Source organism: Micromonospora sp. NBC_00860 (genome assembly GCF_045207375.1).
In the GTDB taxonomy this organism is placed as follows: Bacteria; Actinomycetota; Actinomycetes; order Mycobacteriales; family Micromonosporaceae; genus Micromonospora; species Micromonospora vinacea.
Genome location: NZ_CP108825.1, coordinates 7421608 through 7475168 on the forward strand (window position 1 = coordinate 7421608; position 53561 = coordinate 7475168).

The 53561-nt window shown below is 71.2% G+C and carries 56 protein-coding genes, 2 tRNA genes and 1 pseudogene (1 of these 59 running past the window's edge); 39 read left to right on the forward strand and 20 right to left on the reverse strand.

The window, feature by feature from the left end; genetic code table 11:
- The 3 genes in view from cobC to cobA are tightly spaced (at most 40 nt apart) and all read left to right on the forward strand, a layout consistent with a single transcriptional unit that may run on beyond the window.
- Nucleotides 1–279, forward strand: partial view of an Rv2231c family pyridoxal phosphate-dependent protein CobC gene (gene cobC, locus OH804_RS34495; protein WP_196919370.1) — the 3' end only. It extends 807 nt beyond the left edge of the window; the window shows 279 of its 1086 coding nt (coding positions 808–1086); its start codon lies off the left edge, out of view; the stop codon is at nucleotides 277–279.
- Entirely contained in the window at nucleotides 279–1382 is a 1104-nt protein-coding gene (gene cobT / locus OH804_RS34500; protein ID WP_196919369.1) for a nicotinate-nucleotide--dimethylbenzimidazole phosphoribosyltransferase, read from the forward strand. Before cobC ends, cobT begins: the two co-directional genes overlap by 1 nt.
- A 40-nt stretch (nucleotides 1383–1422) precedes the next feature.
- Nucleotides 1423–2664 carry a uroporphyrinogen-III C-methyltransferase gene (gene cobA, locus OH804_RS34505; RefSeq protein WP_406061850.1) on the forward strand — a complete coding sequence of 414 codons (1242 nt, stop codon included), beginning with the start codon at nucleotides 1423–1425 and terminating at the stop codon, nucleotides 2662–2664.
- 53 nt (nucleotides 2665–2717) lie between these two features.
- On the opposite strand, the gene otsB is transcribed toward cobA, so the two are convergent.
- The 4 genes from otsB to OH804_RS34525 form a co-directional block, all read right to left on the reverse strand.
- Nucleotides 2718–5282 (reverse strand): trehalose-phosphatase, encoded by a 2565-nt coding sequence (gene otsB / locus OH804_RS34510; protein ID WP_196924601.1) that lies wholly within the window; start codon nucleotides 5280–5282, stop codon nucleotides 2718–2720.
- Nucleotides 5283–5323: 41 nt separating this feature from the next.
- The gene (locus OH804_RS34515) at nucleotides 5324–6724 is read right to left on the reverse strand and encodes a trehalose-6-phosphate synthase (RefSeq protein WP_030333449.1); all 1401 of its coding nucleotides are present in this window, start codon (nucleotides 6722–6724) and stop codon (nucleotides 5324–5326) included.
- 142 nt (nucleotides 6725–6866) lie between these two features.
- Nucleotides 6867–7253 (reverse strand): hypothetical protein, encoded by a 387-nt coding sequence (locus OH804_RS34520; protein ID WP_196919367.1) that lies wholly within the window; start codon nucleotides 7251–7253, stop codon nucleotides 6867–6869.
- Nucleotides 7246–7530 carry a hypothetical protein gene (locus OH804_RS34525; RefSeq protein WP_196919366.1) on the reverse strand — a complete coding sequence of 95 codons (285 nt, stop codon included), beginning with the start codon at nucleotides 7528–7530 and terminating at the stop codon, nucleotides 7246–7248. The genes OH804_RS34520 and OH804_RS34525 overlap by 8 nt, the downstream gene beginning before the upstream one ends.
- Before the next feature lie 210 nt (nucleotides 7531–7740).
- Here OH804_RS34525 and ettA point away from each other — a divergent pair, with 210 nt between their 5' ends.
- The 4 genes from ettA to OH804_RS34545 all read left to right on the forward strand — a co-directional run bounded on the left by ettA (nucleotide 7741) and on the right by OH804_RS34545 (nucleotide 11332).
- Nucleotides 7741–9417 (forward strand): energy-dependent translational throttle protein EttA, encoded by a 1677-nt coding sequence (gene ettA, locus OH804_RS34530; protein WP_196919365.1) that lies wholly within the window; start codon nucleotides 7741–7743, stop codon nucleotides 9415–9417.
- A 12-nt stretch (nucleotides 9418–9429) separates the two neighbouring features.
- Nucleotides 9430–9876 (forward strand): thioesterase family protein, encoded by a 447-nt coding sequence (locus tag OH804_RS34535; protein ID WP_112584127.1) that lies wholly within the window; start codon nucleotides 9430–9432, stop codon nucleotides 9874–9876.
- On the forward strand, nucleotides 9873–10616 hold the full coding sequence (locus OH804_RS34540) for a hypothetical protein (protein WP_196919364.1): 744 nt from the start codon (nucleotides 9873–9875) through the stop codon (nucleotides 10614–10616). The genes OH804_RS34535 and OH804_RS34540 overlap by 4 nt, the downstream gene beginning before the upstream one ends.
- A gap of 131 nt (nucleotides 10617–10747) precedes the next feature.
- On the forward strand, nucleotides 10748–11332 hold the full coding sequence (locus tag OH804_RS34545) for a YbjN domain-containing protein (RefSeq protein ID WP_030333460.1): 585 nt from the start codon (nucleotides 10748–10750) through the stop codon (nucleotides 11330–11332).
- Nucleotides 11333–11353: 21 nt separating this feature from the next.
- Here OH804_RS34545 and OH804_RS34550 read toward each other — a convergent pair whose 3' ends face one another.
- From OH804_RS34550 to OH804_RS34560, 3 genes are all read right to left on the reverse strand, one after another.
- Nucleotides 11354–11782, reverse strand: coding sequence for a globin (locus OH804_RS34550; RefSeq protein WP_307788498.1), 429 nt, complete (start codon nucleotides 11780–11782; stop codon nucleotides 11354–11356).
- A gap of 122 nt (nucleotides 11783–11904) precedes the next feature.
- Complete coding sequence (locus tag OH804_RS34555) at nucleotides 11905–13290, reverse strand: MFS transporter (RefSeq protein WP_196919362.1); 1386 nt, start codon at nucleotides 13288–13290, stop codon at nucleotides 11905–11907.
- A gap of 232 nt (nucleotides 13291–13522) precedes the next feature.
- On the reverse strand, nucleotides 13523–14581 hold the full coding sequence (locus tag OH804_RS34560) for a mechanosensitive ion channel family protein (RefSeq protein ID WP_196919361.1): 1059 nt from the start codon (nucleotides 14579–14581) through the stop codon (nucleotides 13523–13525).
- A gap of 286 nt (nucleotides 14582–14867) precedes the next feature.
- Between OH804_RS34560 and OH804_RS34565 the strand changes: the two genes are divergently transcribed.
- Complete coding sequence (locus OH804_RS34565) at nucleotides 14868–15404, forward strand: HNH endonuclease (RefSeq protein WP_030333470.1); 537 nt, start codon at nucleotides 14868–14870, stop codon at nucleotides 15402–15404.
- A 15-nt stretch (nucleotides 15405–15419) separates the two neighbouring features.
- Here the strand turns inward: OH804_RS34565 and OH804_RS34570 are convergent, their stop codons facing one another.
- Complete coding sequence (locus tag OH804_RS34570) at nucleotides 15420–17015, reverse strand: DUF6194 family protein (RefSeq protein ID WP_406061855.1); 1596 nt, start codon at nucleotides 17013–17015, stop codon at nucleotides 15420–15422.
- Between the two features lie 54 nt (nucleotides 17016–17069).
- On the opposite strand from OH804_RS34570, the gene OH804_RS34575 reads away from it, so the two are divergent.
- The 3 genes from OH804_RS34575 to OH804_RS34585 are packed head-to-tail and all read left to right on the forward strand — an operon-like array spanning nucleotide 17070 to nucleotide 18536.
- Nucleotides 17070–17813 carry a MerR family transcriptional regulator gene (locus OH804_RS34575; RefSeq protein WP_406066781.1) on the forward strand — a complete coding sequence of 248 codons (744 nt, stop codon included), beginning with the start codon at nucleotides 17070–17072 and terminating at the stop codon, nucleotides 17811–17813.
- A gap of 37 nt (nucleotides 17814–17850) precedes the next feature.
- Entirely contained in the window at nucleotides 17851–18129 is a 279-nt protein-coding gene (locus tag OH804_RS34580) for a type II toxin-antitoxin system Phd/YefM family antitoxin (RefSeq protein WP_196919359.1), read from the forward strand.
- On the forward strand, nucleotides 18126–18536 hold the full coding sequence (locus OH804_RS34585; protein ID WP_406061857.1) for a type II toxin-antitoxin system VapC family toxin: 411 nt from the start codon (nucleotides 18126–18128) through the stop codon (nucleotides 18534–18536). Before OH804_RS34580 ends, OH804_RS34585 begins: the two co-directional genes overlap by 4 nt.
- Nucleotides 18537–18560: 24 nt before the next feature.
- Here OH804_RS34585 and OH804_RS34590 read toward each other — a convergent pair whose 3' ends face one another.
- The 3 genes from OH804_RS34590 to OH804_RS34600 all read right to left on the reverse strand — a co-directional run bounded on the left by OH804_RS34590 (nucleotide 18561) and on the right by OH804_RS34600 (nucleotide 20495).
- Nucleotides 18561–19334 carry a class F sortase gene (locus tag OH804_RS34590; protein ID WP_406066783.1) on the reverse strand — a complete coding sequence of 258 codons (774 nt, stop codon included), beginning with the start codon at nucleotides 19332–19334 and terminating at the stop codon, nucleotides 18561–18563.
- A gap of 75 nt (nucleotides 19335–19409) precedes the next feature.
- Entirely contained in the window at nucleotides 19410–19934 is a 525-nt protein-coding gene (locus OH804_RS34595; RefSeq protein WP_406061859.1) for a hypothetical protein, read from the reverse strand.
- A 96-nt stretch (nucleotides 19935–20030) separates the two neighbouring features.
- Nucleotides 20031–20495 carry an Lrp/AsnC family transcriptional regulator gene (locus OH804_RS34600; protein ID WP_112676060.1) on the reverse strand — a complete coding sequence of 155 codons (465 nt, stop codon included), beginning with the start codon at nucleotides 20493–20495 and terminating at the stop codon, nucleotides 20031–20033.
- 148 nt (nucleotides 20496–20643) lie between these two features.
- Here OH804_RS34600 and OH804_RS34605 point away from each other — a divergent pair, with 148 nt between their 5' ends.
- The 14 genes from OH804_RS34605 (at nucleotide 20644) to OH804_RS34670 (ending at nucleotide 33699) form a co-directional block, all read left to right on the forward strand.
- Nucleotides 20644–21546, forward strand: a complete 903-nt coding sequence (locus OH804_RS34605) for a tryptophan 2,3-dioxygenase (protein WP_406066784.1) — start codon at nucleotides 20644–20646, stop codon at nucleotides 21544–21546.
- 20 nt (nucleotides 21547–21566) lie between these two features.
- Entirely contained in the window at nucleotides 21567–22874 is a 1308-nt protein-coding gene (gene kynU / locus OH804_RS34610) for a kynureninase (protein WP_406061862.1), read from the forward strand.
- The gene (locus OH804_RS34615; protein WP_406061864.1) at nucleotides 22871–24208 is read left to right on the forward strand and encodes an FAD-dependent oxidoreductase; all 1338 of its coding nucleotides are present in this window, start codon (nucleotides 22871–22873) and stop codon (nucleotides 24206–24208) included. The genes kynU and OH804_RS34615 overlap by 4 nt, the downstream gene beginning before the upstream one ends.
- Nucleotides 24209–24231: 23 nt before the next feature.
- Nucleotides 24232–25713, forward strand: coding sequence for a 2-hydroxymuconic semialdehyde dehydrogenase (locus OH804_RS34620; RefSeq protein ID WP_196924597.1), 1482 nt, complete (start codon nucleotides 24232–24234; stop codon nucleotides 25711–25713).
- A 20-nt stretch (nucleotides 25714–25733) separates the two neighbouring features.
- Nucleotides 25734–26531: a 2-keto-4-pentenoate hydratase gene (locus tag OH804_RS34625; protein WP_406061866.1), complete on the forward strand. Its 798-nt coding sequence runs from the start codon at nucleotides 25734–25736 to the stop codon at nucleotides 26529–26531.
- Nucleotides 26528–27463: an acetaldehyde dehydrogenase (acetylating) gene (locus tag OH804_RS34630; protein WP_406061868.1), complete on the forward strand. Its 936-nt coding sequence runs from the start codon at nucleotides 26528–26530 to the stop codon at nucleotides 27461–27463. The genes OH804_RS34625 and OH804_RS34630 overlap by 4 nt, the downstream gene beginning before the upstream one ends.
- A complete protein-coding gene (gene dmpG, locus OH804_RS34635; RefSeq protein WP_406061870.1) occupies nucleotides 27460–28524 on the forward strand; it encodes a 4-hydroxy-2-oxovalerate aldolase in 1065 nt (354 codons plus the stop codon). Before OH804_RS34630 ends, dmpG begins: the two co-directional genes overlap by 4 nt.
- Nucleotides 28521–29294 carry a 2-keto-4-pentenoate hydratase gene (locus OH804_RS34640; RefSeq protein WP_406061871.1) on the forward strand — a complete coding sequence of 258 codons (774 nt, stop codon included), beginning with the start codon at nucleotides 28521–28523 and terminating at the stop codon, nucleotides 29292–29294. Before dmpG ends, OH804_RS34640 begins: the two co-directional genes overlap by 4 nt.
- Complete coding sequence (locus OH804_RS34645; protein WP_406061873.1) at nucleotides 29291–29713, forward strand: RidA family protein; 423 nt, start codon at nucleotides 29291–29293, stop codon at nucleotides 29711–29713. The genes OH804_RS34640 and OH804_RS34645 overlap by 4 nt, the downstream gene beginning before the upstream one ends.
- Nucleotides 29710–30234 carry a 3-hydroxyanthranilate 3,4-dioxygenase gene (locus tag OH804_RS34650; protein WP_196919349.1) on the forward strand — a complete coding sequence of 175 codons (525 nt, stop codon included), beginning with the start codon at nucleotides 29710–29712 and terminating at the stop codon, nucleotides 30232–30234. Before OH804_RS34645 ends, OH804_RS34650 begins: the two co-directional genes overlap by 4 nt.
- Nucleotides 30234–31241: an amidohydrolase family protein gene (locus OH804_RS34655; RefSeq protein ID WP_196919348.1), complete on the forward strand. Its 1008-nt coding sequence runs from the start codon at nucleotides 30234–30236 to the stop codon at nucleotides 31239–31241. The genes OH804_RS34650 and OH804_RS34655 overlap by 1 nt, the downstream gene beginning before the upstream one ends.
- A gap of 228 nt (nucleotides 31242–31469) precedes the next feature.
- Complete coding sequence (locus tag OH804_RS34660) at nucleotides 31470–32933, forward strand: amidase (protein ID WP_196919347.1); 1464 nt, start codon at nucleotides 31470–31472, stop codon at nucleotides 32931–32933.
- A 75-nt stretch (nucleotides 32934–33008) separates the two neighbouring features.
- Nucleotides 33009–33305, forward strand: coding sequence for a hypothetical protein (locus OH804_RS34665; RefSeq protein ID WP_112584149.1), 297 nt, complete (start codon nucleotides 33009–33011; stop codon nucleotides 33303–33305).
- Nucleotides 33292–33699, forward strand: coding sequence for a DUF5130 family protein (locus tag OH804_RS34670; RefSeq protein ID WP_124856680.1), 408 nt, complete (start codon nucleotides 33292–33294; stop codon nucleotides 33697–33699). Before OH804_RS34665 ends, OH804_RS34670 begins: the two co-directional genes overlap by 14 nt.
- 57 nt (nucleotides 33700–33756) lie before the next feature.
- Here OH804_RS34670 and OH804_RS34675 read toward each other — a convergent pair whose 3' ends face one another.
- Together OH804_RS34675 and pepN are read right to left on the reverse strand one after the other, a co-directional pair.
- Nucleotides 33757–34320, reverse strand: coding sequence for a Uma2 family endonuclease (locus OH804_RS34675; protein ID WP_406061876.1), 564 nt, complete (start codon nucleotides 34318–34320; stop codon nucleotides 33757–33759).
- A gap of 83 nt (nucleotides 34321–34403) precedes the next feature.
- A complete protein-coding gene (gene pepN / locus OH804_RS34680; RefSeq protein ID WP_406061878.1) occupies nucleotides 34404–36953 on the reverse strand; it encodes an aminopeptidase N in 2550 nt (849 codons plus the stop codon).
- Between the two features lie 223 nt (nucleotides 36954–37176).
- Here pepN and OH804_RS34685 point away from each other — a divergent pair, with 223 nt between their 5' ends.
- The 4 genes from OH804_RS34685 (at nucleotide 37177) to OH804_RS34700 (ending at nucleotide 40333) form a co-directional block, all read left to right on the forward strand.
- Nucleotides 37177–37803, forward strand: coding sequence for a DsbA family protein (locus tag OH804_RS34685; protein ID WP_366634536.1), 627 nt, complete (start codon nucleotides 37177–37179; stop codon nucleotides 37801–37803).
- A 181-nt stretch (nucleotides 37804–37984) separates the two neighbouring features.
- Nucleotides 37985–38500, forward strand: coding sequence for a hypothetical protein (locus OH804_RS34690; RefSeq protein WP_196919343.1), 516 nt, complete (start codon nucleotides 37985–37987; stop codon nucleotides 38498–38500).
- A gap of 78 nt (nucleotides 38501–38578) precedes the next feature.
- Nucleotides 38579–39778, forward strand: coding sequence for a DUF1015 family protein (locus OH804_RS34695; protein WP_406061881.1), 1200 nt, complete (start codon nucleotides 38579–38581; stop codon nucleotides 39776–39778).
- 87 nt (nucleotides 39779–39865) lie between these two features.
- Nucleotides 39866–40333, forward strand: a complete 468-nt coding sequence (locus OH804_RS34700; RefSeq protein WP_196919341.1) for a ribose-5-phosphate isomerase — start codon at nucleotides 39866–39868, stop codon at nucleotides 40331–40333.
- A 12-nt stretch (nucleotides 40334–40345) separates the two neighbouring features.
- Here the strand turns inward: OH804_RS34700 and OH804_RS34705 are convergent, their stop codons facing one another.
- Entirely contained in the window at nucleotides 40346–40690 is a 345-nt protein-coding gene (locus OH804_RS34705) for a hypothetical protein (protein ID WP_406061883.1), read from the reverse strand.
- Nucleotides 40691–40828: 138 nt separating this feature from the next.
- Between OH804_RS34705 and OH804_RS34710 the strand changes: the two genes are divergently transcribed.
- Nucleotides 40829–41374: a hypothetical protein gene (locus tag OH804_RS34710; protein WP_406061885.1), complete on the forward strand. Its 546-nt coding sequence runs from the start codon at nucleotides 40829–40831 to the stop codon at nucleotides 41372–41374.
- A gap of 155 nt (nucleotides 41375–41529) precedes the next feature.
- Here OH804_RS34710 and OH804_RS34715 read toward each other — a convergent pair whose 3' ends face one another.
- Both OH804_RS34715 and OH804_RS34720 read right to left on the reverse strand, forming a co-directional pair.
- Nucleotides 41530–41685: a hypothetical protein gene (locus OH804_RS34715; protein WP_196919338.1), complete on the reverse strand. Its 156-nt coding sequence runs from the start codon at nucleotides 41683–41685 to the stop codon at nucleotides 41530–41532.
- A 10-nt stretch (nucleotides 41686–41695) separates the two neighbouring features.
- A complete protein-coding gene (locus OH804_RS34720; protein WP_406061887.1) occupies nucleotides 41696–43837 on the reverse strand; it encodes a M14 family zinc carboxypeptidase in 2142 nt (713 codons plus the stop codon).
- Nucleotides 43838–44042: 205 nt separating this feature from the next.
- On the opposite strand from OH804_RS34720, the gene OH804_RS34725 reads away from it, so the two are divergent.
- The 3 genes from OH804_RS34725 (at nucleotide 44043) to OH804_RS34735 (ending at nucleotide 46423) form a co-directional block, all read left to right on the forward strand.
- On the forward strand, nucleotides 44043–44966 hold the full coding sequence (locus OH804_RS34725; protein ID WP_406061889.1) for a PQQ-binding-like beta-propeller repeat protein: 924 nt from the start codon (nucleotides 44043–44045) through the stop codon (nucleotides 44964–44966).
- Nucleotides 44967–45092: 126 nt separating this feature from the next.
- Nucleotides 45093–45602, forward strand: coding sequence for a SigE family RNA polymerase sigma factor (locus tag OH804_RS34730; RefSeq protein WP_196919335.1), 510 nt, complete (start codon nucleotides 45093–45095; stop codon nucleotides 45600–45602).
- Entirely contained in the window at nucleotides 45599–46423 is an 825-nt protein-coding gene (locus tag OH804_RS34735; protein ID WP_406061891.1) for a hypothetical protein, read from the forward strand. The genes OH804_RS34730 and OH804_RS34735 overlap by 4 nt, the downstream gene beginning before the upstream one ends.
- 122 nt (nucleotides 46424–46545) lie before the next feature.
- Here OH804_RS34735 and OH804_RS34740 read toward each other — a convergent pair whose 3' ends face one another.
- The 3 genes and pseudogenes from OH804_RS34740 to OH804_RS34750 all read right to left on the reverse strand — a co-directional run bounded on the left by OH804_RS34740 (nucleotide 46546) and on the right by OH804_RS34750 (nucleotide 47286).
- A complete protein-coding gene (locus tag OH804_RS34740; RefSeq protein ID WP_196919333.1) occupies nucleotides 46546–46938 on the reverse strand; it encodes a hypothetical protein in 393 nt (130 codons plus the stop codon).
- 105 nt (nucleotides 46939–47043) lie between these two features.
- Nucleotides 47044–47172, reverse strand: a pseudogene (locus tag OH804_RS34745) (hypothetical protein); the annotation flags it as partial.
- Nucleotides 47173–47212: 40 nt separating this feature from the next.
- Nucleotides 47213–47286: transfer RNA gene (locus OH804_RS34750), tRNA-Gly, on the reverse strand.
- 371 nt (nucleotides 47287–47657) lie between these two features.
- Here OH804_RS34750 and OH804_RS34755 point away from each other — a divergent pair.
- The 6 genes from OH804_RS34755 (at nucleotide 47658) to OH804_RS34780 (ending at nucleotide 53188) form a co-directional block, all read left to right on the forward strand.
- Nucleotides 47658–47731 (forward strand) — tRNA-Pro (locus tag OH804_RS34755).
- A 137-nt stretch (nucleotides 47732–47868) separates the two neighbouring features.
- Nucleotides 47869–49215, forward strand: a complete 1347-nt coding sequence (tig, locus tag OH804_RS34760) for a trigger factor (protein ID WP_406061893.1) — start codon at nucleotides 47869–47871, stop codon at nucleotides 49213–49215.
- Between the two features lie 220 nt (nucleotides 49216–49435).
- A complete protein-coding gene (locus OH804_RS34765; protein WP_007464111.1) occupies nucleotides 49436–50077 on the forward strand; it encodes an ATP-dependent Clp protease proteolytic subunit in 642 nt (213 codons plus the stop codon).
- A gap of 10 nt (nucleotides 50078–50087) precedes the next feature.
- Nucleotides 50088–50750, forward strand: coding sequence for an ATP-dependent Clp protease proteolytic subunit (locus OH804_RS34770; RefSeq protein ID WP_030333536.1), 663 nt, complete (start codon nucleotides 50088–50090; stop codon nucleotides 50748–50750).
- A gap of 209 nt (nucleotides 50751–50959) precedes the next feature.
- Nucleotides 50960–52255, forward strand: coding sequence for an ATP-dependent Clp protease ATP-binding subunit ClpX (gene clpX / locus OH804_RS34775; protein ID WP_030333537.1), 1296 nt, complete (start codon nucleotides 50960–50962; stop codon nucleotides 52253–52255).
- Nucleotides 52256–52390: 135 nt separating this feature from the next.
- Nucleotides 52391–53188, forward strand: a complete 798-nt coding sequence (locus OH804_RS34780) for a carbon-nitrogen hydrolase family protein (RefSeq protein ID WP_406061896.1) — start codon at nucleotides 52391–52393, stop codon at nucleotides 53186–53188.
- A 3-nt stretch (nucleotides 53189–53191) separates the two neighbouring features.
- Here OH804_RS34780 and OH804_RS34785 read toward each other — a convergent pair whose 3' ends face one another.
- A complete protein-coding gene (locus tag OH804_RS34785) occupies nucleotides 53192–53416 on the reverse strand; it encodes a hypothetical protein (protein WP_196919330.1) in 225 nt (74 codons plus the stop codon).
- Nucleotides 53417–53561 lie beyond the last annotated feature (145 nt).

The following is a 53561-nucleotide window of genomic DNA, read 5'->3' on the forward strand; positions in this document are numbered from 1 at the left end:
GCGATCGCCGCCGACCTCGCCGCCGACCGCGACCACCTGGTCGCGCGCCTCGCCGACCTGCCCGGTGTACGCGTCGTCGGCCGTCCCGCCAGCGCGTTCGTCCTGCTGCACCTGCCGGGCGCGACAGCGATCCGGGCCGCCCTGCGCGAGCGCGGCTGGGCGGTGCGCCGAGGCGACACGTTCCCTGGCCTCGGCCCGGACTGGCTGCGGGTGGCCGTGCGCGACCGAAACACCACCGACGCGTTCATCGACGTGCTGCGCGAGACCATGGAGGCATGATGCTGGAGACCACGATCGCGGCGATCCGCCCGGCGGACGAAGCGGCCATGGCCGCCGCCCGGGAACTGCACGGCCGGCTCACCAAGCCGGCGGGCTCGCTGGGCGCGCTGGAGGAGCTTTCGGTACGCCTCGCCGGCCTGGCCGGAGCCTGCCCACCACCGCTGCCCGAGCCGGCCGCGGTGGCGATCTTCGCCGGTGACCACGGGGTGCACGCCCAGGGGGTGAGCCCCTGGCCGCAGGAGGTCACCGCGCAGATGATCGGCAACTTCCTGGCCGGTGGAGCGGTGGTCAACGCGTTCGCCCGGCAGGCCGGCGCCTCGGTCACAGTGGTCGACGTCGGCGTGGCCACCCCGCTGCCCACCGACCCGGCTGTCGCCGATGCGGCTGGGCTCGATCCGGCCGTGCTCGACCCGGCTGTGCCCCGGCTGGTTGTCGCGTCCGTCCGCCGGGGCACCCGGGACCTCGCGGTGACCGCCGCGCTGACCCGCGACGAGGCGCTGGCGGCTGTGCAGACCGGCATCCGGATCGCCGACGAGTTGATCGACGCCGGCGCCGGCATCCTGCTCACCGGGGACATGGGCATCGGCAACACCACCCCGGCGGCCGCGCTGATCGCCGCGTTCACCGGCGTCGACGCGCTCGACGCCACCGGTCGGGGCACCGGGGTCGACGACCCCACGTACGCCCACAAGGTGGCGGTGGTGCGGGCCGCGCTGGCCCGGCACATCCCCGACCCGACCGACCCGCTGGGGGTGCTGGCCGCCGTCGGTGGCCTGGAGCACGCCGCCCTGGCCGGGCTGATCCTGGGGGCCGCGGCGCGCCGCACACCGGTGCTGCTGGACGGTGTGATCGCGGTCTCGGCAGCGCTCGCCGCCGCCGCGTTCGCCCCGGACGCGGTCAGCGCCATGGTCGCCGGCCACCGCTCGGCCGAGCCCGGTGCCACTGTGGCGCTGCGCCACCTCGGCCTCGACCCGCTGATCGACCTGGGGCTGCGCCTCGGCGAGGGCACCGGCGCCCTGCTGGCGTTGCCCGTGGTCACCGGCGCGGTCCGGGTGCTGCACGAGGTGGCCACGTTCGACTCCGCCGGAGTGGCCGAGAAGTGACCACGCGCAGCGAACGAACCCTCCGCCCCGGTGGTGCGGCGTGACCTCCAATCCGTACCCCCTCGGTTTGCGGCTGCACGGGCGGCGTGTGGTCGTGGTGGGCGGCGGCGCGGTCGCCACCCGGCGCGTACCCGCGCTGCTGGACTCCGGTGCGGACGTCCTGCTGGTCTCCCCGGAGCTGACCCCGGCGTTGCGCGCCCGGGCCGACGCGGGTCGGCTGCACTGGGTGCCGCGCCGGTTCCTGCCCGAGGACCTGGACGGCGCCTGGCTGGTCCACGTCGCGATCGACGACCCGATGGCGGCGGCCTCGGTGAGCGCCGTCGCCGCCGAGCGGCGGATCTTCTGCGTCCGGGCCGACGACCGCACGGCCGCCACCGCCTGGACCCCGGCGGTGACCCGGCACGGCCCGGTCACCGTGGCGGTGCTCGGCGGCGGCGACCCCCGCCGTGCGATGACAGTCCGCGACGCGATCCGCGACCTCCTGGCGGTCCGGCTGGCACCGGAGGGGACCGCTCCGACGCGGAGCCGACCCGACGCTGCTACCGGTGGGCCGCAGCGAGGGCGGGTGGCGCTGGTCGGGGCGGGGCCGGGTGACCCGGAGCTGATCACCGTGAAGGGTTGGCGGCTGCTCACCGAGGCCGACGTGGTGGTCGCCGACCGGCTGGTGCCCGGGCTGCTCCTGGACGAGCTGCGCCCGGACGTCGAGCTGGTGGACGCCTCGAAGATCCCCTACGGCCCGTCCCGGGCCCAGGAGGAGATCAACCAGATCCTTGTCGACCGGGCCCTGGCCGGCGCCTTCGTGGTGCGGCTCAAGGGCGGTGACCCGTACGTCTTCGGCCGCGGCGGTGAGGAACTGCTGGCCTGCGCGGCGGCCGGCGTGCCGGTGACAGTGGTGCCCGGGGTGACCAGCTCCATCGCCGCGCCGGCCGCGGCCGGCATCCCGGTCACCCATCGGGGGGTGGCGCACGAGTTCACAGTGGTCTCCGGGCACCTGGCACCCGACGCGCCGGCCTCACTGGTGCGCTGGGACGCCCTCGCCGGTCTGCACGGCACCCTGGTGATCCTGATGGGGCTCAAGAACCTCGCCGCCATCACGGCCACCCTGATCGCCAACGGTCGGTCACCGCAGACGCCGGCCGCCGTCGTCCAGGAAGCCACCACCGGCACCCAGCGGGTCCTGCGGTCCACGCTGGGCGAGGTGGCCGCCGACCTGCTCGCCGCCGACCTGCGCCCGCCCGCCGTCGTCGTGGTGGGAGACGTGGTGGGCGCGCTCGACGCCTGAGACAGACGACGGGGCCGGAGCATGCGCTCCGGCCCCGTCGTACGAGCTGTCGACTACTGCTTGAGCATGTTGTCCAGCAGCAGGGCGCAGCGGATCAGCCCGAGGTGGCTGTACGCCTGCGGGTGGTTGCCCAGCCCGCGCTCGGCGAGCGGGTCGTACTGCTCGGGGAGCAGGCCGGTCGGGCCGGCGGTCAGCACCATCTGCGCGAACAGTTCCTCGGCGTCGGTGCGGCGGCCGGTGCGCAGATACGCCTCGATCAGCCACGCCGTGCAGATGTGGAAACCGCCCTCACGGCCGGGCAGGCCGTCGTCCCAGTGGTAGCGGTAGACGACCGGGCCGCTGCGCAGGTCCGCCTCGATCCGCAGGACCGTGGACAGGAAGCGCGGGTCGTCGCCCGGGAGCAGGCCGGAGAGCCCGATCCAGAGCGACGAGGCGTCCATGTCCTCGTCCCCGTACGCGACGCTGTACGCCTCGACGTCGGAGTGCCAGCCGTGCTCCAGCACGTTGGCGCCGATCCGGTCCCGCAGGTCCTTCCACTCGGGCCGGTCCTCGCCGCCGTGCTCGCGCATCACGTGCAGCGCGCGGTCGACTGTCATCCAGCACATCACCTTGGAGAAGACGTGGTGCCGGGGTGGCAGCCGGGCCTCCCAGATGCCGTGGTCCGGCTCGTGCCAGCGGCGGCGGACCGCCTCGACCATGTTCTCCAGGACCCGCCACTCGTCGTCGCGGACCGAACCGCGAGCGTCGGCGACGGCCGCGATCAGGTCGGCGATCGGGCCGAAGACGTCCAACTGCAACTGGTGGTTGGCCAGGTTGCCGACCCGGACCGGCCGGGAGCCGGCGTACCCGGGCAGCGTGTCGATGACCGCCTCGGCGCCCAGCTCGTAACCGTCGATGGTGTAGAGCGGGTGCAGTCGCTCCGGGTGCCCGCCGGTGCGCTCGATGCAGCCGTCCACCCAGCGCAGCAGCGCCTCGGCCTCCTCGACGGAGCCCAGGTCGACAAGTGCGCGGGCGGTCAGCGCGGCGTCCCGCAACCAGCAGTACCGGTAGTCCCAGTTGCGGACGCCGCCCAGCTCCTCGGGGAGCGAGGTGGTCGCCGCGGCCAGGATCGAGCCGGTGGCCTCGTGGCAGAGCCCGCGCAGGGTGAGGGCGCTGCGCGCGACCAGGTCACGAGCGGTGGACGGCAGCCGCAGCGACGCCACCCAGTCCTTCCACGGCTGCTCGGCGGCGGCCTGCCGCTCGTGGATCGGGACCCGGTGGTGCTCCAGGCTGTGCGTGCCGAAGCGCAGCTCCAGCACGACCTGCCCACCGGCGGCGGAGAGGTCGACGATGGCCTTGGCGGTCTCGTAACCCCCGTCGTTGCCAACCTCCCACTCCACGCCGGGGGCGTAGAGCGCGACCGGTTCGTTGGAGCCGAGCACCAGCAGGCCGTCGCCGAGCGGCTGCAACTGCACGGCGACCTGACCGAACTCCGGCCTCGGCGCGAACTCCACCCGGGCCTTGCCACTGCCGGTGAGCACCCGGACCAGGGTCGAGTCGCCGGTGATGACCGCCGGGCTGTCGTCCGGAGTGGTCTCCCGGGCCGGCTTGTCCAGCCAGTCGGTGACGGTGAGCCCGGACCAGCGGGTTTCCACTGTCATCGTGCCGGAGCGGTAGCGCTGACCCAGCGGGATGCCGCCGCGTTCCGGGGCGACGCTGAAGTGGCCGGCCGGGCTGCCACCGACCAGGTCGGCGAAGATCGCCGCCGAGTCCGGCTTGGGGTGGCAGAGCCAGCTCACCTTGGCCTCGGGGGTCAGCAGAGCGACGGTACGACCGTTGGCCAGCATGGAGTGCCGCTCGATCGGCACCGCCCGCTCGCCGAACAGCCAGTGCCGCCGGGTCTCCAGCAGCAGCGCCAGCGCGCGGGCGGCCTCCAGCGGGTCGGCGACCCGGTAGCTGGCCTGGGTGTCGCCGGGGCCGATCTTGATGCCGAGGTCGGGGCCGTGCAGGTGGCCGAACGCGTTCTCGTCGGTGATGTCGTCGCCGATGAAGAGCACCGCGCTGGAGGCGAGCTGGGTCCGGAGCTGGTCGAGTGCGGTGCCCTTGTGGGTGGCCACCACGGAGAGCTCGATGACCTCCTTGCCCTGGGTCACCGTGACGCCGTCGAAGGTGGCCGGACCGTTGCGGACCGCCTCGATGGCGGCGGCGGCGATCTGCGGGTCGACGCCGCGGGTGTGCATCGCGACGCTTGCCGGTTTGCGTTCCAGCCGGATGCCCGGGTGCTGGGCCGCGATCTCGCGCAGGGCGTTGCGGACCTGGGTCCGCACGGCGACCAGCTCGGGGGAGAGCCGCTCGACGAAGCCGATGTCGAATTCGGAGCCGTGGCTGCCGACGAGGTGCACCTCGCTGGGCAACCGGGACAGTGCGGCCAGGTCGCGCAGCGCCCGACCGGAGACCACCGCCACGGTGGTCTGTGGCAGCGCGGCGAGCGCGCGGACCGCCGCTACCGACTCGGGCAGCGGGACGGCCGTGCTCGGGTCCTCCACGATCGGCGCCAGCGTGCCGTCATAGTCGCAGGCGACCAGGAGCTGGGGGACCCGGGCGATCCGGCCGATGGCGGAACGCAACTCAGGGTCCATGACCCCGGTGGCGGTTGCCGCCCCATCGTTGACGGGCGTGTTCACTCGGCCTCCGCCTCGGGAACTCCGAGCTCCGAGAGGAAAGACTTGGCCCAGTGACCCACGTCGTGGGTACGCAGGTGACGTTGCATTGTCCGCATCCGGCGGCGTGCCTCGGTTTTCTCCACGTGCACTGCCCGGAGGAGGGCGTCCTTGACCGCGTCCGGGTCGTGCGGGTTACACAAAAATGCCTGGCGAAGCTCGGTGGCGGCGCCGGCGAACTCACTGAGTACGAGCGCGCCACCCTGGTCGGCACGTGATGCTACGTATTCCTTCGCCACGAGGTTCATTCCGTCTCGCAGCGGGGTCACCATCATCACGTCGGCAGCAACGTACATCGCCGCCAGCTCACTGCGACTGTACGACTGATGGAGGTAATGGACCGCCGGCACGCCGACCCTGCCGAACTCGCCGTTGATCCGACCGACCTCGCGCTCCACCTTCACCCGTAGTGCCTGGTAGTGCTCCACGCGCTCGCGGCTGGGCGTGGCGACCTGAACCATGACCGCGTCGGGAACTGTCAACTTTCCGTCAGCCAGCAGCTCCCGGAAGGCCTTGAGGCGCAACTCGATGCCCTTGGTGTAATCCAGCCGGTCCACGCCCAGGATTATCGTCTTCGGATCGCCCAATTCGGCGCGAATCTGCTTGGCCCGGGCCTGGATGGCCGGATCGGCGGCCATCCGTTCCATCTCCTGGGTGTCGATCGAGATGGGGAAGGCGCCCGCCTTCACCTGCCGACCGTCGACCTGGATCATCTGGCCCTCGTAGCGCAGCCCCAGCAGGTGCCGGGCCAGCCGGACGAAGTTCTGCGCGGCCAACCGCTGCTGGAAACCGACAAGGTCGGCGCCGAGCAGACCGCGCAGGATCTCGGTGCGGAACGGCATCTGCATGAACAGCTCGATCGGCGGGAACGGGATGTGCAGGAAGAACCCGATCCGCAGGTCCGGACGGAGCTCACGCAGCATCGCCGGCACCAACTGGAGCTGGTAGTCCTGCACCCAGACCGTCGCGCCCTCGGCCGCCACGTCGGCCGCGGCCTCCGCGAACCGGGCATTGACCAGGCGGTACGCCTCCCGCCACCGGCGCTTGTAGGCCGGCGTCTCCACCGCGTCGTGGTAGAGCGGCCAGATCGTCGCGTTGGACTGGCCCTCGTAGTAGCGCTCCAGTTCCTCGGCGCTGAGCGGGACCGGGTGCAGCCGGATCCCCTCCAGGTCGAACGGCTCGGGGGCCGCGCCGGTGCCACCGGCCCAGCCGACCCAGGTGCCCTTGTGTTCGGCGAGTACGGGGTGCAGCGCGGTGACCAGCCCGCCAGGGCTGCGTCGCCACTGCCGGCCCTCGGGTGTGCTCACCTCGTCGACCGGCAGACGGTTCGCCACTACGACAAAGGAGCTACGGACGGTCACGATCGGCCACCTCCGGGTACTGACGGGTCCACCGCGATGAGCGTACTGAGCGTAGCTGCGGCGTCTTGTGCCCCGTGCCGGAGTCTCCTACCCGCCTCGGTCCGACCGAATCCTAAGGGTGATCTTGTCGACAGCCGGTGGGTCAGAGGTCGATGATCGGCCATTCCTTCGGCAGTACCTCGCCGAGCAGCTCCCGCCGGTCCGTCATGATCGGTGTGATCGCCCGAGCCGCCTCCATCGCAGCCTGGGCCAGGTCCATGCCGCCGAGGGTTCGTGACCAGCCGCCGAGGATGGCGCACATGTCGTGCTCGACGGGCGTGACCATGACCTGCTCCAGATCGCCGACGATGTCGAGCAGTGGCCAGCCGTCGCTGGTCACCTGGCGGTACGCGGCGGCGAGGCAGAGCGCCGGGATGATCACGCCCTGCCCCTTGTCCGCGACTTTCGCGATCTGCTCCCCGACCGCTTCCATGCCTTCCGAGTAGGCGAGGAGGCAGCCCGTGTCGAGGACGAGGCCGGCATCAGTCACGAATGGTCATCCGTCCGCGAGACGCCTCGCCCAGCAGCGCGGCTGCCTTGGATCGCAGTTCCGGGGTGATCTTCGCGTGAGCCTCGTCGAGCTTCCTGCCCGCCTCTGCGAGGCCTTCGTCCGTGAGTTGGAAGCCCACCTGTCGAAGCGTCCGCCTCGTGCGCTCGCCAGCCATCCGCTGACGAACGGAGTCGGTGATGAAAGCGGAGACGTTGGATTCCTCGGCCAGCCGCTCCGCCACGTCATCCGGCACGCTGATGGCGATCTTCTTGGTCATACCGAGGACGCTAGCGGGTGATACCACGGTCGGCAACGCGGCGCGCCCGCGTACTCCTGGGGCGGGGTGATGTGGGCGAAGCGCGCCGTACCTGTCAGGATTGACGATGGCGTGCGCGCGGCCGGCTCCAGGCCGGCGGCGGCGGGCGGTCCTCGCAGCCCGCGCCGCGCCGCCGATCAGCGACAGCAACCGACGGAGGTAGCCCGCACCGTGGCCCAGTACATCTACGTCCTGGAAAAGGCGCGCAAGGCGCACGGCGACAAGGTCGTGCTCGACAACGTCACGTTGAGCTTCCTGCCGGGGGCCAAGATCGGTGTGCTCGGTCCGAACGGCGCCGGTAAGTCCAGCCTCCTCAAGATCATGGCAGGGCTGGACAAGCCGAGCAACGGCGAGGCCCGACTCATGCCCGGCTACACCGTCGGCATGCTCGCCCAGGAGCCCCCGCTCAACGAGGCCAAGACCGTGCTCGGCAACGTCGAGGAGGCGGTCGCCGAGACCAAGGCCAAGCTGGAGCGGTTCAACAAGATCGCCGAGCAGATGGCCACCGACTACTCCGACGAGCTGATGGAGGAGATGGGCAAGCTCCAGGAGGAGCTTGATCACCTCGACGCCTGGGACGTCGACTCCAAGCTCGAACTGGCCATGGACGCGCTGCGCTGCCCGCCGCCGGACGCCGACGTGACCCAGCTCTCCGGTGGTGAGCGTCGCCGGGTGGCGCTCTGCAAGCTGCTGCTGGAGGCGCCCGACCTGCTGCTGCTCGACGAGCCCACCAACCACCTGGACGCGGAGAGCGTCTCCTGGCTGGAGCAGCACCTGGCGAAGTACGCCGGCACCGTCATGGCGATCACCCACGACCGGTACTTCCTCGACAACGTGGCCGGCTGGATCCTGGAGCTGGACCGTGGCCGGGCGATCGGATACGAGGGCAACTACTCCACCTACCTGGAGAAGAAGGCCGCCCGGCTGGCCGTCGAGGGTCGCCGCGACGCCAAGATGAAGAAGCGCCTCACCGAGGAGCTGGAGTGGGTCCGCTCCAACGCCAAGGCCCGGCAGACCAAGTCCAAGGCCCGCCTGGACCGGTACGACGAGATGGCCAACGAGGCGGAGAAGACCCGCAAGCTCGACTTCGAGGAGATCCAGATCCCGCCGGGCCCGCGCCTGGGCAGCACGGTGATCGAGGCGGTCAACCTGAGCAAGGGCTTCGGCGACCGGCTGCTGATCGACAACCTGTCGTTCTCGCTGCCGCGCAACGGCATCGTCGGCATCATCGGCCCCAACGGCGTCGGCAAGACCACCCTGTTCAAGACCATCGTCGGGCTGGAGGAGCCGACCGGCGGCCAGGTCCGGGTCGGCCCCACCGTCTCGCTGTCGTACGTCGACCAGAACCGTGAGGGCCTCAACGGCGACAAGACCGTCTGGGAGGTCGTCTCCGACGGGCTGGACTACCTGATGGTGGGCAAGGTCGAGATGCCGTCGCGGGCGTACATCGCCGCGTTCGGCTTCAAGGGCCCGGACCAGCAGAAGCCGACGAAGGTGCTCTCCGGCGGTGAGCGCAACCGGCTCAACCTGGCGCTGACCCTGAAGATCGGCGGCAACGTCATCCTGCTCGACGAGCCGACGAACGACCTGGACGTGGAGACGCTGTCCAGCCTGGAGAACGCACTGCTGGACTTCCCCGGCTGCGCCGTGGTCATCTCGCACGACCGGATGTTCCTGGACCGCGTCGCCACGCACATCCTGGCCTGGGAGGGCGACGACCAGGACCCGTCCAGGTGGTTCTGGTTCGAGGGCAACTTCGAGGCGTACGAGAAGAACAAGATCGACAGGCTCGGTGCGGAGGCCGCTCGGCCGCACCGGGTGACCTACCGCAAGCTGACCCGCGACTGACCGGCCGAGACGGTGTCTGACCGCTTCGTCTACCACTGCACCCTGCGCTGGTCCGACCTGGACGCGTACGGCCACGTCAACAACTCGCGCTTCCTCACCCTGTACGAGGAGGCGCGGGTGGCGTTGATGTTCGCCGGCGGCCGGGCCTGGGGCGTCGGCTCGTTCGCCGACGGGGTGGTGATCCGCCGGCACGAGGTCGACTACCTGCGCCCGGTCGACTACGCGCTCGGCCGGGCCACCGCAGAGGCGGCACCGACAGTGCGGATCGAGCTGTGGGTGGAGGAGATCCGGGCCTCCCGGTTCACCGTCGCCTACGAGTTGTACGACGGCGAGGTGCTGGCCAGCCGTGCCCGCTCGGTGCTGGTGCCGTTCGACCTGACCCGTCAGGTGCCCCGGCGGATCACCACCGAGGAACGGGACTTCCTGCTCACGTACGCCCCGCAGGGTGGTGTGGCGTGACCCGGCCGGGCACCGCTGAGCCGGGCCGGGTGGCGGCCTCGGCGTCCACGCACGGGGTCGCCGGGGTGGCCGACGCGGGCGCCTTTCTGGCCCGGCTGGTCCGGCTGGATCCGGCATCGCCGGTCCGGCTGCGGCCGGCCGGCGCCCCCGGCCGGGTCGCCCTGTGGGCCCGGCTGCCGTGGCAGGTTCTGGTGGTCCGCACGGTCGCCGGTGGGCCGGCCGACGGTGTCGCCGAGGACGTCACGGTGGCGGCCGCTGAGCTGCTCGCCGAGTTGGAACGGGGCGGCACGGCCCTGCCGACCCGCCGGGACGCCCAGTGGCGGTGGCCGCTCCCGCCGACGCGGAGCCGTCAGGTGGAGGCGCTGCCCGTCGCCGAGGTGCGACGGATCGCGGCCGCGGCGGCGGGCACCCTGCGGACGGCGAGCGAGGAGGGGGTCGCCGGCCGGGCCGTGGGCCAGCGGGCGCTGCGTGACGCGTTGCTCGACCACGTGGCGGTGCTGATCACCCCGGACGGGGCGCCCGCCGCGCCGGTCGAGGTGCCGCAGCGGCTGGTGCAGGGGGTGGTCCGGATGGGCTTCCTCGGCGCCGCCGACGACTCGGCGGCTGGCGAGGGCGCGAACGCCGTTCAGGTGCGGGTGGCCGGTCGTTGGGTCGGCCTGGTGGGACCGCACGGAGCGGCATGGTTGCAGAAGGCCACGGATCTTGCCGTGACACCCCTCAGTACTCGTACGAACGGATGACCCCAGATCGTTCTTCTGGTCAGGGGCGGTCGTTGGGGGGGTGCTTCAACCCGGCTGTCCGGGTACCGTCCATCCTCGGATCCAACGCACCGTAGGCGACTGGATCCGCTGGGGAGTGAGGTGCGCGAGCGATGCCGTGGTGGTCATGGCGCCCCGGTCCCGCCGACGGCGGCGATCCGGAAACCCGAAGCGGGATCACAGTCGATAGCGCGGTCCGGATCGGACCGCCCAGTCCTCGCCAGCCGGGGGACGACTGCCCGTCCAACGAGCGGCCCGTGCTGACGGAGATGCCCGCCACCGTCGAGCCGGTGAGTCTGCGCCGGGTCTGTGACGCACTCGATCTGCTCGACGTGCGTTACCTGGCCGACGGCGACGGCAACCTGCTGGCGATGTGGGAACGGCACGCCGTGCTGGTCACGCTGGAAGGCCCGGAGGACGAGATCCTGGTCATGCGGGCACGTCCGCACGCCACGGTCCCGCCGGACTGGGCCGACCGGGCGTACCGGGTGGTCAACGAGTGGAACCACACCCGTCGGTTCTGCAAGGCGTACATCGGCGACCCGACCGAGCGCGGTCAGCTGCCGATCTACGCCGAGCTTCAGGTGCCGCTGGGTGCCGGCACCCACGACGCGCTCCTGGTCGAGATGCTCGACTGCGGCGCGGCGGTCGCCACCAGCTTCGTGGACTGGCTGCACGACGAGGGCGCGCTGCTCTGACGCCACGCCGGGTCGGGCGGGTCAGCCGCCGTTGGCCGGGTCGTCCTCGACGTTGACCATGAAGTACGCGGCCCGCTCCAGATAGTCCCAGAGTGTGCCGGCGACCTCCGGCTCCAGGTCGAGCCGGTCCACGGCGCGGCGCATGTTCCGCAGCCAGGCGTCCCGTTCGGCGGCGCCGATGCGGAACGGCGCGTGCCGCATCCGCAGCCGGGGGTGCCCGCGTTGGGCGGAGTACGTGTTCGGGCCGCCCCAGTACTGCATCAGGAACAGGGTCATCCGGTCCGCGGCCGGGCCCAGGTCCTCCTCCGGGTACATGGGCCGCAGCAGGGGATCGGTGGCGACACCGGCGTAGAACTCGTCGACCAGCTTGCGGAAGGTGGGTTCGCCACCGACCGCTTCGAAGAGGGTCATCGACGCACCGGGACGGTCGGATTCACCTGCGGAAGTCACAGTTCCATCCTGCCAGGTGCGCCCGGTGTCGACCCGACCCGCACGGCGTGCGTCGGATCACGCCGGGTTCGACACCCCCGAATGCCCGGCACCCGGCCCGCTGGTGACGTCGGCTTGACGGGTCAGGTGACCGCGTGCCGGCGGTGGCCGTCACCGGCATGAGAGTCGGACGTGTCTCCCACCGTGCCGTCGCTGGCCGGGCCGTCGGGCCTGGAGGGCGGCGGATCGGCGTTGGCCAGCGAGGCGGCAGCGATCGCATCGTCCACCGTCTGCCGGTCCGGCCAGCGCAGGCTGGCCACCGCCATCAGCACCACCCCGGCCGCGCTCCACACCCCGACCACGATGGGAATGGGGAACCGTTCGGCGAGCACCCCGGTGACCAGCACCGCGAAACCCTGGATGACCTGCACACCGGTAGCCATCACGCCGAAGGCGCGGGCCCGGAACCCGTTCGGCAGCGCCTGGACGAACAACCCGTTGGCCATCGGCATCATGCCGGCGACCGCGAACCCGCAGAGCGCGGCGAGCAGCGCGACCACCAACGGCGGGGGATCGAACAGCACCGGTACGAGCATCAACGGGGCGAGCACCGCGAGCGGCCGCATCAGCTTCAGCCGGCGAGCCGGCCCGAACAGGCGACTCACCAGCAACCCACCGAGGATGAAGCCGACCGGGTTCGCCACCATGATCGCTGCCTGTGCGGTGCCCGCGCTCACCGCGCCGCGACTCTCGTCGTTGGCCCAGGCCGCGGCCAACCCCTCGGGGACGATCGAGAAGAGCATTGCGCTGAACACCAGCACCGCGATGGCCCGCAGCACCGGTGTACGGAACACGATGCCGAACCCCTCGCGGGTCTCCCGCAGCAGGTGGCTGCGGTGGGCCGGGTTCATCACCGGCGGGCGGTGGCGCACCCCGAAACGGACCAGCAGCGCCGAGAAGCCGAACGTGGCCGCGTTGAACAGCAGCGCCACCTCCGGGTCGATCGCGGCGACGGCGGCGCCGAACACGTACCCCACGACCTGGGCGGCCTGCCCCACGCTGCTGTTCAGCGACAGCCCCAACACCAGTCGGTCCCCGGTGAGCAGCTGCGGGATCAGCGCGGACTTCGCCGCCTGGCTCGGTGGGTTGGCCAACGTGGCGGCGAAGATGAGCACCAGCACCGCCTGGTACGGCAGGCTGGGAATGGCGATGACCAGCATCAGCGCCATGCGAATGAGGTCGCACGCCACCATCACCCGGCGGTACGCGTACCGCTCCGCGAGTGCGGCGAGCACGGGACCGCCGAGCAGCCAGGGCAGGAAGCTGACCGCGAAAGCAGCAGCGGAGAGCGCGACTGACCGGGTCTGCTGGAAGACGAGCAGGGTGACGGCGGCCTTCGCGACATAGTCGCCGACCCAGGAGAGAGAGCCAGCCAGGAACACAGCCCGAAACTCGCGCTGGGCGAACACTTCGCGAAACGTGGCGGGGCCTTCCGCGGAAGGTCGCTCGTCAGGCACCGTCGCCTCCATCGGCCCCGGCTCGACCGCTCGTGGCAGCCGGGCCGGAAGCTCTCGTCAGATCTACGGATCAGCGAGGATGTGATCACGCTTTGGTGGGAACGCGTGCTCCGGATTCTGCCCGATCGTCTGACAACTAGCTAGGTCGAACGGGTCGTTCGTCGCCTCCCCGACTGAACGAACGGACGATACCCGAGGGGCCGGCCGGCTCGCGACCCCTGAATCACAGGTCAGTGTCGAGGGGTCAGGTGGCACCGCCCTGACCAGTCTCACCCTCGGGCAACGGCCGGGTGGACAGGCCGGGATAGATGCGGGCGGCCGCGATCTGCGCGGTGATTCCCGAGTTCTCCAGAGCCTCCGCGAGACGCCGACGCAACTCCCGGCCGACAGCGAACTGCCCGTCCGCGGTCGTCTTCACCACAGTGCGGATGACCGCGCCGTCCACAGTCACCTGCTCGACACCCAGCACCTCGGGCGCCTCCACGATCTCCGGCGACAGCTCCGGGTCCATCGCGACCGAGGCGGCAGCGGTCCGGAGCACCGCTGTGGCCTCCTCGGTGCTGTTGAAGCCGATCGGCAGGTCCACCACCACGAGGGCCCAACCCTGGCTCTTGTTGCCCACCCGGATGATCTCGCCGTTGCGGATGTACCACAGCACACCGCGCCCGTCGCGCACCGTGGTGACCCGCAGGCCGACCGACTCGACCACGCCCATCGCCTCGCCCAGGTCGACGTTGTCACCCACGCCGTACTGGTCCTCGATCAGCATGAAGAGGCCGGCTATCAGGTCCTTCACCAGGCTCTGCGCGCCGAAGCCCAGCGCGACGCCGGCGATCCCCGCGCTGGCCAGCAGCGGCGCCAGGTCGAAGCTGAACTCCCGCAGGATCATCAGCAGCGCGATGCCGAACACGAACGCGGTGGTCAGGCTGCGCAGCACCGACCCGATCGCCTCGGCCCGCTGCCGTCGCCGCTCGGGTACGAACTCGGCCGGGTCGGCCGCGGCGGTGGGCACCCGCTCACGTAGCGGCCGCAGCATCGTCGGCACCGCACCGTCGGTGGTCGTCCGGACCAGCCGGTTGATCGTCCGGTGCAGCGCCCAGCGGGCCACCATCGCCAGTGCCAGGATCAGCAGCACCCGAAGCGGCTTGAGCAGGATCCAGTAGCTTCCCTCGGCGAACCAGGCCGACCTGGTGATGTCGTAGATCCACTCGCAGGAGGTACTGCCCTGACAGCTCACCGAGACGGCGTCGGACAGGGCTAGGGGCGTCACGCTGGCGGCACTCACCCTGTCTTCGTACCGCAAGGGACCCGAGCGCCCGCCGCCGACCCACCGGCCGGGTGATTCGCCACCGAGGGCGTCGTAAATCCGTCACCACGGCAGCGTCCGCCCAGGCTGGAGCGGCTACCCGCCCCGGCGCGGGTGATCCGCTTACCAGAAGAGAGATTAGTACGTGCAATCCGGGGTCCGATCAGGGACTATTGGCGCAACGGACGTCGGTGATCGGCCCGGCGTCGACCGTGTGGGCCGTTGTGCCCGGCCCCGGTCGACGGCGGTCCGCAGCAGCCGCTGAACCGGGAGGGTGAGCGCGATGCCTGACATACGACCCACGGTGGGCTCCGGCGCGTTGGTCCTCAACGCCACCTACGAGCCGCTGTGTGTCGTGTCGGTGCGTCGCGCCGCGATCCTCGTCCTCTCCGCCAAGGCGGTCTGCGTCGCCGATGGTGACGGCATCCTGCACAGTGCCCGGGACGCGCTCCCGGTGCCCTCAGTGGTCCGGCTGACGCGCTTCGTTCGTGTGCCGTACCGAACACATGTCGGGCTGTCCCGGCGGGCGATCTTCGCCCGGGACGGCTGGCGGTGCGCCTACTGCCGGGGCCCGGCCGAGACCATCGACCACGTCTTTCCGCGTAGCCGGGGTGGCCGGCACGCCTGGGAGAACGTGGTCGCCGCGTGCGCACGGTGCAACCACACCAAGGGCGACAAGACCCCGGCCGAGATGGGGTGGCGGTTACACGCGTTGCCGGCCGCCCCGAAGGGCACCGCCTGGCGGGTGCTGGGTCACCGCGCCCCCGACCCCCGCTGGGCGGACTGGCTGGACCTGCGGGAGCCCGAGGCAGCCGCCTGACTCCGGAGGGCGTGGTCAGGCTCCGGGGTGCGGATGGTTCACCCGGCGCGCTGCGCGTTCGTGGCGGTCGACCGCTCGGCCGTGTGCGGTCGCGATGAGCCGGTCGATCTCCGGCAGCAGGTGCGGACCGGGCATGACGATGCTGGCGAAGCCGTACTGTGCGTAGCCCGGGTGCGGTACGAGGGTGTCCAGTCGGGCGAAGTCGAACTCGTGCCGGTGCTCCTCGAATGCCTTGGGCGGGAAGCCGAACCGCCGCTCGAACTCGGCCCGGCCCAGGTCCAGGTTGAGGCGGAAGACGCCAGGGCGGTCAAGCTGCGAGGCCTCGTCGAAGCCGGGCACGTCGTGCTCGACGATGGTGGCGAACGGCTGGCGGCGGTCCGGGCCGACGAAGAAGAACCGGTCGCCCCAGGCCGCCTCGGGTGATCCGTTCTCCTCGCTTGCCACGAGCTGCTCGACGCCGGGTAGCGCGGTGATCCGATCGGCGAGCACTGCCGCGTCGACACCGGTCGGGACGTGCAGGATCGCGTCGGCGTGTTCGATGGTGGCCTGGTTGAGCGGGAAGTAGCGGTAGTCGTGTGTCCGCTGCTCGGCCACCGCGATGTCGGACGCCGGCAGGTACCGGGGAAGGCCGGAATCCTGCTGGAGTCTGCCCTCATAGGTCGAGGCGGTGGGCGTCCCGATGCCGAGCGCCGGGCTCGCGCCGAGGCTGCCGACGATCACCGCGTAACGCCCGCCCAGCAGGGACGCGAGGATCGCTCCGGCGCCGGCCCAGGACACCTCCGTGTCGGCCAGCGTCATCGTGCTCTGGTGGCGCTGGAGGTGCGTGTTGTGCGCGAAGACCAGTGTGGGCCCGCGGTGTGCCTCGGCCGATCGGATCGCGAGCAGGTTCTCGGCCATCAGCGCGTCCCGGACCGCGGCCAGGCGGGCGAAGCGTTCCTCCTGGGCAAGTGGTGCGGCGGCTGCGGCGTGGTAGCGCAGCAGTGCGACAGCGGCGGTGGCGTGTACGAACGCCGCCGACCAGCCGGCTGACCTGCCCGGCGCCCGCAGGTACAACTCGGTCAGCAGGTCGTCGGCGAGCACCCGCAGTCGCTGGGCGTCGGTGGAGCGCCCGACCGATCGGCCCGGTTCCCAGATCGCGGCCGTGTCACTCCACAGCGCCTCGTCCCCGATCAGGTCGTCGATCTCGGTTGACCGGTCCAGGTCGAGGAAGTGGCAGACCTGGTTGAGGTGGTGGCGCGGGCTCGGGGCGCTCTCCAGCTCCACCGGGGCGTCGAAGCCGTGGAAGGTCAGGCGCTCGGCGACCGGTCGCCCGGCGTTCCACTCCCGCATGCGCAGCAGGAGGTCGCGGTTGGCCGGGGCGGCCCCGAATCCGTGGCTGAACCCTTCGCTGAGCGCACGGTCGAGGGTCACGGCGGCGGCGCCCTGCACGAAGTCGTCGGCGATCAGTCCGGCCGCCCGGTCGCTCTCCACGGCGATCGAGCGGTAGCCGTGCTCGGCCAGCGACAGGAACGCTTCGTTGCGGAGTTGGAGGAAGGCGGATTCACCGTGCGTCGGTTCGCCGAGCGCGAGCAGGTCTGGCGAGACCGCCAGCAGGTCGAGAAAAGATGGCATTCCATGAACCGTATCGTTGAACCAGCGTTTGAGACTTACGAGCGGTGGAGCGCGATGACGGCCACAGAACCTTCAAACCCCCTGGTACGCCGACCGGTGGATCTCGCGCGCGCCCACGGCCTCTCCGCGCAGGCCGTGCGCAACTACGAACGAGACGGCGTCCTGCCTCCGGCCCAGCGCACCCCGAACGGCTACCGTCGCTTCACCGAGCTGCACGTCACGGCGCTGCGTGCCTACCTCGCGTTGATCACGGGCCACGGCTATGCGGCCAGCGGCGAGATCATGCGGGCCGTCAACCGGGGCGACATCGACACGGCGTTGCGCACCATCGACCAGGGCCATGCCCTGCTCCAGCGCGATCGGGAGACCCTGGACGCGGTCGAGACGGCGGTGGCGACCCTCACCGGGACGAGCCCGCAACCGCGGAGCCAGAAGGCCGTCCCGATCAGCGTGCTGGCTCACCGGCTCGGTCTACAGCCGGCCACGCTGCGCAAGTGGGAGCGGGCCGGGGTGCTGCGACCGGTACGTGATCCGGTGACCCACTACCGGCTCTACCTGCCCGATGACGTCCGTGACGCCGAACTCGCTCACCTGTTGCGCCGCGGTGGGTACCGGCTCGACCACATCACCGGCGTGCTGCGTCGAGTGCGCGACGCTGGCGGTGCCGAACCCCTCGCCGCGTCGCTGGGTCAGTGGCGGCAACGGCTCACCGAGCGAGGCCGGGCCATGCTCACCGGGGCCGCCCGGCTCGCCGAATACGTCGAGGCGGCCGCCGTCCTCTCGATAAGAGGCGAATAGGCCCGCAGTGTAGAACATTTAGTTCTACACTGTGTTCGTGGAGCGTATCGGGGTTCGAGAGCTGAACCAGAACACGAGTCAGGTCCTGGCTCGGGTGAGCCGCGGCGAGACGGTCGAGATCACCGATCGCGGGCGCCCCGTCGCCCGCCTCGTTCCGGTCAGCGACGACAGGTCGGTGCTGGCCAAGCTCGTGGCGGCGGGGCGGGCGGTCGCTCCAACCGGCGGTGGTCCTGTCCCGCTTCCGCCCAAGCTCGGCGCTGAGGATGTGGACGTCGCCGCCACGCTCGCCGCCATGCGGGACGAGGAGCGCTGGTGATCTATCTCGACTCCGCCGCCGTCGTCAAGCTGGTTCGGCAGGAGGAATACAGCGCTGACCTCGTCTCCTGGCTCAACAGCCACGGAGACGTCCCGCTGACCTCCTCCGCCCTCGTCGAGGTTGAGGTGACCAGAGCGTTGCGCCGATCAGCCCCGCAAGCGTTGATCGGAGTGCCGGCTGCCGTCGGACGCCTCTTCCGGCTGGAGATCGACAGCACTGTCCGCGCGACCGCAGCTGCGTTCGCCGAGCCGACGCTACGCAGCCTCGACGCCATCCACCTTGCCACGGCCCAGGTTCTGACAAACGAGTCCGGAACGACACTTATCGCATTCGTCAGCTATGACCGGCGACTGCTCGAGTGTGCCAAGGCCGCAGGGCTGCCCGTGGCAAGCCCAGGCCTGAACTGACCCGTAGTTCCGATCTGCCCGCTCTCACCCTGGACGCGCCTTGACCAGCGAGGCGAAGACCACCACGTTGTCCGCGTAGCCAGTCTCGCCGCCGACCCACTGGCCGCCACAGGTGATCAGTCGGAGGCTCGGACGGCTGAAGTCGCCGTACACCTCGTCCACCGGCAGCCGGCCCTTGTCGAACTTCTCCACCGAGTTGACCTCGAAGACCGCCACGCGCCGGTCGGTGCGGGTGACCTCGATCTCGTCACCGGAACGCAGCTCACGGAGCTTGTGGAAGACCGCCGGGCCGCTGGTGGTGTCGACGTGCCCGACGATCACGGCTGGGCCGTACTGGCCGGGGGTGGGCCCCTGGTCGTACCAGCCGGCCTCCTGGGCGCGGGCCGCGTCCGGCACGGCGATCGTGCCGTCCGGGGCGATGCCCACGTCGTGCACGGGCGCCCGCACGTCGATCTTCTCGATGGCGAGGCTGGTCGGCTGGCTGGCCGGCAGCACCGGGAACTTCTTCGGCGGCGGCCGCAGGCCGGCGCTGAGCCGGTCCGGCAGCAGGCTCATTCCGGTCACCTGCTCGACGCCGAGCATCGCCACGATCAGCACCATCAGCGCGGCGATGGCCAGCACGGGCAACCCGGGGCTCGTAGCGAAACGGTGTCGGGCCGACCCCGGCCCGGCCGGACGCCTCGGCGGCAGCGGGCGGGCGGCCGGGTCGGTGGTGGTGACACTGGCCGACACGGCCTGCCCGGCGACCCTGCGCAGCCGCCCGGAGACGCGGGCCACCAGCCGGCCGGACGCGCGCAGCGCCGGCCCGGCCCGGAAGCGGGCGCGGCGATCCGGCCGCGCACGCGCGGTTCTGCGGGTCATGGGTGATCCGGCTCAGGAGCCGGCTCCCGGTCGACGTCGGCCGCCGGCCATCCCGAGCACGACCGCGGTGGCCACCAATGCCACGCCGCCGAGCACCAGCAGCGAGCCGGTGCCGCGACCGCCGGCCATTCCACCGCCACCGGTCGCCGGCCCCTTGCTCGGCGAGGCCATGTTCAGCACTGTCAACGTGGTCGACGACGTTTGGCCGTTCTCGCAACGCAGGTCGACCGGGTACTCACCGGCCGCCTTGTCCCCCGGAATGGTGACCTGACCGGTCAGGAAACCCTTGTCCGGTTTGAGCATCACGTGCCCGAACGCGTCGGAGTGCACGTTGGACTGTCGGTTGTTGTTGTCGTTGTCGCAGCTCGCCTTGATGTTGACCCGGCTGCCGGCCTGGGCGCTGTTCGGTGTCACCTCGACGAAGACGTTCTCGCCGGCCCGCGCCGGTGCGACCGACAACAGGACGAACGCCCCGACAAGCCCCACCAGTGTCAGTACGGACGAGAGCGCGCGGTTGATCGTGCGGACTGCCTGCATGATTTCCCCCCAACCGGCGACGACCGCCGGAACCCTCCCCTGGGCACGCGCGCTGCTTTCCCGCTGGCGCGGGGGCAAACCCGAGGGGCGAGGGGGTCAGCGCGGGCGGGGGACGGGCCCGGTGGCGGGGAGGGGGGTGACGGGGTGCCAGTTCAGCGGGGAGGAGAGGACCATCGTGCTCGACGGTTGGCCGTACGGGGCGAGGCGGTCGATGACCCCCTCGAACGCGCCGATCGATCCGGCCGCGACCTTCAGCACGCTGCACGCGTCCCCGGTGATCCGGTGGATCTCCAGGATCTCCGGCCAGTCGGCCACGGCGGGGTCGTGCAGGATGCAGCGCGCGCCGTAGCAGGACATCCGGATCAGCGCGACCACGGTACGGCCGGCGCGGCTCAGGTCGACGTGGGCGTGGTAGCCGGTGATGATCCCGGCCTCCTCCAGCCGGCGGACCCGCTCCGCGACCGACGGTGGCGACAGGTGCACCCGCCGGGACAACTCACTGAAGGAGAGCCGCGCGTCGGCCTGCAACTCGCGCAGCAGCGCCCAGTCCATGTCGTCCACGCTCAGACCTTACTTTCGTGAACCGACTTCGCCTAGTTGCTTTTGGTTTGCCAGGTGAAGGGGCCGAGAGCCGTTGATTCGGCATTCCGCAGGCCGATCCGACCGCGAGATCATGACGTCGACTAGTCCGGGGGAGGGAGACGAGATGGTGGATCAGACGGATCGGCGGGCGCCGAACCGCCGTGCCACGGTGCAACCGGTGACCCCCGGGCAGCGTGCGGCGCAGGCGGCGCGCACCGGCGGCGAGCCGACCCTGGAGTTCGCCGACATGGCGCCGTACGACGCGTACGTGCAGGCCAGCGCCCTGCACAAGATGCAGCACCCGCTCAGCAGTGACCCGGGCGAGATGTCCTTCCTGATGGTCAGCCAGATCATGGAGCTGTACTTCGGGCTGACCTGCCACGAGCTGCGGGAGACCCAGCGGCTGATTCGCGCCGACCAGATCTGGGAGGCGCTGGCCCCGCTGGGCCGGGCCAAGCTGCACCTGGAGGGGCTCAACGCCGCCTGGCAGGGCCTGCGGTGGATGAGCCCGGCCGACTTCAACCGGTTCCGCAATCTGCTCGGCGAGGCCTCCGGCTTCCAGTCGGCGATGTACCGGCAGTTGGAGTTCCTGCTCGGGCTGCGCGACCCGACGCTGATCCGCCCGTTCCGCCGGCAGGCCGAGGTGCACGCCGAACTGAGCGCCGCACTGACCACCCCGAGCCTCTGGGACGATGTGCTCGCGCTGCTCGCCCGTCGCGGCTTAGACCTCCCCGCCGACCTGCTCGACCGGGACGTGGCAGTCGAACACGACCCGCACCCGTTGGTCGAGGCGGCCTGGGTACGGATCTACGACGACGCCAGCCCGGACAACCACCTGCGACTGCTCGGTGAGGCGCTGAGCGCTGTCGCCGAGGAGTTCGGCGACTGGCGCTGGAACCACGTCAAGGCGGTGCAGCGGACGATGGGCGCCAAGGTCGGCAGCGGAGGCTCCGCCGGCCTGGCGTGGTTGCAGCGCAGCATGGCCCGGGTGGTCTTCCCGGAGCTGTGGTCGGCCCGCACCGCGATGTGACCGGAGAGCGAGAAGAAGCAATGACGACCCCAGAAGCTGAGCTGCTGGGCTTCGCCGCTGGCGAAGCGGAAGCGCGTCGCCGCGACGAGGCCGACCCCGGCCACCGGCACCTGTTCCACGTGCCGCCGGCCGACGGTGGCGACCACCCCGAGTCGGCGTACCTGGCCGGCAACTCGCTCGGCCTGCAACCTCGGGCCACCCGCGACGAACTCCTGGCCGACCTTGACGCGTGGGGGCGGCTCGGCGTGGAGGGGCACCTGGAGGCGGAGCGCCCCTGGCTGCCGTACCACGAGCTGTTGACCGGGCCGGCCGCGCGACTGGTCGGCGCCCGGCCCGCCGAGGCCGTGGTGATGAACTCGCTCACTGTCAACCTGCACCTGCTGATGGTGAGTTTCTACCGACCGGCCGGCGCACGCACCCGCATCGTCATCGAGGACGCCGCGTTCCCCTCGGACAGTTACGCCGTGCGCAGCCAGGCCCGGTTCCACGGCCTGGACCCGGACGACGCCGTGGTCCGGCTGCGTCCGCGCGCGGGTGAGGACGCCCTGCGCACCGAGGACGTGACCGACTACCTGGCCGCCGAGGGCGACCGCGTGGCGCTGCTGCTGCTCGGCGGGGTCAACTACCTCACCGGCGAGCTGTTGGACATCCCGGCGATCACGGCTGCCGGCCGGGCCGCCGGCGCTGTGGTCGGGTGGGACCTGGCCCACGCGGTCGGCAACGTGCCGTTGGCCCTGCACGACTGGGACGTCGACTTCGCCGCCTGGTGCTCCTACAAGTACCTGAACTCGGGGCCGGGTGCCCTGGCGGGCGTCTTCGTGCACGAGCGGCACCTCGGCGACGAGAACCTGCCCCGGTTCGAGGGGTGGTGGAGCACCGCGGCGGCCACCCGGTTCGAGATGACGCCGGTGTCCCGGCCACCGGCCACAGTGGAGGCCTGGCAGATCTCCAACCCGCCGATCTTCGCGATGGGCCCGGTGCGTACCTCGCTGGAGCTGTTCGACGCGGTGGGGATGACCGCGCTGCGCGCCCGCAGCCAGCGTCTCACCGGTTGGTTGGAGTCGCTGTTCGACGAGGTGACAGTCGGCCGGCCGCTGCGGGTGGTCACCCCGCGCGACCCGGCTCGGCGTGGCTGCCAGCTCTCCGTGCGCATCGGCTCCGGCAGCGCCAACGAGCTGACCAAACGCCTCCGGTACGAGCACGGGGTCATCGCCGACGCCCGCGAACCCGACGTCGTGCGGTTCGCCCCGGTGCCGCTGTACTCCACGTACCTCGACTGCTGGCGTGCCGCCGCCGCGCTGGCCGCGACTGTGGGGGCGACCTCATGACGGCTCGGCGGGACGAGATCGCGATCATCGGCGCCGGGTTGGCCGGCTGCCTGGCAGCCTGCTTCCTGGCCCGGCGCGGCTACCCGGTGGCCCTCTACGAGCGCCGCTCCGACCCGCGCGCCGGCACCGCCGAACGCGGTCGCTCGATCAACCTGGCGCTCTCCGAACGCGGCCTGGACGCGTTGCGCCGGATCGGGCTGGCCGAGCAGGTGATGACCGACGCACTGCCGATGCGCGGCCGGATGATCCACCCGGTCGAGGGCGAGCAGCAGTTCCAGTCGTACAGCGCGGCCGGCGACCGGGCGATCAACTCGATCAGCCGCGGTGCGCTGAACAACGCCCTGCTGGACGAGGCCGCCGCGCTTCCCGGGGTGCGGGTCGTCTTCGACCACCGGCTGGTCGGGCTCGACCCGACCGACGGCGCCCTGAGCTTCGATACCCCGCAGGGTCCGGTCGCGGCGAAAGCGTCGGTCGTGCTGGGTGCCGACGGCGCCGGCTCCGCGGTGCGGGGGCAACTGCTGGCGTACGGGCTGCTGGACGAGAGCGTCGACTTCCTCGACTACGGCTACAAGGAGCTGACGATTCCGCCGCTGGGCGGGGACTTCGCCCTGGACCCGGACGCGCTGCACATCTGGCCCCGGGGCACCTCGATGATGATCGCCCTGCCGAACCCGGACCGCTCCTTCACCTGCACGCTGTTCTGGCCCAACGACGGTGCCGGCAGCTTCGCCTCGCTGACCAGCCCGGCGGAGATCGAACGGCACTTCACCGAGCACTACCCGGACGTGGTCCCGCTGGCCCCGAACCTGGTCGACGACTACCAGCACAACCCGGTGGGCGTGCTCGGCACCGTGCGTTGCACGCCCTGGCAGGTCAACGGGAAGGTCGGCCTGCTCGGCGACGCGGCGCACGCCATCGTGCCGTTCTACGGCCAGGGCGCCAACTGCGCCTTCGAGGACGTGGTGGAGCTGGACCGCTGCCTGGACGAGTGCGCCGACGACTGGTTGGCGGCGCTGCCCCTGTTCCAGCGGCGTCGACAGGAGAACGCGGAGGCCATCGCGACGATGGCGTTGACCAACTTCGTGGAGATGCGGGACAAGGTCGCCTCCCCGGTCTTCCAGACCCGGCGGCGGGTGGAGCACGCACTGGAACGGGCCCTGCCCGGCCGGTACGTTTCCCAGTACGAGCTGGTGTCGTTCTCCACCACCCCGTACGCGGAGGTTCGCCGCCGGGTGCGCCGACAGCACCGGGTGCTCGGGGCGGTCGTCGGCGGGGCCGCGCTGCTGCTGGTCGGCGCGATCGGCGCGGCACTGAGCCGAGGGAGGCAAGAATGACCGGCCTGTGGGACCCGCGACTGATGGCCGGCCACGCGCCGGGTGGCCCGCAGCGGTTGCGCAACTTCGTCGCCGGCGAGTTCGTCGACGGCGGGCCGACGTTCACCAAGGCCAGCCCGGTCACCGGGGATCAGGTCTTCGAGGTCGACGAGGCGTCGCGGTCCACTGTCGACGACGCGGTGGCCGCCGCCCGCGCGGCACTGCGGGGGCCGTGGGGCCGGATGGGGGAGCGTGAGCGCGCCGAGGTGCTGCGCCGCGTCGCCGACGAGTTGGAGCGACGCTTCGACGACCTGGTCACCGCCGAGGTCGCCGACACCGGCAAGTCCATCGCCCAGGCCCGCACTCTGGACATCCCGCGTGGCGCGGCGAACTTCCGGGCGTTCGCGGAGATCGTCGCGACCGCCCCCACCGAGTCGTTCACGACTGTCACCCCGACCGGTGGCCGGGCGCTCAACTACGCGCTGCGCAAGCCGGTCGGCGTGGTCGCGGTCATCGTGCCGTGGAACCTGCCGCTGCTGCTGCTCACCTGGAAGGTGGCTCCGGCGCTGGCCTGCGGCAACGCCGTCGTGGTCAAGCCCAGCGAGGAGACGCCCGCCTCGGCGACGGTGCTCGCCGAGGTGATGGCCGCCGCTGGCGTACCGGCCGGGGTGTTCAACCTGGTGCACGGCTTCGGACCGGACTCGGCGGGCGAGTTCCTCACCCGCCACCCCGGCGTCGACGCCATCACCTTCACCGGCGAGTCGGCCACCGGTGGCGCGATCATGCGGGCCGCCGCCGACGGGGTGAAGGCGGTGAGCTTCGAACTCGGTGGCAAGAACGCCGGCCTGGTCTTCGCCGACGCCGACCTGGACGCCGCGGTGGCCGGCTCGGTGCGGTCCAGCTTCACCAACGGCGGGCAGGTGTGCCTCTGCACCGAGCGCATCTACGTGCAGCGCCCCGTCTTCGAGGAGTTCACCGCCCGGCTGGCGAAGCGGGCCGGCGAGCTGGCGTACGGGTGGCCGACCGACGAGGCCACCGCCACCATGCCGCTGATCTCCCACCAGCACCGGGCGAAGGTGCTCGGCGCGTACGAGCTGGCCCGCTCCGAGGGCGCCGAGGTGCTCACCGGTGGCGGCACGCCCACCTTCGGCGACACCCGCGACGGCGGGTCGTACGTGCAGCCGACGGTGCTCACCGGGCTCGGCCCGGACGCCCGCACCAACCGGGAGGAGATCTTCGGCCCGGTGGTGCACGTCGCGCCGTTCGACACCGAGGACGAGGCGTACGCCCTCGCCAACGGCACCGAGTACGGCCTGGCGGCGACCGTGTGGACCCGGGACGTGGGCGTCGCGCACCGGGCCGGCGCCCGGCTCGACGCGGGCATCGTCTGGGTCAACACCTGGTTCCTGCGTGACCTGCGCACCCCGTTCGGCGGGGTGAAGGCGTCCGGGATCGGTCGCGAGGGCGGTGTGCACTCGCTGAACTTCTACTCCGAACTCACGAACGTCTGCGTGGACCTGTCGTGAGCCGTAGCGAGGGAGCGGGCATGGAAGTTGACATCGAGGCCGCCAACCGGGAGTTGGCCGACGCGCGCAGCACCGGCAAGCCGTGCGCACCACTTCGGGGCCGGCTGCTGCCGGAGGGCGACGTCGAGGCCGCGTACCGGGTGCAGCAGCTCCAGGCGCGGGCCTGGCAGGGCCGCGGCGAACGCCGGGTCGGCGCGAAGATCGGGTTGACCTCCCGGGCCGTGCAGGAGACCTTCGGGGTGTTCCAGCCGGACTTCGGCATGCTGACCGACGCCATGGCGGTCGGTGACGGGGTCGAGGTGCCCATCGACCGGCTGCTCCAGCCCCGCGTCGAGGCGGAGATCGCCTTCGTGCTCGACAAGGATCTCTCGAACCCGCAGCTCACCACTGTCGACCTGATCCGCGCTGTCGACCACGTGCTGCCGGCGATCGAGATCGTCGACTCCCGCATCGCCGCCTGGGACATCTCCATAGTGGACACCGTCGCCGACAACGCGTCCAGCGGGCTCTTCGTGCTCGGCACCACGCCGCGCCTACTCGCCGACGTCGACCTGCGACTGTGCGGGATGGTGCTGGAGCACGCCGGCGAGCCGGTCTCGGTGGGCGCCGGCGCCGCCTGCCTGGGTAACCCGCTGCACGCCCTGCAGTGGCTGGCCGGCACCCTGGCCCGCGCCGGCGACCCGCTGCGCGCCGGGGACGTGGTGCTCTCCGGGGCGCTCGGCCCGATGGTGCCGGTCACCCCGGGAGCCGCGTACGAGGCCCGGATCTCCGGGCTCGGCTCGGTGCGGACATCCTTCAGCGACAGGGGCGGCGAGTGACCACCAACGTGGCGGTGCTGGGGTCGGGAAACATCGGGACCGACCTGATGATCAAGGTGTTGCGGCTGAGTGACAGCCTGCGCATGGTGGCGATGGCCGGCATCGACCCGGCCTCCGACGGGCTGGCGCGCGCTCGCCGGCTCGGCGTCGCCACCACCGCCGACGGAGTGGACGGGCTCGTGGCGATGCCCGAGTTCGCCGATGTCGAGCTGGTGTTCGACGCCACCTCGGCCGGCGCGCACCGACGCCACGACGAGGTGCTGCGCGCCCACGGCCGCACTGTGGTCGACCTGACCCCGGCCGCGCTCGGCCCGTACGTGGTGCCGCCGGTCAACCTTGACGAGCACCTGCACGAACCGAACGTCAACATGGTGACCTGCGGCGGTCAGGCCACGGTGCCGATCGTCGCCGCGGTGCGCCGGGTCACCCCGGTGGCGTACGGGGAGATCGTCGCGTCGATCGCGTCGAAGTCCGCCGGGCCGGGCACCAGGGCCAACATCGACGAGTTCACCGAGACCACGGCCCGCGCCATCGAGGTGGTGGGCGGTGCCGAGCGGGGCAAGGCGATCATCGTGCTGAACCCGGCGGACCCGCCGCTGCTGATGCGGGACACCGTCTACTGCCTCTGCCCGGACGCCGACGCCGACACCGAGGCCATCGCCGCCTCGGTCGCCGAGATGGTGGCGGCCGTGCAGGAGTACGTCCCCGGCTACCGGCTCAAGCAGGACGTGCAGTTCGACAGGGTGGAGGCGTACCTGCCGACGTTCGGTCGGCGGCTCACCGCCCTCCAGGTGTCGGTCTTCCTGGAGGTCTCCGGGGCCGGGCACTACCTGCCCGCGTACGCCGGGAACCTGGACATCATGACCTCCGCCGCGCTGCGCACCGCGGAACGGCTGGTCGCCCTGCGTTCTCCGGAGGTGGCCGCGCCATGACCGACCTGTACATCCAGGACGTGACGCTGCGCGACGGCATGCACGCCGTCGCCCACCAGTACACGGTCGACCAGGTACGCACCATCGCCGCCGCGCTGGACGGCGCCGGGGTGGCCGCCATCGAGGTGGCGCACGGTGACGGCCTCGCCGGCTCCAGCGTCAACTACGGCCACGGCGCCGCCAGCGACGCGGAGTGGATCTCCGCGGCTGCCGAGGTGCTGACCACGGCGAAACTCACCACCCTGCTGCTGCCGGGCATCGGCACGATCGCCGACCTGAAGGCAGCCAAGGCACTCGGGGTGACCAGCGTCCGGATCGCCACCCACTGCACGGAGGCGGACATCTCCGCCCAGCACATCTCCTGGGCCCGGGAGAACGGCATGGACGTGGCCGGGTTCCTGATGATGTCGCACATGTTCGACCCGGCCGGGCTGGCCGGGCAGGCCAAGCTCATGGAGTCGTACGGGGCGCACTGCGTCTACGTCACCGACTCCGGCGGCCGGCTGCTGATGTCCGACGTGGCGCAGCGGGTCGACGCGTACCGGCAGGTCCTCGCTCCGGAGACGCAGATCGGCATCCACGCGCACCACAACCTGTCGCTCGGGGTGGCCAACAGCGTGCTCGCCGTCGAGCACGGCCGGGTCACCGGCTCCGCGCCGGTCGGCCCCGACGCGGTGCACGGCCGGACCGTCCGCGTCGACGCCTCCCTCGCCGGTATGGGCGCGGGCGCCGGCAACGCCCCGTTGGAGGTCTTCGTCGCGGTCGCCGAGCTGCACGGCTGGAAGCACGGCTGTGACGTGTTCGCGCTGATGGACGCCGCCGACGACATCGTCCGCCCGCTCCAGGACCGGCCGGTCCAGGTGGACCGGGAAACCCTCTCCCTCGGCTACGCCGGGGTCTACTCGAGCTTCCTGCGGCACGCCGAGCGGGCCTCCACCAAGTACGGGGTGGACGTCCGGTCGATCCTGGTCGAGCTGGGCCGCCGCCGGATGGTGGGCGGCCAGGAGGACATGATCGTGGACGTGGCACTCGACCTGGCCGGCAAGGAGCAACAGTCATGATCGGACCGGACGTCACGGGGATCGCCGAGAAGTTGGGCGCGGCGGCCGACACGGCCACCGCGATCCCGCAACTCGCCGCCGAGACCGGCCTCGACGTGGACACCGCGTACGCCGTGCAGGCCGCGCTGCTGCAACGCCGGCTGAACGCCGGTGAGCGGCTGGTCGGGTTGAAGATGGGGCTGACCAGCAGGGCGAAGATGGCCCAGGTCGGCGTGGACGAGGTGATCTGGGGACGGCTCACCAACGCGATGCGGGTGCCCGACGGCGGTGCCGTGGACCCGGCCGCGTACATCCATCCCCGGGTCGAGCCGGAGGTGGCCTTCCTGCTGGACCGGCTGCCCGAGCCGGGTGAGCCTGTCGGCGACTTCGCCACGGCGGTCCGCGCGGTCGCCCCGGCCATCGAGTTGATCGACTCCCGGTACGCGGACTTCCGGTTCTCGTTGCCGGACGTGATCGCGGACAACACCTCGGCCGCCGCCTTCGTGATCGGGCCGTGGTCGCCGGTGCCGGCAGGGCTGGACAACCTGGGTGTGCTGCTGGAGGTCGACGGGCGGGTGGCGCAGGTCGGCTCCACGGCGGCGATCCTCGGTGACCCGCGCCGGGCGCTCGACGAGGGCATCCGGCTGGCCGGTCGGCACGGGGTGCGGCTGGAGTCCGGCTGGGTGTTCCTGGCCGGTGCCGCCACCGCGGCTGTTCCGCTGCGTCCCGGCGCCCACGTTCGTGCCGTCGTCGAGAAGCTCGGCACAGCCTCGCTGCGGGCGTCGTCGTGACCGCCCGGGTGGTGGCCGGGAAGGCCGTCCCGCGGGGGGCTTTTCCGCACGTCAAGGTCGCCGGTGGGTTCGTCTTCGTCTCCGGTACGTCGTCTCGGCGCCCGGACAACACCTTCGCCGGTGTGGAGGTGGACGGGTTCGGCACCACCAACCTCGACATCCGGGTGCAGACGCGGGCCGTCATCGAGAACATCGGGGATCTGCTGCGGTCGGTCGGCGCGGACCTCACCGACCTGGTCCAGGTGACGACGTACCTGGTCAACATGAACGACTTCGGTGGTTACAACGAGGTGTGGGCCGAGTTCTTCGACGCCTCCGGACCGACCCGTACGACGGTGGCGGTGCACCAACTGCCGCACCCGCACCTGCTGATCGAAATCCAGGCCGTGGCCCTTCTTCCCTCGGGAGGTCAGTCGTGAGTGAGATCGCCGAGCCGTTCAGCTTTCCGGGCTGGATCGCGGACAACCAGCACCTGTTGAAGCCCCCGGTGGGCAACAAGGAGATGTTCCCCGGCGGGGACGACTTCATCGTGATGGTGGTGGGCGGGCCCAACCAGCGCACCGACTTCCACGTGGACCCGTACGAGGAGTTCTTCTACCAGGTCAAGGGCAACATGCACATCAACCTGATGACCCCGGAGGGGCCGCGTACGGTGCACGTGCGCGAGGGTCAGATGTGGATGTTGCCGCGCAACACCCCGCACTCGCCGCAGCGGCCGGAGGCCGGCTCGATCGGCGTTGTGGTCGAGCGGGTCCGCGAGGAGGGCACCCTGGAGACGTTCCAGTGGTACTGCCCGGAGTGCGGCAACAAGGTGCACGAGGTGGAGTTGCAGGTCCGCGACATCGCCGCCGATCTGCCCCCGGTGTTCCAGGCGTTCTACGCCGATGAGCAGGCGCGCACCTGCGCCAACTGCGGCACCCTGCACCCGGGCAAGGGCTGATGCCGGCAGGCGTTGTCGACGTGCACACGCACGTCGTACCGAAGGGTTGGCCGGACCTCGGCGCGGCGTGCGGCGGGTCCGGTTGGCCGTGGTTGCGGGTGGACTCCGAGCGGGCCGCCATGATCATGGTGGGGGAGACGGAGTTCCGCCCGGTCGGCGCCGAGTGCTGGGACGCGTCGCGCCGACTGGCCGACATGGACGCCGACGGCGTTGCCGTGCAGGTGGTCTCACCCACACCGGTCTTCTTCAGCTACGACCGTCCGGCCGACCAGGCGGTGAAGGTCGCCCGGATCTTCAACGACCTGACCCTGGAGGTCACAGCGGCCGGAGGTGACCGTCTGGTGCCGTTCTGCCAGGTGCCACTCCAGGACCCGGACGCCGCCTGCGCCGAGTTGGACCGCAGCCTCGCCGCCGGGCACGTGGGCGTGGAGATCGGCAACCACGTCGGCGACCGGGACCTGGACGACGCCGGCGTGGTCACCTTCCTCCAGCACTGTGCCGAAGTGGGCGCCCCCGTCTTCGTCCACCCGTGGGACATGCCGGGCGGGCCGCGACTGGACCGCTGGATGGCCCGGTGGCTCACCGGGATGCCCGCCGAGACGCACCTGTCGGTGCTGGCGATGATCCTCGGCGGCGTCTTCGACCGGGTGCCCGAGACGCTGCGGATCTGCTTCGCGCACGGCGGCGGCAGCTTCCCGTTCTGGCTCGGCCGCGCGGACAACGCCTGGCACCGCCGTGGCGACCTGGTCCGGGGCGCGTCCGCCGGCCCGCCCAGCAGCTACCTCGACCGGTTCAGCGTCGACTCGGTGGTCTTCGCGCCGCCCGCGCTACGGCTGCTGGTCGACACGTTGGGGGAGGACCGGGTGCTGGTCGGCAGCGACTACCCGTACCCGCTGGGCGAACGGCCGTCCGGCGCGGTGGTCCACGCGGCCGACTTCCTCACCGACGCCCAACGCGACAAGCTCCTGTCCACCAACGCCCTGCGCTTCCTGCACGGGCCGCGCTGAGGGCGTACCCCTGTTCCGCTGCCTTTGCTCTGCTTCACCCCACGCAACGCCCCGTGTCCGGTAATCGGACGCCTGCTGTTGCGTCCGTTGAAGCAGAGCAAAGGGCACGGCAGGGAGGTGCGGTTGGCGGCGCGGCCGATACTGCGGGTCGGCGGATACCGGCGCCGCCGCAGAGGCCGACGCCGTGTCGGCCCGCCGACAGCCGCTCCCAGCGGGCAGGATGAGGGCATGGCCGAGCCGCACGACCTGACCGCGTTGGAGCAGGCCGCCGCGATCGCCCGCGGCGAGCTGTCCAGCGTCGACCTGGTCGAGCACGCTCTGCGCCGGGTGGCGGCCCTCGGCGACACCGTGGGCGCGTTCGTCACCGTCACACCGGACCTCGCCCGGCAGGCCGCACGCGCCGCCGACGCGGCACCGATCGGGGAGCGCGGCCCGCTGCACGGCGTGCCGACCGCGATCAAGGACCTGACCCTCACCGCCGGGATCCGCACCACCTTCGGTTCGGCCGCCTTCCTCGACTTCGTCCCGCCGGTCGACGCCGACGTGGTCCGGTTCATCAAGGCCGCCGGTCTGGTCAGCCTCGGCAAGACGACCACCTCCGAGCTGGGCTGTTCGCTCTACTCGGAGGGCCGGGTCGCGCCGCCGGCCCGCAACCCGTGGCAACTGGCGTACACAGCGGGCGGGTCCAGCGGAGGCGCGGCGGCGGCGGTCGCGGCCGGGCTGGTCCCGGTCGCCCAGGGGTCCGACGGCGGTGGGTCGCTGCGCATCCCGGCGTCGCTCTGCGGCCTGGTCGGCTACAAACCCAGCCGGGGCCTCGTCTCCGGCGGCCCGATCGGCTCCGGCGCGTTCGGCCTGCCCACCAGCGGCCCGCTCGGCCGGACGGTCACCGACGTCGCCGCGCTGCTCGACGTCATGGCCGTTCCGGTGCCCGGCGAGCCCTACCTGCCGCCGCCCGCGCCGCCCGGCGGCTACCTGGCCGTCGCGCGTCAGGCCGAGCCCGGCCCGCTGCGGATCGGCCGATTCACCACGCCGATGCTCGCCGACGAGCCGGTGCACCCCGACTGCGTGGCCGCCGTGGACCGGGCCGCCGCGCTGCTCACGGCGGCCGGCCACGAGGTGGTCGAGGTGCCACCGCCGCTCGGGCCGGCGGTGTGGCCGCTGTTCGAGACCCTCTGGTACGTGTTGGCGCTCTCCCCGGTGCCGCCGCAGCGGGAGGTGGAGTTGCTGCCGTTGACCCGGCTGCTCCGGGCCCGGGGCGCCGAGCTCTCCGCCGGCACCCTGGCCGCCACCCTCGGCGAGTTGCAGGCCCAGGTCCGCCTCGGCACCCGCCGCACCGCCGGCTGCGACCTTCTCCTCTGTCCCACCCTGGCCGCCCCGCAGGCACCCGTCGGCTGGTTCACCGCCGACGCGGACCCGGCCGCCGACTTCGACAGACAACGCCGGTTCTCGCCCTACTGCGCCATCTTCAACGTCACAGGCGATCCCTCCGTCTCCCTGCCGGTGGGCATCACGACCGACGGCCTGCCCGTCGGGGTGCTGCTCACCGGCCGGTACGGCGACGACGCGCGGCTTATCGCTACCGCTGCGCAACTGGAGAACTCCAGTGACGGATGGGATCGGCACCCCGCAATCTGGCGGGCCGTCGACTCCGCTAACGTGAATGGCGACGGAGTCGGGCGGTCGGCGGCATGAGCGTCCATCCGACCCGGTTGTTCAAGGTCGTCCTTCTTCCGCCTGGGGGCGTTGGGATTGTCTGTTACCGAGACGTTGCTGGTCTTCGTCGGCATCCCGTTGGCCGCGGTGCTGGTCATCGCCGGCCTGTCGTACGCCGGTAGCCGCGGGGGTGCCACCGGCGGTGGCGGTGGCGCCAAGCGCTACCGTCCGGGCCGGCCCTTCGACTTCACTCCGGTCTGGTTCCTGGGCCGCCCGGAGCAGCTGGCCGACTCGGCCGGCACCGCGCTGACGGCGGGGGCGCAGGCGCCCGCGCTGACCAGCCACAAGCTTGAGCAGGCCAGCGTCGAGGCGCCGGCCGGTGGAACCGGAGGCGCAAGTGACCGTTGGTGAGAAGCAGGCCGGGTCGGAAAATCCGCCCGAGGTGCTCGACGGGCCGTTCTCGACCCGCCAGCTGCTGCGCATCGACGAGGCGCTGCGCCTGGCCGACAAGGGCACGGGCCTGGTCTTCTCGGTCTTCGTCGGTGGTCTCGACGAGCCGATCCGTGAGCACGCCCAGCGGCTGCACCGTCAGCTCGCCGAGCCCGACAAGTCGGTGCTGATCGCGGTGTCGCCCAACCAGCGTCAGCTGGAGATCATCACCGGGCGGTACGCCCGAAAGCGCATCCCCGACACGTACGCCAAGCTGGCCGCGCTCTCCATGGTCGGCGCGTTCAGCGGCGGTGACCTGGCCGGCGGCATCATCAACGGCCTCGACCAGCTCGCCAGCCACGCCGGCAAGGGCTGACCCCTCCCACGTACGACAAAGCCCGGCCCGCTCTCCAGCGGGCCGGGCTTTCACGTCTCAGCGAGGCCAGGCGCTCGGGTCCAACCTCATCGTCCACGGCTCATCCACTGTCACCGCGTCGTCCGGACCAATGGTGCCGACCAGTTCGTACTGCACGTCCTTGATCAGGCGGTAGCGGTAGATGATTGGGCCGAAGTCGCCTCGCTCCACACGCCAGTAGTGCGGAATCCCCGCTTCAGCGTAGAGACCGGGTTTGGTGAAGCGGTCATGCCGGCGGCTTGTCGGCGACTCCACTTCGACAACGAGACTGACGCCCTGCGGTTGATGCCAACGCACACCACGTGGGGTGTTTGGCTTCAGCACCGTCACATCCGGGATCAGGTTGCCCGACGGCAGCCCCAGCCCGATCTCACGAATAATCCGCCACCCGTCTGGTGCCGCAGACCCGATGGCCGTCCGAATGCTGTCGGCCAGCTCGTGGTGATCGTCGTCGGCCGGTGGGGTCACGTGCAGGCTCCCGTCGATGATCTCGTAGCGGTTCCCATCCTCGGGAAGGTTGAACAGGTCCTGCTCGCGCCACGCGCGCGCAAGGGGCCGCCACTCGTCGGTCGGCTGTGCCATCACGTCCACCTCCTTCCCGCCACGATAACGTCCGGGGCCGGCGCGGGCTCCCACCCACGCCGGCCCCGGGCCGAACCAGCTGCTCAGGCGCTCTGGGCGTCCTTCGCCCGGGCCTTCAGCGCCCGCACCACACCGTCGCGGCCCTCGGCCACCAGCCGACGCAGCGGGGCGGGGTGCCCGTCACCGGCCAGCCACGCGTCGGTGGCCGCCACCGTGTCGTCCTCCACCAGGTACGTCGGGTACGCCAGCTGGGCGAACTCCTGCGCCGGCTCGCTGTCCCGGGTGGCCCACACCTGCCCGACCGCCGCGAAGTACCGCTCCCGGTACGGGGCGACCAGCTCCACCTGCGCCGGGTGGGCGAAGCCCTGCAACAGCGCCCGGTGCCGCCAGTTGGGCAGCGCGTCCGGGCCGGTGAGCAGTGCCCACACGGCGGCCTTGTTCTCGGCCGTCGGCATCAACGCGTGCGCGTACGCGGCCTCCCGCTCGCCGCTGGCCGTGCGGTCACCGCTCAGCTCCGCCTCGACCTCGTCGGCCCCGGCGGCACCGTTGGCCACCAGCGCAGCGAGGACCGACCAGCGCAGCTCGGTGTCGACGGTCAGCCCGGCCGGCACGCCGGTGCCGTCCAGCCAACCGCGCAGCGTCGCCAGGTCTTCCTCGGAGCGGACCGCCGAGGTGAACGCACGGGCCCAGGCCAGCTGGAACCCGCTGCCGGGCTCGGCGGCGGCGAGTGCGTCGCGGGCGGTACGGGCCAGGTCGGCCCAGCCGGTCGGCGCCCAGGCCGGGTCGGCGTACAGGGTGAGGGCGGTGGTCGCCTGCCGCAGGGTGGCGGTGACCAGGTTGATGTCGGTCTCCGCGGGCAGCCCGCTCAGCGTCAACGCCACGTAGTCACGGGCGGACAGCTCGGCGTCGCGGATCATGTCCCATGCGGCGGTCCAGCAGAGCGCGCGGGCCAGCGACGAGTCGAAGCCACCGATGTGCTGCACCACTGTCGCCATCGAGCGCTCGTCGAGGCGAAGCTTGGTGTAGCTGAGGTCGTCGTCGTTGAGCAGCAGCACGTCGGCCGCCCGGACGCCCCGCAGCGGGGCGAGATCGGTGTGCTCGCCGGTCACGTCCACCTCGTACCGCTCCCGGCGGACCAGCCGCCCGTCGGTCAGGTCGTACAGGCCCACGCCGATCCGGTGCGTGCGCAGCGTCGGGTACGCCGCCGGCGCCTCCTGCCGTACCAGCACCTGCTCGTACGTGCCGTCCGCCCCGATGGTCACCTCCGGACGCAGCGTGTTGACCTGCGCGGTCTCCAACCACTGCGCGGCGAACTTGCGCAGCTCCCGCCCGGAGGCCGCCTCCAGCTCGGTGAGCAGGTCGTCGAAGGTGGCGTTGCCCCAGGCGTGCTTGCCGAAGTAGGCCCGCAGCCCAGCCACGAACGGCTCCTCACCCACGTACGCGACGAGCTGCTTGAGTACGCTCGCGCCCTTGGCGTAGGTGATGCCGTCGAAGTTGACCTCGACGGCCTCCATGTCCGGCATCTCGGTGTAGACCGGGTGGGTGGAGGAGAGCTGGTCCTGCCGGTAGCCCCAGTTCTTCCGGATGGACAGGAAGGTCGTCCACGCTTCGGTGAACCGGGTCGCGTTGGTGTTGCACCAGTGGCTGGCCCACTCGGCGAACGACTCGTTCAGCCACAGGTCGTTCCACCAGCGCATGGTGACCAGGTCACCGAACCACATGTGGGCCAGCTCGTGCAGGATCGTGTTGGCCCGCTGCTCGTACTCGAAGTCGGTGACCTGCGAGCGGAACAGGTAGTGCGACTCGGCGTGCGTCACGCAGCCGAAGTTCTCCATCGCGCCGGCGTTGAAGTCGGGCACCCAGAGCTGGTCGTACTTCGGCAGCGGGTAGCGCACGCCGAACTTCTCGTGGAAGAAGTCGAAGCCCTGCTTGGTGATGAGGAACAGGTCGTCGGAGTCCAGGTACTGCGCCATCGACGCCCGGCAGAAAACCCCCAGGTCGATGCCGTCGTGAGCGTCGCGCACCTCGTGGTACGGCCCGGCGCACATCGCCGTGATGTAGGTGCTCATCCGGGGCGACTCGGTGAAGTGCAGCGTCTTGAGCGCCTCACCCGCCGGCTCCTCGCGCTGCACCGGCATGTTGGACACCGCCCGCCAGTGCGCCGGCACTGTGACGTGCCAGGTGTAGACGCTCTTCAGGTCGGGCTGGTCGAAGCAGGCGAACACCCGCTGCGCGTCGGCCGTCTCGAACTGGCTGTAGAGGTACGTCTCGCCGTCCACCGGATCGACCGTCCGGTGCAGACCCTGGCCGCTGTTGGAGTAACCGAAGTCGGCCTCGACCACGAGGACGTTGTCGCTGTCCAACCCGGACAGGGTCAGGCCCTTCTCGGCGGACCAGTCGGAGAGGTCGACGGGCGTGCCGTTCAGCGTCGCGGACCGCACCGACTCGGCGGCCAACTCGATGAAGGTGCTCGCGCCCGGTTCGGAGCAGCGGAACCGGACCTCGGTCGTCGACCTGAACGTGCGGCCGTCGGCCGCCAGTACGGCGGTGGACAGGTCCAGACTGATGTCGTACCCCGTCACGTTGAGCAGGCGTGCCCGCTCGGTCGCCTCGACCTGCGTCAGGTTGCGCACTCCCGGCACTGTTCGTCTCCATCCCACATGTCGCCGTACGCCCGGCGGCGCCCGTTCGCCTACCGCTCGTGACGGCCGGCCCGATTCGAGTCTTCCATGTACGGGCAGCCCGCGGTGGCCGAGGTCACGCTCTCATTCGGGTGCCGGCCGATGCGCCGCGGGGTGAAGATTCTCCTGAGACGCCGACCGCCGCCGGCGCCACCCGTCGCGAAAGGATCTCACCGTGACCGAGCGTGTCACCGCCGACATGTGGTTCGATCCGGCCTGCCCGTGGGCCTGGATCACCTCCCGCTGGCTGCTCGAGGTCGAGCAGGTCCGGGACGTGGACATCCGCTTCCACGTGATGAGCCTTGCCGTGCTCAACGACGGCCGGGACGAGCTGCCCGAGGAGTACAAGGAGTTCCTGAAGACCGCCTGGGGTCCGGTGCGGGTCTGCATCGCCGCCGAGCAACTGCACGGCAACGAGGTGCTGCGCCCGCTCTACACCGCGCTCGGCACCCGGATCCACCTACAGAAGCAGGAACGGGGCCCGGAGCTGTACGTCGCCGCGCTCACCGAGGCCGGCCTCGACCCGGCGCTGGCCGCGGCGGCCGACAGCACCGACTACGACGAGGCGCTGCGCGCCAGCCACGAGGCGGGCATGCGCCCGGTCGGGCAGGACGTGGGCACGCCGGTCGTGCACGCGCCCGGCCCGGACGGCACCCCTGTCGCGTTCTTCGGCCCGGTGATCACTCCGGCGCCGAAGGGGGAGGCCGCCGGTCGACTCTGGGACGGCGTGCTGCTGGTCGCCGGTACCCCGGGCTTCTACGAGCTCAAGCGCACCCGCGAGCAGGGCCCGATCTTCGACTGAGCGATGACCACCGCGCCCCCGTCCGTGCCGCGTCAGCTGCACGGACGGGGGCGTTTCCGGTCGGGTGCCGAGGTCGGCGGACGGTCGTGGCGTCACCGGGAGGCGGGGGGCGTCGTTTCCCTCGGTGTCCGCCGCAGCGACCCGCAGGGCCGCACGCCGCAGTTCGTGGAGGCAAATCCCGATGGCCAAGCACCGTGCGTCCGGTGACGATCAGTTGACCCGGCAGGGGGTGATCGAGAGTCCCGGCGCGGACTACTGGTCCGTTGACGACTCTCGTTGGCCTACGGTCCGCCCGGACCTGCCCGCCCACCTGGTGGATCTGCTCGCGCCGCCCATCGTGGTGGGCGTGGCGCGGGTCCCGGTGACCTCCCGGCTCACCCCGCCCACGTCGATCGACCCGCTGCCGTCGCCCGTCGACGCCGTGCCGGCCGATGCGCCGGCGCTGGTGCCGTCGGGGGCGGCACCGGCCGAACCGGCGCCCCCACCGCCGGCGCCGGCTCCTCCGCGCCCGGTGCCGACGCCGCCGCTGAGCCCACGGCCCGTCCCGACGCCGCCCCCGGACCGTCCCGTGCCGGGGCCACCAGCGTCGCCCCGCCGCGCCCTGAACACCGGGCCGATCGGGACCGGTCGACGCGGCAACGGCGGGCCGGTGAGCGCGGGTAAGCACCGCCGGGGCGCCTCCGACCGTGCCGGCTGACCACCCGGGGCTTTCATCTGGTGGACGCCCCGCGGGTCCCCGTCGGCGGCGACACCGTCGCCGGTAGCGTCAGTGGGCATGACGGTCGTGCATCCGATCACCCGGGCCTGGGTCACCACTGGCGGCACCGGCGCGCAAAACTACGACGAGTTCGCCGACGACGCGGAGATCACCGCGATCATCGAGTCGAACCCGCACAGCGCTCTCGGCATCGAGATGCCGCACCGCGCCCCGCAGAGCCTGGGCAAGTCGTTCCTCGACGCGCTGCCGGACGCGGTGGCCCGCCTCGCCGAGGCCAAGGCCGACGGCAGTTACACCCCCGCCGAGGAGGTGGTGGTCCTCTACCGGATCAGCGCACCCGGTGAGGAGCCGGCGTACGGGCTGTTCGCGATGGTGGACACCGACCAGATCTCCACCCGGGCGGACGAGCCCGGCCTGGTCATCCGCAACGAGGACGTCTTCATCGCCAAGGTGCGCGAGCGGGTGGCGCTGGCCGACGCGCTGGGTCACCTGCTCTCACCCGTCCTCCTGCTCCAGACCGGGCGTGGCGACGAACTGCACGCCGCGCTCGCCGCGGCGACCGACACGGCGGGCGCGCCCGCCGCGACGGACACCGACCAGGCGGGGCGCACCCACGCCATCTGGCTGCTCGGCCCGGGCCCGGAGCAGGCCACGCTGACCGCTCTCGCCGGTGGCGGGGACCTGGTCGTCGCGGACGGCAACCACCGCAGCCTGGCCGCCCAGACCGGCGGGCTGCCGCGCTTCCTGGCCGTGGTCACCACCCCCGCGTCGGTGGCCATCCAGCCGTACAACCGGCTGGTCAGCGAGCTGACCACGACCCCGGCCGAGCTGCTCGACCGGCTGCGGGCCGCAGGCGCCGAGGTCGAGCCGATCGACGGCCCGGTCGAGGTCCCGGCGGCCGGCGGCACCGTGCACCTCCACCTAGACGGCAAGGGGTACGCGGTGCGCCTGCCCGCCACCGCCTCCGCCCGCCTGGAGAACCTGGACCACGCCCTGGTCGAGCGGCTGGTGCTGCGCGACGCTCTCGGTCTGGACCCGGGCGACAAGCGGATCACCTACGTCGGCGGCGACTACCCGGCGAGCTGGCTCACCGGTGAGGTCGACGCCGGGCGGGCCGAGTTGGCCATCCTGATCGCGCCGGTGACCGTGGCAGACTTCGTCGCGGTCAACCTGGCCAGGGAGAAGATGCCCCGCAAGAGCACCTGGTTCACCCCGAAGGCGCGCGGCGGTCTGGTCGTCGCCGAGCTGCCGCGCTGAGCACCACCCCCACGACCGTGTGACGAACTCGGCTCGGGGACGCCGCCCCTGTGACGTCCCCGAGCGCGGCCTGACAGACTGCCCGGTATGCGCGTCTATCTGGGATCCGATCACGCCGGTTTCGAGTTGAAGGTGCACCTGGCTAACCACCTGGCCATGCAGGGGTACGACGTGGTCGACGTCGGCCCGCACGGCTACGACCCGGACGACGACTACCCCACGTTCTGCCTGCACACCGGCGACCAGGTGGTGGCCGACGAGACGGGCCTCGGAGTGGTCATCGGTGGTTCCGGCAACGGTGAGCAGATCGCCGCGAACAAGGTCGCCGGCATCCGCGCCGCGCTGGCCTGGAGCGTCGAGACCGCTCAGCTGGCCCGCCAGCACAACGACGCGAACGTGGTCGCCATCGGTGCCCGTCAGCACACGCTGGACGAGGCGACCGGGATCGTCGAGGCGTTCCTGAACACGCCGTTCTCCGGCAACGAGCGGCACGCTCGGCGGATCGCCCAGGTGGCCGAGTACGAGCGGACCCGGAAGCTGCCCGACCTCCCCTGACCCGTGCGGCGCTCAGCGCGGCGAGCGGGGCAACTCCTCGCGGGGCACCCAGTTCCGCCGGACGACGACCACCCGGGCTTCCGCCTCGGCCAGGTCGTCGTCGGTGGGGCGGGCCGCGTCCCGGGCCCGTAGCGCGGCGCTCAGCCCCACCTGGGACGAGCCGGAACCGACCAACCCGCGCAGCCCTCGCTCGCCGTCGCGCTCGTCGCCCCCGGTGCTCCTGCGCCGTGGCGGCGGCGGGTCGTCACCGTCATGCACGCCCGCGGTGCTGGCCGTCGAGCCGTCGGCGCCCGGTCTGGCCGTCTCGGTGTCGGCGTGGTGGCGCAGCCGTCGCCGTCGTCGGTCGGGGTCACCCATCAGCCGACCGTACCCTGGCCGGGTCTGATCCGGCACTGTCGCGCGATCTCGCGTCCCGGCCGGGGTCGGCGACCGATTTGCCGGCTGGCTACCCTCGAATCAGGCGGTGCTGTTGCCGTCGGTCAGGGGGAGGACGAGATGGCAGACCAGACGCAGCCGTGGGCGGAGCGGACCGTGGAGGTGCCACCGCAGGCCGGCGTCGGGGTGCCGCCGCAGCGCGACGGGTTCCGCCGAGGGGTCGCTCCGGTGGGTCAGCCGCGCACCCCGCGGACGGAGCCTTTCCCGGTGGTCGAGCAGGAGCCGACCGGCACCGGTTGGCCGGGCGAGCCGGCGCCCCGCCGTTCGCTGAGCTCCCGGATGGCGCAACTGCGGCGCGGCGGCGAGTGGAGCGCGGCGGCCGGCCTCTTCGCGTTCGTGTGCTGGGGGATCTGGGCGCTGTCCGGCCAGGGTGACCTGAGCGGCCCCCTGCTGGTGCTGGTGCTCAGCCTGCTGGTGGCGGTGGGCCTGTTCGCCCTGTCCCGGCTGGTCGGCCGGGTGGTGTGGGAGCGGCAGCTCGGACGGGTGCGGCGCAGCGCCCGTGGTGCCCACCTGGCGACGGCGGTGTTCCTCGCCGGCCTCGGGGTGGCATGGCTCCAGCAGACCGAGTGGGTCGTCTCAGCCTGGAACTGGATTTCTTCGAACTGACCGGGGCGTGCACGGGCGGGCCGGTCCATGACCGCCCACCCGTGCACCCGGTCGTCTCCCCACCAGGCAGGCCGCTGCTTACCCGGCCGGCCGCGGTTCATCCGTGGCCGGCCGCTCCGACCGCTACCTCCTTCGTGGGCTCTACGGTGCGACGGTCAGTGGGTGCCGCCGTGGCCCTCGGCGTCGGCTCGGGGCGACGCGACCCGGGCGGCCGGGTCCTCGACGCCGGGCTCGCCGCCGTCCGGGGCGACCGCCCCGTCGTAGGTGATATCCGGCCAGCGGTGCCGCGCCCCGACGAGTGGACGCGGCACCGCCGAGGGATCAGCCGGCGGATTCGGCGGCGGCGTAGTCGCGGGCCACCCGGACCATCTCCACCAGCCCGCCGGCGTACTCCTGGGATTCGCCGTGCGCCTCGTCGAACGGCGGCTGGAAGCCGACGCCCTCCCACTGGTTGGTCGCCGGGTTCCACCGGTCGTTGCCGACCTCGAAGTCCCAGGCGAAGATGCCCAGCTCGTAGTAGAGCTGGTCGGCGGAGTTGCCGGCGGCGGAGTAGAGCACGTCGGCGACCGGACCGGTCTGGGACGGCCAGGTGACGGTGCCGCGTTCCTGCGCGATGGCGCCGACGATCCGCCGGGCGCTGTTGAGGAACAGCGTCGACTCGTCGATCGACGGTCGCGGCAGGGTGACCCTGCCGTCGGCCCGGTACGCCCCCGGCGGCCACATGAAGTACCCGCCGTAGGAGTGCACGTTCATCGCGAATCTGATGTTCGGGTGGTCCTGGGCGAGCGCGATCACGTTGCCGCTCTCCGCCTCGGACAGCTCGGCGGTGCCGGCGTAGGTGCCGGACAGGCAGTTGGCGCTGGCGCCCACGTACCCGTCGAAGTACGACCCGACGGTGTAGTTGCGGTTGAGGTCGACGCCCCACGAGGTGCGGTACCTCGGGTCGCGGGCCGCCCCGGTGCAGTGGTTGACCAGGTTCTTGCGCTGCATGGCGAAGTCGTTGAACGAGTAGTTCGCGCCATCCGGGTTGACCGTCGGGATGACGAAGATGTCGACCTGTTCCAGCAGCTCACGGGTCGCCGGGTCGGTCCGGGAGTTCGCCAGCATCCGCTCGGCGAACTCCAGGGTCACCAGCGGCGTGGCCCACTCCCGGGCGTGCTCCTGGGAGTACGCGAGCACGCCGACCCGGGAGCCGTCCCGGTGCACGCCGAGGCGCAGCGCCTGCACCGTCCACGGCCGTGCCGGCACCTCGGTGCCCTGGAGCCCGTCGTCGAGCCGGGCCGGGCCGGCGACCGGCATGGGCAGCCCGGCCGAGCCGTCCTCGACGGTGGCCCGGAACCGGTTCGACTGGCGGGCGTTGATCGCTGCCGCGACCTCGTCGGTGGTGCTCACCGTCTTACCGGCGGTGTCGGTGGCCAGCGACACAGTGAGGACGCGATCGCGGTAGCCGACGGTCAGCGGCCGGTTCGCCCGGCCCGGGTCGACAGTGCGCACCTGTACGCCGTTCATGCCCTGGTCGCCGAAGCGGACCGACTCGACCACCACTGCCGCCACGGCCGGGTCCCCCAGGTACGCGACGGCGTTGCGCCGGTATCCCTGGGTCTTGTTCGGCAGGTCGATCACGTCCACCAGGTCCCGGTACTGGCGGGCCAGCCGCTTGATCCGCGCCTGGATGTCGATCGGCGTCAGGTACGCGTCGATGAAGTCCTTCTGGTATCCGGCCGGCAGCGGCGGCGGCGTGGCGTTGGGCCAGAGCGTCGGGGTGATCACCCGGCTGACCCCACCGAGGCTGGAGATGGCGCTCAGCTGAACGGGTCGGCTCGGCACCGGCTGGGGGAGTGCGTAGTGGTACTGGTACTCGCCGGAGTCCTCGAACCGGTACAGCGGGAACGAGCCGGTGGCGCCGTCCGCCGTCCGCCAACTGACGGTGATCTCCACGTCCGGGTCGTCGGTGGCGGTGGTGGCCACCTGGGCCTGCAGGAAGGTCTGTCCGGACGTGGTCCACCAGTACGCCTGCTGCACCTGGAGGGTGTCCACGGCGGCGGCGGTGGACCGCTGGCCAGCGGCCGGCGTACGCAGTCCGGCAGCGGTACGGGCCTGAGCCGCCCGGACGCTGTCGGCGTAGTGCCGGTTGCCGTCCCCGGCGCGCTGCACGATCTGCACGGCCGTCGCGCCCTGCGCTGTCAACTCGGCGAGCTGCGTGCCGCTGAGCACCAGGTCGGCGAGGATCCGGCCGTCCCGGGCGCGGGGCCGGTTGGCCAGGTCCGCGCCGGTGGCGACGAGCCGGTCCAGTTGGGCCTGATCGCGGAGTTGGACTCGGACCAGTGCGGTCTCGGTGGCGCTCAGGGTGATCGGGGCGGCCGGGGCGGCGGGTGCCGCCGTGCCGGAAGCGGGATGGGACAACACTGCGCTGAACAGGATCACTGTGGTGGCGGCAGCTGTCCACCGTCGTCGGACGATCATGTGCCCTCCTGTGACGGACGTCGATGTGCTTGGTCCTTACACCAGTGCACAGATCGACACCTGTCAAGGTGGGGATGCGCCGTCCGCGCCTTACCGGCGTAGTCGACGCGGGTTAAGCTGGCTGATCTTCAAAATCCTTTGGCGTCGTGGGCTGCACCAGCGGGCCGACCCGACAGCGACAGCGAGCACAGCCGACGGCGTACTGGTGCACGAGCGCTCGACCCGTCTGGTCTGTCTCGATCCGGCCGACGGCGTGGCCCGGTGGGACGTACCGATCGGCACCTGGCCCCGCGCCGTCGTGGCCGACGGGTCGCAGTGCTGGGTGATCAGCCAGGATCGCGACGAGCTGCGCTGCCTCGACGTGCGTGGCGGCGAGGTCCGCTGGAGCGCCGAGGTGCCCCGCTTGACGGGCCACATCGTGGTGACCGGTGATCGGGTGTTGGTCGGTGGCTGGCGGGGTTACACGGGACTACGGGCGTTCGATCGGTGGACCGGCGCCCTGCTCTGGTCCGACCGGCAGCGGGTGGCGACAGTACTGCCGGCCGCAGTCGGCGAGCGGGTGCTCGTCGGGGAGCCGGGCGGCACGTCGGTGCGGCTGCTCGACGCTCGCGACGGCAACGAGGTGCACCGCTGGAGCCTGCCGGAACCCCTGGTGGGCCGCGACGGACAGTGGCCCACGTTCGTGGCGGCCGGTGCGGATCGGTTCCTGGCGCGCTGCGGGGCACGAACGCTGTGGCAGGTCCGTCCGGGATCGGGGACGGCAGGGGAGTTCTTCCGGCACGATCGGGACCTGGCCGATGCGGGAATCAGCACCGTCGGCAGTGTGGTGTGGGCGCGCGAGCGCCGGGCCGGTGCCGTCGCGCTGGACCTGACCACCGGTGCGACCCTCTGGCGGGTGACCGCCGGACCGGACTCGGTGGACCAGGTCGTCCCGGGCGCCGGCGGGCACGTGCTGGCCACCGGGCGACCCGGCATGCTGCTGCTCGTCGACGACACCGGCCGCCCATGCGAGCGACACTTCGTCGAACAGCAGATCAGCGGAGTGCGCGTGTTGACGCCGGGTGTCCTGCTCGTGGTCGCTAAGGGCGCACTACTCGCGGTGGACGGCGGTGCGCCGACGCATGAGTGACGCCTGTCGTCGTCTGTAGCCGCCGGACGCCGTTCGGCGTTGATCCCGTGACAGGTCCGCGAGTTCCGGAGCAACCCTCTGGGCCAGACCCCGCGTGACTAACTCGAAACGGGATCGGAGGCCTGAATGAGCGATCGCGACAAGGCGTTCGCCGAGTACTTCGCGGCACGGTCCGGTGCCATGCGCGGCACCGCGTACCTGCTGTGCGGCGACTGGCACCGTGCCGAAGACCTGGTCCAGACCGCGTTCGTCAAGCTCTACCGGGTCTGGAACCGGATCTCGCGGCACGAGGTGCTCGACAGCTACCTGCGTCAGATCCTGATCCGGACCTTCCTCGACGAGCGCCGCCGCGGCTGGTGGCGGCGTGAGCGGGTGGGTGGCGAGGACGCCGAGCAGGTGGCCCCGCCCGACTCGCCGGAGAGCCGACTGGTGCTGCTCCAGGCGCTGGCCCGGGTGGCACCGCGTCAGCGGGCCGTGCTGGTTCTGCGGTACTGGGAGGACCTGTCGGTCGAGGACGTCGCGGCGCTGCTGGAGTGTTCTCCAGGGACGGTGAAGAGCCAGGCGGCACGCGGGCTCGACACATTGCGCGGCCTCCTGACCCCTACCTACAGCGGGATCGAGATGGGGGAGCGATGAACGAGGAAGAGTTGCGCGAGGGGCTGCGCAGCGAGATGGCGGGCATGACCCCGCCACCACCATTGAGTACGACAGCCGCGCTCGGCGCGGCACGACGGACGCACTTCCGCCGACGCGCGGTGTGGGCGTCCCTCGGATCGGCGGCTGTCGTGCTGGCGGTCACCGGGTTCGCGGCCGTCGCCACTCCGGACGGCCATGTCTACCAACCGGCGGGTCAGGGGTCACTGGCTCCTCCGGACACCAAGGAGCCGTGGCCGACCGGGCCGGACGGGCAGCCGCAGGAGGACCGGACCGCGCGGGCGGGGTCCAGGTACGAGCAGGGCATCCACCTACTCAGGGAGGTTGTCTCGGTGGTACCCGCCGGCTTCACCGCGCCGGAGGACCCGCCGGGCCAGTCCGACCCGACGCTCCGGACCCAGCAGGCGCAGTTCGAGGCAACTGTGGACGGCGTCGACGTGTGGAGCTACCTGTCCTCGGTGGCCGTGGCGAAGGGCAAGGGCACCGGGCGCGTGATCGTCGAGGTGCACGACGGCCCCAACCCGCTGCCGGCCGAGCCGTGCGACCTGGCCCAGAAGTTCTGGGGCATGCGGGGCGAGTGCCGGGTCGAGACCGTCGGTGCGACGCGGGTGGGGGTGGTGGTCCGACCGAGTGACGACGATCGGCTCGACCAGTGGTCGGCGTACCGGCACCCGGACGGCGTGGTGGTCTTCGTGGCGCAGAGCGTGCGGCTGGACGAGAGCCGGCCGGCGTTGACGAAGCTGCCGTTCTCCGTGCCACAGTTGGCGGCTCTCGCGGTCGACGAGCGGTTCCACCTGAAGTGACTCGGCGACTCGGCCTCGCCGAGTGGGTCCAGGTGCCGCCACCGTGCGGTCCACCTGGGCCTTGCTGTGTGTCGAAGCCGGCTGCCTCGTGACCGTGCGGGGTGCTGCGCCGCGGGTCCCCCTCAGCGGCGTGCCGTGAGGGGCACGAGGACGAGCACGGCGACGCCCAGCGTGGTGGCGCCGACGGCCCACCACCAGAAGAATCCCGAGAAGACCGAGGCGATCAGGAGGCCCACGCCGAGACCGGCCAGCAGGCCGAGTGCGAACAGGGCCCGTGGGGGCAGGGCGAGGTACGGCAGGCGTCGTACCACGAGCACCTCCAGCCAGGTGCCGCCGCACGCCAACAGCGTTGCGCCGACCCCGTCCACGGCGGACAACCCGTGGCCCTCGCTGATGGGCACGAGAACTCTGCCCTCGTCGCCGGCCGGGACGAGGAGGACGAGCACGCCAGCGAGGATGAGCAGAGCGGCAGCGACGACCTGCCTGCGCGGGGCGCCCTCACCACCCTGTGACATGGCCACAGTCTCGTTCGTCCGCCATCGTCTGCACAGCGGCCGTATCGGCGAACATCGAACGCCTGGCGTCCGGGCTCGTGTGCTGCCGCGCCCAGTTTCGTGCGCGGCGACGTGTGCGACGGCTCCCGCCTGGCCGGCCGCGTACGCGGCATGTCCTGCCGCCCCGCGCAGGTCGCCCGCCGCGTCCATGGCATGACCGCCCGCCGCGCGGGCCTGGGTCATCGTGACCTCGCCCGGAACGCAAAAGCGCCCTCCGACCCGGGTCGGAGGGCGTTGGAGCGGGCGACGAGAATCGAACTCGCGTAGTCAGTTTGGAAGACTGAAGCTCTACCATTGAGCTACGCCCGCGTGCATCCCGCCGGAGCAGGACGCGCTCCATCGTACCCAATGTCGACGCCTGACGCGTAACCGCGCCACCGCCCCGCGGTGCCGAGTCGTCCCCGACGCGGCGGCACCACGCCCTCACCCGGCGGCACGGCACCTCAAGATCCGCGCAACATCCGTGAAGTAGTGGCCTCACTGCACGCGAAGGCCACTACATCCGTGAACTTGCGCGGATCTTGAACCAGGTTGCGCTGATCGTGAACCCGTCCGGGTAGTTGTGCCGATCTTGAAGCAGGCGGTTCGGGGTGCAGTGGTAGTTTTCGGGGGTTCTGTCCGGGTGGCTGATGCCCCGGCACCGACTGAGGCGTGGCGACGGCATAGACTGCACGTCGCCACGGGGTGTGGCGCAGCTTGGTAGCGCACTCGCTTTGGGAGCGAGGGGCCGTGGGTTCAAATCCCGCCACCCCGACTGTCGTCCGCGGCCGGGCCGCCCCGGGTGCCGCCCAGTGCGGCCCCGGGCGATGCCGGAGCGTCAGGCCGGCTCGCCTACACTCGATGGGCTGAATCACGCCCAGACTCAACTGAGATCCGTCAAGGAGTACGCCTGTGAAGAGCACCGTCGAGACTCTGAGCCCGACGCGCGTGCGGCTCGCCATCGAGGTGCCGTTCGTCGAGCTCGAGCCGAGCCTCAAGAAGGCGTACCGCGAGATCGGTTCGCAGGTCCAGGTTCCGGGCTTCCGCCGGGGCAAGGTGCCGACCGCGGTGATCGACCAGCGGGTGGGCCGGGGCACCGTCCTCAATGAGGCGGTCCAGGAGGCCATCCCGGAGAACATCCTCGCCGCGGTGCGTGAGCACGACCTGAAGACGCTGGGGCGCCCGGAGGTCGAGATCACCGAGTTCAACGACGGTGACTCGCTGAACTTCACGGCCGAGGTCGACGTCCGCCCGGAGATCACCATCCCGGACGCGAGCACCATCGAGGTGACCGTCGACGAGCTGCAGATCGACGAGAGCGAGATCGACGAGCAGGTGAAGAACCTGCGGGAGCGGTTCGCGACCCTCAAGACCGTCGAGCGCGCCGCCGCCGAGGGCGACTACGTCCAGATCGACCTCAACGCCACCGTCGACGGCGAGGACGTGCCGGGCGGCCAGGCGAGCAACATCTCCCACGAGGTGGGCAGCAAGCAGCTCCTGCCGGGCCTGGACGAGGCCGTGGTCGGCCTCGCCGCCGGCGAGGACACCACCTTCACCACCCAGCTGGTCGGCGGCGACTTCGCCGGTCGGGACGCCGACGTGGCGGTGACCGTGCGCACGGTCAAGGAGAAGGAGCTGCCGGAGCTGAACGACGAGTTCGCCCAGATGGCGAGCGAGTTCGACACGATCGAGGAGCTGCGCGGCGACCTGCGGGCCCGGGTCACCCAGGGCAAGCAGGTCGAGCAGATCTACGCCGCTCGGGACAAGGCCCTGGCCCAGCTCGTCGAGGCCGCCGACATCCCGGCCCCGGAGGGTGTCGTCCGCGAGGAGGTCGAGAGCCGCAAGCAGGCGATGGTCGACCAGCTGGAGCGGATCGGCGCCTCGATGGAGGAGTACCTCGCGGCCGAGGACAAGACCGAGGAGCAGATCGACGCCGAGCTGACCGAGGCGGCGACCGAGGGCGTCAAGGTCCAGCTCCTGCTGGACACGCTTGCCGACGCGGAGGACGTACAGGTCTCCGACGACGAGTTCGGGCACGAGATCGTGCACCGGGCGCAGCGCGCCGGGATGGCCCCGCAGCAGTACTACGACCAGCTGGTGCGCTCCGGCGCGGCCGCCGCGGTCTTCGGCGACGTGCGGCGGGGCAAGGCGCTCGCGGCCGTCATGGAGAAGATCACGATCAAGGACTCGGCCGGCAACGGGATCACCCTCGACGCCCTGCGCGCCGCCAACGAGGCGGAGCACAACCACGACCACTGATCGTCGGGTGCGGCCGCCGTCCGCCGCTCAGCGGCGGACGGCGGCCGTTTCCCTTTCCGGGTACGCCCGGGCAGCAAGCACTGCCGGGTACGCCCGGAAGCCCGCGCCGCGGGTACCCCGACACAGCTGCGCTGAGAGCGAACACTGCCCCGACCGGGACTCTGCCGCCCCGCACAGCGGTTAGTGTCGGGAAAGACGGTACGGAGAGCGAAGGGCTGCCATGACCGACATGCACATCCCCAAGAAGTCGCTCCGGGCGATTGACGCGCGCGGTGGCGACTCCATTGGCAACCTCGACGACTCGGTCTACAACCGGTTGCTCAAGGAACGCATCATCTTCCTGGGCAGTGAGGTGACCGACCAGGTCGCCAACCGCATCTGCGCGCAGCTGCTGCTGCTCGCCGCGGAGGACCCGGACCGCGACATCAACCTGTGGATCAACTCGCCGGGTGGCTCGGTCTACTCCGGCATGGCGATCTACGACACCATGCAGTTCATCGACAACGACGTGTCGACCGTGGCGATGGGCATGGCTGCCTCGATGGGCCAGCTGCTGCTCTGCGCGGGCACCAAGGGCAAGCGGTACGCCCTGCCCCACGCACGGATCATGATGCACCAGCCGTCCGGTGGTCTGGGCGGCACGGCGTCCGACATCGCCATCCAGGCGGAGCAGATGCTCTACACGAAGCGGATGTTCCAGGAGCGGGTCGCGCACCACACCGGCCAGAGCCAGTCGCAGATCGAGGCCGACTCGGACCGGGACCGTTGGTTCACCGCCCAGGAGGCCATGGACTACGGCTTCATCGACAAGGTGATCATCGGGGCCGCACAGGTTCCGGATGGCGCCGGGACCCTGAGCTGAGGAGCTGACGATGACCGATCTGAGCCTGCCGCCCCAGTTCGCGGCCGTGCACAACCGCTACGTGCTGCCGTCGTTCGTCGAGCGCACGTCGTACGGGGTCAAGGAGTCGAACCCGTACAACAAGCTCTTCGAGGACCGGATCATCTTCCTCGGCGTCCAGGTGGACGACGCGTCGGCCAACGACGTGATGGCCCAGCTGCTGACGCTCGAGGGCACTGATCCGGACCGCGACATCATCATGTACATCAACTCGCCGGGTGGCTCGTTCACCGCCATGACGGCGATCTACGACACCATGCAGTACGTCCGTCCGGACATCTCGACGGTCTGCCTCGGGCAGGCCGCGAGCGCGGCGGCGGTGCTGCTCTCGGCGGGCACTCCGGGTAAGCGGATGGCCCTGCCGAACTCGCGGATCATCATCCACCAGCCGGCCACCGAGGGCGGCTACGGGCAGGGCTCGGACATCGAGATCCAGGCCCGGGAGATCCTGCGGATGCGTACGCAGCTGGAGGACATGCTGTCCCGCCACTGCAACCGCCCGATCGAGCAGGTTCGCAAGGACATCGACCGTGACAAGATCATGACGGCCGAGGAGTCCAAGGAGTACGGGCTGGTCGACACGATCCTGACCAGCCGCAAGAAGGGTCTGCTGGCGGCCAACGCCGCCCGCTGAGCTGTACCGGGTCAGAGGTTGGCCGGGGCTCCGTTCCCGGCCGACCTCTGACACACCCGTTTTGGGGGTCGGAGAATGCCCCGCCAGCGGGTAACGTCGGGTCCGTACCGCTTCGCCGGTTGAGCCGGCGGCGCGAACTAAGCCGGGCGGCGCGCAACGTCCGCAGGTCAGGGCCGGGTCTCCGGCCGATGAGTGCAGGGAGAACGTAGGTGGCACGGATCGGTGACGGCGGCGACCTACTGAAATGCTCCTTCTGCGGCAAGTCGCAGAAGCAGGTCAAGAAGCTCATCGCGGGCCCAGGGGTCTACATCTGCGACGAGTGCATCGATCTCTGCAACGAGATCATCGAAGAGGAGCTGGCCGAGTCCGGCGAGGTGAAGTGGGAAGAGCTTCCCAAGCCGATGGAGATCTGCCAGTTCCTCGACACCTACGTCGTGGGCCAGGATCAGGCCAAGAAGGCGCTCGCGGTAGCGGTCTACAACCACTACAAGCGGATCCAGGCCGAGGCGGCTGGCGCGCCAGGCTCCGGCAGTGACGCCGTCGAGCTGGCCAAGTCCAACATCCTGCTGCTCGGCCCGACGGGGTGCGGCAAGACCCACCTGGCGCAGACCCTCGCCCGGATGTTGAACGTCCCGTTCGCCATCGCCGACGCCACCGCGCTGACCGAGGCGGGCTACGTGGGCGAGGACGTGGAGAACATCCTCCTCAAGCTGATCCAGGCCGCGGACTACGACATCAAGCGCGCCGAGACCGGCATCATCTACATCGACGAGGTCGACAAGATCGCCCGCAAGTCGGAAAATCCGTCGATCACGCGGGACGTCTCCGGTGAGGGCGTGCAGCAGGCCCTGCTCAAGATGCTCGAGGGCACGGTGGCCAACGTGCCGCCGCAGGGTGGCCGCAAGCACCCACACCAGGAGTTCATCCAGATCGACACCACGAACGTGCTGTTCATCTGTGGTGGCGCGTTCGCCGGTCTCGACCAGATCATCGAGTCCCGCACCGGGCAGGGCGGCACCGGCTTCGGCGCCCGACTCCGGTCGGTGTCCGAGCGGTCGACCGACGACATCTTCAGCCAGGTCATGCCGGAAGACATGCTCAAGTTCGGGCTGATCCCCGAGTTCGTCGGCCGGCTGCCGGTGATCACCAACGTGCGCAGCCTGGACCGCAGCGCTCTGGTACGGATCCTCACCGAGCCGCGCAACGCCCTGGTCCGGCAGTACCAGCGCCTGTTCGAGCTGGACGGTGTCGAGCTCGAGTTCGACGAGCCGGCGCTGGAGGCGATCGCCGATCAGGCGATGCTGCGGGGCACCGGTGCCCGTGGTCTGCGGGCCATCATCGAGGAGGTTCTACTCTCCGCGATGTACGAGGTGCCGAGCAACCCCGACGCCGCCCGCGTGCTGATCACCCGCGAGGTCGTCCTGGAGAACGTCAACCCGACGATCGTGCCGCGGGAGTTCACCGGGCGCCGGGCCCGGCGCGACCGCGAAGAGAAGTCCGCCTGATCTTTCCCGCGTCACGCCGGCCGTTCGATCCTGAGCGGCCGGCGTGATCGTGTTCGGCGCCGCTCGCCCCTGACCGCTGGCGCCGGCCAGATCGTGACGCTGTCCGTCAGCGCCCTCCAGCCGTACCCTTTGCTCATGCGTGTCGCCGTCTGCCAGCTCAACGCCCGGGACGACCGTAAGGCCAATCTGGCGGCCGCGGAGGCCTTGCTGGAGCGGGCCGCCGCCGGCGGCGCTGATCTCGCCGTCCTTCCCGAGTACGTCGACTACCTGGGTCCTGGCGCGGGGTTGCCCGAGCCGGAGCCGGTCGACGGGGAGGTGGGCAGCTTCTTCGCCGACGTCGCCCGGCGGCTCGGGATGTGGTTGGTGGCCGGCTCGTTCCACGAGGTCGGGCCGGACCCGGACCACACCTGGAACACCTCGCTGGTCTTTGACCGTGCCGGCAACCTGGCCGCGAGCTACCGCAAGATCCACCTGTACGACGTGGAGATCCCCGGTCGGGTCTCCTACCGGGAGTCGGCGAGCGTTGCCGCCGGCGTCCAACCGGTGGTGGTCGACGTCGAGGGGCTGAGGGTCGGCCTGTCGATCTGCTACGACCTGCGTTTTCCGGAGCTGTACCGGCTGCTCGCGTCGGAGGGCGGCGCGCAACTGCTTGTCGTTCCGGCCGCGTTCATGATGCACACCGGGCGGGACCACTGGGAGGTCCTGCTGCGGGCCAGGGCGATCGAGAACCAGTGTTTCGTGGCGGCGGCCGGCCAGACCGGCGATCATGAGCCGGGTCGCACCTGCTTCGGCCGCAGCATGGTGGTCGACCCGTGGGGGACGGTCATCGGCCAGGTTCCGGACGGTCCGGGGGTTTCCGTCGTCGACCTGGACCTGGACCGGCTCGCCACGATCCGCGCCGAGCTGCCCAGCCTGGCCAACCGCCGGCTCTGAGCCTCAGCCCTCCAGCAGGACGCCGATCACAGCGAACCCGGCGATGGCCGCCGCGGTGACCAGCAGCGCCGTGGTCATCCGGGACCTGCCCCGTCGAGCCAGTCGTCCCACCGAGAGCACGAGTACGACAAGCACGACCGCACCGATCACCACCTGCCAGAACGGCCCGATGAGGCCGAGTAGCGCCTCCTCGGCCAACACCCTGGCACCGTGCCCGGACTCATCCATGACTGACACTCTGGCACGTCGGGGCGGCCCGCGTCCTCGGCTGCGCCGGGGAGTCAGGTGCTCGCGTCCTTGGCTGCGCCGCGGACTGGTGGGCGCTCTTCGTCCGAACCAGTGATGAACCCTGATTTGCCTTCTCCGGGCCGTC

Bases quoted from the DNA above. Each gene is read 5' to 3' on its own strand.
- OH804_RS34660 (WP_196919347.1), top strand. From the start codon at position 31,470: ATGGCCGAGCCGCACGACCTGACCGCGTTGGAGCAGGCCGCCGCGATC.
- OH804_RS34735 (WP_406061891.1), top strand. From the start codon at position 45,599: ATGAACGAGGAAGAGTTGCGCGAGGGGCTGCGCAGCGAGATGGCGGGC.
- OH804_RS34625 (WP_406061866.1), top strand. From the start codon at position 25,734: ATGGAAGTTGACATCGAGGCCGCCAACCGGGAGTTGGCCGACGCGCGC.
- OH804_RS34620 (WP_196924597.1), top strand. From the start codon at position 24,232: ATGGCCGGCCACGCGCCGGGTGGCCCGCAGCGGTTGCGCAACTTCGTC.
- OH804_RS34595 (WP_406061859.1), bottom strand. From the start codon at position 19,934: ATGCAGGCAGTCCGCACGATCAACCGCGCGCTCTCGTCCGTACTGACA.
- OH804_RS34690 (WP_196919343.1), top strand. From the start codon at position 37,985: ATGGCCAAGCACCGTGCGTCCGGTGACGATCAGTTGACCCGGCAGGGG.
- OH804_RS34730 (WP_196919335.1), top strand. From the start codon at position 45,093: ATGAGCGATCGCGACAAGGCGTTCGCCGAGTACTTCGCGGCACGGTCC.
- OH804_RS34785 (WP_196919330.1), bottom strand. From the start codon at position 53,416: ATGGATGAGTCCGGGCACGGTGCCAGGGTGTTGGCCGAGGAGGCGCTA.
- OH804_RS34780 (WP_406061896.1), top strand. From the start codon at position 52,391: ATGCGTGTCGCCGTCTGCCAGCTCAACGCCCGGGACGACCGTAAGGCC.
- OH804_RS34640 (WP_406061871.1), top strand. From the start codon at position 28,521: ATGATCGGACCGGACGTCACGGGGATCGCCGAGAAGTTGGGCGCGGCG.
- OH804_RS34705 (WP_406061883.1), bottom strand. From the start codon at position 40,690: ATGGGTGACCCCGACCGACGACGGCGACGGCTGCGCCACCACGCCGAC.
- OH804_RS34565 (WP_030333470.1), top strand. From the start codon at position 14,868: ATGCCTGACATACGACCCACGGTGGGCTCCGGCGCGTTGGTCCTCAAC.
- OH804_RS34555 (WP_196919362.1), bottom strand. From the start codon at position 13,290: ATGGAGGCGACGGTGCCTGACGAGCGACCTTCCGCGGAAGGCCCCGCC.
- otsB (WP_196924601.1), bottom strand. From the start codon at position 5,282: ATGGACCCTGAGTTGCGTTCCGCCATCGGCCGGATCGCCCGGGTCCCC.
- dmpG (WP_406061870.1), top strand. From the start codon at position 27,460: ATGACCGACCTGTACATCCAGGACGTGACGCTGCGCGACGGCATGCAC.
- kynU (WP_406061862.1), top strand. From the start codon at position 21,567: ATGACGACCCCAGAAGCTGAGCTGCTGGGCTTCGCCGCTGGCGAAGCG.
- OH804_RS34695 (WP_406061881.1), top strand. From the start codon at position 38,579: ATGACGGTCGTGCATCCGATCACCCGGGCCTGGGTCACCACTGGCGGC.
- OH804_RS34770 (WP_030333536.1), top strand. From the start codon at position 50,088: ATGACCGATCTGAGCCTGCCGCCCCAGTTCGCGGCCGTGCACAACCGC.
- OH804_RS34720 (WP_406061887.1), bottom strand. From the start codon at position 43,837: ATGATCGTCCGACGACGGTGGACAGCTGCCGCCACCACAGTGATCCTG.
- cobT (WP_196919369.1), top strand. From the start codon at position 279: ATGCTGGAGACCACGATCGCGGCGATCCGCCCGGCGGACGAAGCGGCC.
- OH804_RS34765 (WP_007464111.1), top strand. From the start codon at position 49,436: ATGACCGACATGCACATCCCCAAGAAGTCGCTCCGGGCGATTGACGCG.
- OH804_RS34525 (WP_196919366.1), bottom strand. From the start codon at position 7,530: ATGACCAAGAAGATCGCCATCAGCGTGCCGGATGACGTGGCGGAGCGG.
- OH804_RS34615 (WP_406061864.1), top strand. From the start codon at position 22,871: ATGACGGCTCGGCGGGACGAGATCGCGATCATCGGCGCCGGGTTGGCC.
- OH804_RS34700 (WP_196919341.1), top strand. From the start codon at position 39,866: ATGCGCGTCTATCTGGGATCCGATCACGCCGGTTTCGAGTTGAAGGTG.
- OH804_RS34675 (WP_406061876.1), bottom strand. From the start codon at position 34,320: ATGGCACAGCCGACCGACGAGTGGCGGCCCCTTGCGCGCGCGTGGCGC.
- OH804_RS34575 (WP_406066781.1), top strand. From the start codon at position 17,070: ATGACGGCCACAGAACCTTCAAACCCCCTGGTACGCCGACCGGTGGAT.
- OH804_RS34545 (WP_030333460.1), top strand. From the start codon at position 10,748: ATGCCGTGGTGGTCATGGCGCCCCGGTCCCGCCGACGGCGGCGATCCG.
- OH804_RS34655 (WP_196919348.1), top strand. From the start codon at position 30,234: ATGCCGGCAGGCGTTGTCGACGTGCACACGCACGTCGTACCGAAGGGT.
- OH804_RS34710 (WP_406061885.1), top strand. From the start codon at position 40,829: ATGGCAGACCAGACGCAGCCGTGGGCGGAGCGGACCGTGGAGGTGCCA.
- OH804_RS34740 (WP_196919333.1), bottom strand. From the start codon at position 46,938: ATGTCACAGGGTGGTGAGGGCGCCCCGCGCAGGCAGGTCGTCGCTGCC.
- OH804_RS34570 (WP_406061855.1), bottom strand. From the start codon at position 17,015: ATGCCATCTTTTCTCGACCTGCTGGCGGTCTCGCCAGACCTGCTCGCG.